47 protein-coding genes (2 of these 47 cut by a window edge) are annotated in these 57,671 nt (G+C 45.5%); 25 read left to right on the top strand and 22 right to left on the bottom strand.

Annotation, left to right across the window (positions count from 1 at the left end; genetic code table 11):
• The 4 genes in view from K5Q73_RS06600 to gpmM are tightly spaced (at most 33 nt apart) and all read right to left on the bottom strand, a layout consistent with a single transcriptional unit that may run on beyond the window.
• Positions 1–256, bottom strand: partial view of a divergent polysaccharide deacetylase family protein gene (locus K5Q73_RS06600; protein WP_220765626.1) — the start only. Its footprint begins 500 nt before the window's first position; the window shows 256 of its 756 coding nt (coding positions 1–256); the start codon lies at positions 254–256; its stop codon lies off the left edge, out of view.
• Positions 257–262: 6 nt separating this feature from the next.
• On the bottom strand, positions 263–1,468 hold the full coding sequence (locus tag K5Q73_RS06595; protein ID WP_220765625.1) for a S41 family peptidase: 1,206 nt from the start codon (positions 1,466–1,468) through the stop codon (positions 263–265).
• A 33-nt stretch (positions 1,469–1,501) separates the two neighbouring features.
• A complete protein-coding gene (locus K5Q73_RS06590; RefSeq protein WP_220765624.1) occupies positions 1,502–2,635 on the bottom strand; it encodes a murein hydrolase activator EnvC in 1,134 nt (377 codons plus the stop codon).
• Between the two features lie 11 nt (positions 2,636–2,646).
• Positions 2,647–4,191 (bottom strand): 2,3-bisphosphoglycerate-independent phosphoglycerate mutase, encoded by a 1,545-nt coding sequence (gene gpmM, locus K5Q73_RS06585; protein ID WP_220765623.1) that lies wholly within the window; start codon positions 4,189–4,191, stop codon positions 2,647–2,649.
• A gap of 239 nt (positions 4,192–4,430) precedes the next feature.
• Between gpmM and K5Q73_RS06580 the strand changes: the two genes are divergently transcribed.
• The 4 genes from K5Q73_RS06580 to K5Q73_RS06565 all read left to right on the top strand — a co-directional run bounded on the left by K5Q73_RS06580 (position 4,431) and on the right by K5Q73_RS06565 (position 7,989).
• Positions 4,431–4,865 (top strand): rhodanese-like domain-containing protein, encoded by a 435-nt coding sequence (locus tag K5Q73_RS06580; RefSeq protein ID WP_220765622.1) that lies wholly within the window; start codon positions 4,431–4,433, stop codon positions 4,863–4,865.
• A gap of 229 nt (positions 4,866–5,094) precedes the next feature.
• The gene (secB, locus tag K5Q73_RS06575; protein WP_012157402.1) at positions 5,095–5,580 is read left to right on the top strand and encodes a protein-export chaperone SecB; all 486 of its coding nucleotides are present in this window, start codon (positions 5,095–5,097) and stop codon (positions 5,578–5,580) included.
• A 4-nt stretch (positions 5,581–5,584) separates the two neighbouring features.
• A complete protein-coding gene (gpsA, locus tag K5Q73_RS06570; protein WP_220765621.1) occupies positions 5,585–6,604 on the top strand; it encodes an NAD(P)H-dependent glycerol-3-phosphate dehydrogenase in 1,020 nt (339 codons plus the stop codon).
• Positions 6,605–6,804: 200 nt separating this feature from the next.
• Entirely contained in the window at positions 6,805–7,989 is a 1,185-nt protein-coding gene (locus K5Q73_RS06565) for an NAD(P)/FAD-dependent oxidoreductase (RefSeq protein WP_220765620.1), read from the top strand.
• Positions 7,990–8,156: 167 nt separating this feature from the next.
• Here K5Q73_RS06565 and K5Q73_RS06560 read toward each other — a convergent pair whose 3' ends face one another.
• Positions 8,157–8,537: a nuclear transport factor 2 family protein gene (locus K5Q73_RS06560; protein WP_220765619.1), complete on the bottom strand. Its 381-nt coding sequence runs from the start codon at positions 8,535–8,537 to the stop codon at positions 8,157–8,159.
• Between the two features lie 31 nt (positions 8,538–8,568).
• Positions 8,569–9,030, bottom strand: a complete 462-nt coding sequence (locus tag K5Q73_RS06555) for a VOC family protein (RefSeq protein WP_259650849.1) — start codon at positions 9,028–9,030, stop codon at positions 8,569–8,571.
• Between the two features lie 134 nt (positions 9,031–9,164).
• Here K5Q73_RS06555 and K5Q73_RS06550 point away from each other — a divergent pair, with 134 nt between their 5' ends.
• The 6 genes from K5Q73_RS06550 (at position 9,165) to K5Q73_RS06525 (ending at position 25,763) form a co-directional block, all read left to right on the top strand.
• Entirely contained in the window at positions 9,165–10,079 is a 915-nt protein-coding gene (locus K5Q73_RS06550) for a LysR family transcriptional regulator (RefSeq protein ID WP_220765618.1), read from the top strand.
• A 340-nt stretch (positions 10,080–10,419) separates the two neighbouring features.
• Positions 10,420–20,430: an adhesin gene (locus K5Q73_RS06545; protein ID WP_220765617.1), complete on the top strand. Its 10,011-nt coding sequence runs from the start codon at positions 10,420–10,422 to the stop codon at positions 20,428–20,430.
• Positions 20,427–22,547 (top strand): type I secretion system permease/ATPase, encoded by a 2,121-nt coding sequence (locus K5Q73_RS06540; protein ID WP_220765616.1) that lies wholly within the window; start codon positions 20,427–20,429, stop codon positions 22,545–22,547. Before K5Q73_RS06545 ends, K5Q73_RS06540 begins: the two co-directional genes overlap by 4 nt.
• Positions 22,544–23,857: an HlyD family type I secretion periplasmic adaptor subunit gene (locus K5Q73_RS06535; RefSeq protein WP_220765615.1), complete on the top strand. Its 1,314-nt coding sequence runs from the start codon at positions 22,544–22,546 to the stop codon at positions 23,855–23,857. The genes K5Q73_RS06540 and K5Q73_RS06535 overlap by 4 nt, the downstream gene beginning before the upstream one ends.
• Before the next feature lie 12 nt (positions 23,858–23,869).
• On the top strand, positions 23,870–25,165 hold the full coding sequence (locus tag K5Q73_RS06530; protein ID WP_220765614.1) for a TolC family outer membrane protein: 1,296 nt from the start codon (positions 23,870–23,872) through the stop codon (positions 25,163–25,165).
• A 1-nt stretch (position 25,166) separates the two neighbouring features.
• Positions 25,167–25,763, top strand: a complete 597-nt coding sequence (locus tag K5Q73_RS06525) for a hypothetical protein (protein WP_220765613.1) — start codon at positions 25,167–25,169, stop codon at positions 25,761–25,763.
• A gap of 52 nt (positions 25,764–25,815) precedes the next feature.
• Here K5Q73_RS06525 and K5Q73_RS06520 read toward each other — a convergent pair whose 3' ends face one another.
• Positions 25,816–26,844, bottom strand: coding sequence for an AraC family transcriptional regulator (locus K5Q73_RS06520; RefSeq protein ID WP_220765612.1), 1,029 nt, complete (start codon positions 26,842–26,844; stop codon positions 25,816–25,818).
• Positions 26,845–27,732, bottom strand: a complete 888-nt coding sequence (locus tag K5Q73_RS06515; protein WP_220765611.1) for a diguanylate cyclase domain-containing protein — start codon at positions 27,730–27,732, stop codon at positions 26,845–26,847.
• Positions 27,733–28,152: 420 nt separating this feature from the next.
• Here K5Q73_RS06515 and K5Q73_RS06510 point away from each other — a divergent pair, with 420 nt between their 5' ends.
• The gene (locus tag K5Q73_RS06510; RefSeq protein WP_220765610.1) at positions 28,153–30,891 is read left to right on the top strand and encodes a TonB-dependent receptor; all 2,739 of its coding nucleotides are present in this window, start codon (positions 28,153–28,155) and stop codon (positions 30,889–30,891) included.
• Positions 30,892–30,902: 11 nt separating this feature from the next.
• Positions 30,903–32,756, top strand: coding sequence for a phytase (locus K5Q73_RS06505; RefSeq protein ID WP_220765609.1), 1,854 nt, complete (start codon positions 30,903–30,905; stop codon positions 32,754–32,756).
• A gap of 61 nt (positions 32,757–32,817) precedes the next feature.
• Here K5Q73_RS06505 and K5Q73_RS06500 read toward each other — a convergent pair whose 3' ends face one another.
• Entirely contained in the window at positions 32,818–34,140 is a 1,323-nt protein-coding gene (locus K5Q73_RS06500) for a hypothetical protein (protein ID WP_220765608.1), read from the bottom strand.
• Between the two features lie 244 nt (positions 34,141–34,384).
• Between K5Q73_RS06500 and K5Q73_RS06495 the strand changes: the two genes are divergently transcribed.
• Genes K5Q73_RS06495 through K5Q73_RS06485 form a run of 3 tightly spaced genes read left to right on the top strand, consistent with a single transcriptional unit; the run spans position 34,385 to position 37,439 of the window.
• On the top strand, positions 34,385–35,335 hold the full coding sequence (locus tag K5Q73_RS06495; RefSeq protein ID WP_220765607.1) for an HlyD family secretion protein: 951 nt from the start codon (positions 34,385–34,387) through the stop codon (positions 35,333–35,335).
• Positions 35,332–36,297 carry an ABC transporter ATP-binding protein gene (locus tag K5Q73_RS06490; RefSeq protein WP_220765606.1) on the top strand — a complete coding sequence of 322 codons (966 nt, stop codon included), beginning with the start codon at positions 35,332–35,334 and terminating at the stop codon, positions 36,295–36,297. The genes K5Q73_RS06495 and K5Q73_RS06490 overlap by 4 nt, the downstream gene beginning before the upstream one ends.
• Positions 36,294–37,439, top strand: coding sequence for an ABC transporter permease (locus K5Q73_RS06485; RefSeq protein ID WP_220765605.1), 1,146 nt, complete (start codon positions 36,294–36,296; stop codon positions 37,437–37,439). The genes K5Q73_RS06490 and K5Q73_RS06485 overlap by 4 nt, the downstream gene beginning before the upstream one ends.
• 289 nt (positions 37,440–37,728) lie before the next feature.
• On the opposite strand, the gene K5Q73_RS06480 is transcribed toward K5Q73_RS06485, so the two are convergent.
• On the bottom strand, positions 37,729–37,890 hold the full coding sequence (locus K5Q73_RS06480) for a hypothetical protein (protein ID WP_220765604.1): 162 nt from the start codon (positions 37,888–37,890) through the stop codon (positions 37,729–37,731).
• Between the two features lie 150 nt (positions 37,891–38,040).
• Between K5Q73_RS06480 and K5Q73_RS06475 the strand changes: the two genes are divergently transcribed.
• Positions 38,041–38,511 (top strand): NlpC/P60 family protein, encoded by a 471-nt coding sequence (locus K5Q73_RS06475; protein ID WP_220762148.1) that lies wholly within the window; start codon positions 38,041–38,043, stop codon positions 38,509–38,511.
• A gap of 99 nt (positions 38,512–38,610) precedes the next feature.
• On the opposite strand, the gene K5Q73_RS06470 is transcribed toward K5Q73_RS06475, so the two are convergent.
• Entirely contained in the window at positions 38,611–39,546 is a 936-nt protein-coding gene (locus K5Q73_RS06470) for a hypothetical protein (RefSeq protein ID WP_220762150.1), read from the bottom strand.
• Between the two features lie 23 nt (positions 39,547–39,569).
• Positions 39,570–40,847: a BamA/TamA family outer membrane protein gene (locus K5Q73_RS06465; RefSeq protein ID WP_220762420.1), complete on the bottom strand. Its 1,278-nt coding sequence runs from the start codon at positions 40,845–40,847 to the stop codon at positions 39,570–39,572.
• A gap of 398 nt (positions 40,848–41,245) precedes the next feature.
• Between K5Q73_RS06465 and mog the strand changes: the two genes are divergently transcribed.
• Together mog and K5Q73_RS06455 are read left to right on the top strand one after the other, a co-directional pair.
• The gene (gene mog / locus K5Q73_RS06460; RefSeq protein WP_012275189.1) at positions 41,246–41,779 is read left to right on the top strand and encodes a molybdopterin adenylyltransferase; all 534 of its coding nucleotides are present in this window, start codon (positions 41,246–41,248) and stop codon (positions 41,777–41,779) included.
• Positions 41,780–42,117: 338 nt separating this feature from the next.
• The gene (locus K5Q73_RS06455) at positions 42,118–43,776 is read left to right on the top strand and encodes a methyl-accepting chemotaxis protein (protein WP_220762151.1); all 1,659 of its coding nucleotides are present in this window, start codon (positions 42,118–42,120) and stop codon (positions 43,774–43,776) included.
• A gap of 74 nt (positions 43,777–43,850) precedes the next feature.
• Here the strand turns inward: K5Q73_RS06455 and K5Q73_RS06450 are convergent, their stop codons facing one another.
• On the bottom strand, positions 43,851–44,093 hold the full coding sequence (locus K5Q73_RS06450; protein WP_220762437.1) for a hypothetical protein: 243 nt from the start codon (positions 44,091–44,093) through the stop codon (positions 43,851–43,853).
• Between the two features lie 124 nt (positions 44,094–44,217).
• On the opposite strand from K5Q73_RS06450, the gene K5Q73_RS06445 reads away from it, so the two are divergent.
• Positions 44,218–45,225, top strand: a complete 1,008-nt coding sequence (locus tag K5Q73_RS06445) for a GlxA family transcriptional regulator (protein WP_220762153.1) — start codon at positions 44,218–44,220, stop codon at positions 45,223–45,225.
• Positions 45,226–45,327: 102 nt separating this feature from the next.
• Here the strand turns inward: K5Q73_RS06445 and K5Q73_RS06440 are convergent, their stop codons facing one another.
• The 5 genes from K5Q73_RS06440 to K5Q73_RS06420 all read right to left on the bottom strand — a co-directional run bounded on the left by K5Q73_RS06440 (position 45,328) and on the right by K5Q73_RS06420 (position 49,413).
• Positions 45,328–45,558 (bottom strand): hypothetical protein, encoded by a 231-nt coding sequence (locus tag K5Q73_RS06440; protein WP_220762155.1) that lies wholly within the window; start codon positions 45,556–45,558, stop codon positions 45,328–45,330.
• A gap of 45 nt (positions 45,559–45,603) precedes the next feature.
• Entirely contained in the window at positions 45,604–45,855 is a 252-nt protein-coding gene (locus K5Q73_RS06435; RefSeq protein ID WP_220762156.1) for a superinfection immunity protein, read from the bottom strand.
• Between the two features lie 89 nt (positions 45,856–45,944).
• Positions 45,945–47,081 (bottom strand): ABC transporter permease, encoded by a 1,137-nt coding sequence (locus tag K5Q73_RS06430; protein WP_220762158.1) that lies wholly within the window; start codon positions 47,079–47,081, stop codon positions 45,945–45,947.
• Between the two features lie 24 nt (positions 47,082–47,105).
• Positions 47,106–47,840, bottom strand: coding sequence for an ATP-binding cassette domain-containing protein (locus tag K5Q73_RS06425; protein WP_220762160.1), 735 nt, complete (start codon positions 47,838–47,840; stop codon positions 47,106–47,108).
• A gap of 10 nt (positions 47,841–47,850) precedes the next feature.
• Positions 47,851–49,413, bottom strand: coding sequence for an alpha/beta hydrolase (locus tag K5Q73_RS06420; RefSeq protein ID WP_220762162.1), 1,563 nt, complete (start codon positions 49,411–49,413; stop codon positions 47,851–47,853).
• 499 nt (positions 49,414–49,912) lie between these two features.
• Between K5Q73_RS06420 and K5Q73_RS06415 the strand changes: the two genes are divergently transcribed.
• Together K5Q73_RS06415 and K5Q73_RS06410 are read left to right on the top strand one after the other, a co-directional pair.
• The gene (locus K5Q73_RS06415; protein WP_220762164.1) at positions 49,913–51,709 is read left to right on the top strand and encodes a long-chain fatty acid--CoA ligase; all 1,797 of its coding nucleotides are present in this window, start codon (positions 49,913–49,915) and stop codon (positions 51,707–51,709) included.
• A gap of 300 nt (positions 51,710–52,009) precedes the next feature.
• The gene (locus K5Q73_RS06410) at positions 52,010–52,414 is read left to right on the top strand and encodes a thioesterase family protein (RefSeq protein WP_012157373.1); all 405 of its coding nucleotides are present in this window, start codon (positions 52,010–52,012) and stop codon (positions 52,412–52,414) included.
• 37 nt (positions 52,415–52,451) lie between these two features.
• Here the strand turns inward: K5Q73_RS06410 and K5Q73_RS06405 are convergent, their stop codons facing one another.
• Together K5Q73_RS06405 and K5Q73_RS06400 are read right to left on the bottom strand one after the other, a co-directional pair.
• Positions 52,452–52,700, bottom strand: a complete 249-nt coding sequence (locus tag K5Q73_RS06405) for a GNAT family N-acetyltransferase (protein WP_220762166.1) — start codon at positions 52,698–52,700, stop codon at positions 52,452–52,454.
• Positions 52,701–52,740: 40 nt separating this feature from the next.
• Entirely contained in the window at positions 52,741–53,169 is a 429-nt protein-coding gene (locus tag K5Q73_RS06400) for a thioesterase family protein (protein WP_220762168.1), read from the bottom strand.
• 140 nt (positions 53,170–53,309) lie between these two features.
• Here K5Q73_RS06400 and K5Q73_RS06395 point away from each other — a divergent pair, with 140 nt between their 5' ends.
• From K5Q73_RS06395 to K5Q73_RS06385, 3 genes are all read left to right on the top strand, one after another.
• Positions 53,310–54,050: a DUF4344 domain-containing metallopeptidase gene (locus K5Q73_RS06395; protein WP_220762170.1), complete on the top strand. Its 741-nt coding sequence runs from the start codon at positions 53,310–53,312 to the stop codon at positions 54,048–54,050.
• Between the two features lie 126 nt (positions 54,051–54,176).
• The gene (locus K5Q73_RS06390; RefSeq protein WP_220762172.1) at positions 54,177–54,668 is read left to right on the top strand and encodes a hypothetical protein; all 492 of its coding nucleotides are present in this window, start codon (positions 54,177–54,179) and stop codon (positions 54,666–54,668) included.
• Between the two features lie 65 nt (positions 54,669–54,733).
• A complete protein-coding gene (locus tag K5Q73_RS06385; RefSeq protein WP_220762174.1) occupies positions 54,734–55,129 on the top strand; it encodes a hypothetical protein in 396 nt (131 codons plus the stop codon).
• 52 nt (positions 55,130–55,181) lie between these two features.
• Here the strand turns inward: K5Q73_RS06385 and mtnC are convergent, their stop codons facing one another.
• On the bottom strand, positions 55,182–55,862 hold the full coding sequence (gene mtnC / locus K5Q73_RS06380) for an acireductone synthase (RefSeq protein ID WP_220762176.1): 681 nt from the start codon (positions 55,860–55,862) through the stop codon (positions 55,182–55,184).
• Positions 55,863–56,258: 396 nt separating this feature from the next.
• Between mtnC and K5Q73_RS06375 the strand changes: the two genes are divergently transcribed.
• A complete protein-coding gene (locus tag K5Q73_RS06375; RefSeq protein ID WP_220762184.1) occupies positions 56,259–57,458 on the top strand; it encodes an alpha/beta hydrolase-fold protein in 1,200 nt (399 codons plus the stop codon).
• 66 nt (positions 57,459–57,524) lie between these two features.
• On the opposite strand, the gene K5Q73_RS06370 is transcribed toward K5Q73_RS06375, so the two are convergent.
• A protein-coding gene (locus tag K5Q73_RS06370) for a murein transglycosylase domain-containing protein (RefSeq protein WP_220762186.1) crosses the window boundary here: on the bottom strand, positions 57,525–57,671 show its 3' portion. Its footprint extends 903 nt past the window's final position; only the last 147 of its 1,050 coding nucleotides appear in the window; the start codon falls outside the window, past its right edge; the stop codon is at positions 57,525–57,527.

Below are 57,671 nucleotides of genomic sequence, written 5' to 3'. Positions count from 1 at the left end.
GTCCGATAGCCTTACCGTTTAGTGCTTGCATAGGTAGGTGCACTAAAATCTCATTTCCTTGGCGATAGGCCTTTGAGGCGAGATCTTTTCCTAATGGCGTATGGGGTAAAATAGAAAGCGTGATATTAGCTGGCAGAGTCAGCACAGCTTTATCAGATTGACGATATCCAATATCGTCAATAATGATGGCTATTTGGCTGGCGAATACACTCGCACTCGGTAACAACAAAGATATCAATAATAGAAAGTAGCGCACTGATTTTTATTTTTCTGCTTTAATCCATGCAATCGCCGAGTTGACTAATTTGTCTTGTGCAACAGACTCACGGAGTGAATTTGTCTCGATTATAGGCATACTTTCATTATCTGATACAGCTTCTAATTCAATTTTTATATCTGGCTCAATACCTTTTGAGTGAATATCGTTGCCATTTGGGGTTGTGTATTTAGCGATGGTGAGTTTAATTGCATTGCCATCCATCAGGGTCGGGATCAGACTTTGTATCGTGCCTTTCCCAAAACTAGTTTGCCCTATTAATTGTGCACGGCCATTATCTTGCAATGCGGCGGCGAGCACTTCTGAGGCAGAAGCTGATCCCTTGTTGATTAACACTGACATAGGGATGTTTGTTGCCATGGTTTGTGGTGAGGCGTAATAGTCTGAGTTTGCGTCGAAGAAGCGTCCTTCAGTTGCAACTATGCGGCCTTTATCTAGGAATAGGTCTGCGATTGTAATGGCTTGATCTAGCAAGCCACCTGGGTTATTTCTTAGATCCAAAATAATTCCGTTAAGCAGCTGCGGTTGCCACAGCGACAGCTGCTTCACTAGTTCTTGAGTGGTATTTTCTTGGAAGCTAGAAAGGCGAATATAGCCAATTTTGTTATCCAGGATCTCAGCTTCTATTGAGTTAATAGCGATGAGTGTAGGGCTTAGAGTGACAGAGTAATGGGTTTCTGAATTGGCTCTCACCATTTCAAGCTCGATAGGTCGGTTATTTAAACTGTGTTGTTTAATCTCGTTGAGGATACTTTCTAGTTTTTCTGCTGTAACCAGCTGCTTATTGAGTTTTATTACACGGTCTCCCGGCCTAATTCCCGCCGCCTCAGCTGGAGATTCTGCAAATGGCGTGACTATGGTGATCTGGTCATTGTCTGTTGCTATTTCAACACCAAAGCCAAAATACTCACCGTTGTTCATCTCCTGCATGCTCGTAAAGGTTTGTTTATCGAGGAAACTTGAGTAGGGATCTAGCTTGTTGAAAATGCCGTCAATGGCGGCTTCAATAAGCTCTTCTTCGGTGAGTTGTTGCACGTAATAAGTTTCAACCGTGTCGATTATATCGAGAAGAACCGGGTAACTTATATGAGACTTATATTGTTGAGTGTGCTCTTGTCCTGACAGGGTGATAGATAAGCCGAGAGCAAGCCCTGCCGCGAGGCAACAAAAATAACGTATGTATAGAGACATGTAAACCCCTTGTATATTAAGGGGTTATTTGGTCTAACGTTTGCAATACCTTGCAGGATCGACAGCTTGCCCCTTGTGCCTTACCTCAAAGTATAGGCCAGGCTCGGTCTGTCCACCGGAACGTCCGACCAATGCAATCGGCTCACCTTTACTTACCGAGTCGCCGGCATTCTTAAGTAAGGCTTGTGCATGGCCATATAGACTCATGTAACCTTTGCCGTGATCGACGACTAAAACCATACCAAAACCACGCAGCCAGTCGGCGTATATAACTTTACCGCCAGCAATAGCGTTGACATTTTGTCCTTCAGCGGCAGAGATGATGACCCCCTTCCACTTTACCTGCCCAGAACGCTTACTGCCGAAGGCCGATCTGATCCGTCCGTTGGCTGGCCACTTAAGTTTCTTGCGGCTGGATAATCCATCGTATGATGGGTTATTTTTCATAGCGGTAAGAGCTTGTTCAACTACTCGCTTAAGGCTAGCCTCTTCGATTTGAAGCTGTTCTAATTTTGCGCCACTGCTGCTTAATGTTCTTTGTAGCTGCGTAAGGGTACTTTGTCTTTGCGACTGCTCTTGGCTTAGCTTTTTAGCTTGCTGTTGTCGTTCGAGTACCAGCTTATTAAGCTGGCTTTGCTGCTCTTGCTGATCCGCTTGGATCTGGTCTAGCTCTTTCAAGGTAGTTTGAAGTTGTTCTATCGAGTCGATACGAGCGTTATTTAAATATTCGTAATATGCCAGTAGGCGCTCGATGCTAGCAGGAGACTGTTGATTTAACAGCATTTTGCTATAGTCATGGTTACCCGCCAAATAGGCGCTAGCGAGTTGATTTGAAAGTGATTTTTGTTGCGCTGTTTTCAGCTTTTCTAATTGAACTTGTTTAGTGTTTAGTTCTGCAATTTTTTTATCTGTTTTGCCTAGGTCTTGCTTAGTTGTGTTTACTTTTCTTGCTGCTTGAGCAATCGCTTTTTCATCAGCTTTTAATAAAGATATTAATCGCTCTCTCTGTTTACTGGTGTTTTTAACCGCTGATTGCTGTTTGTTAATCTGGGCTTGGATAGATTTAAGCTCAGATTGACGGCGCTCAAGATCGGTTGCATTAACCGTTAGAGGAAGTGATAGAAAGCCAGCAATAATGCTGGCTTTGATAAAAAATCGAATGTTCACGTGTTGGTATACTACTCTTTGAGTTTTATTATCGCGCGGCCAGTCATCTCAACAGGCACGTCTTGTCCCATCAAGGTTAACATAGTCGGCGCTAAATCACTTAAACGACCGCCATTTTCTATCTCTGCATCACGTCCCACATAGATTAATGGCACTAATTCGCTGGTGTGCGCAGTATGTGCTTGGCCAGTCGATTCATCTGTCATCTGCTCAGCATTACCGTGATCGGCAGTAATTAAACACTCACCACCCACTTTATCTAGCGCTTCAACAACGCGGCCGATACAGGTATCGACGGCTTCACAGGCTTTTACCGCTGCATCGAAGTTACCTGTGTGACCTACCATGTCGCCATTTGGGTAGTTACAAATGATGACGTCATATTCGGTTGACTCAATGGCCGCAACTAGCTTGTCGGTCAACTCGGCAGAACTCATCTCTGGCTGCAGGTCGTAGGTTGCGACTTTTGGCGATTGAACCAAAATACGCTCTTCGCCATTAAATGGCTCCTCTTTGCCACCGTTGAAGAAGAAAGTAACATGGGCATATTTCTCGGTCTCAGAAATACGCAACTGAGTTAGACCTTGGTTTTGTAGCGTCTCGCCTAGAGTATTAACTAGGTCGCTAGATGGATAAGCGATAGATGCTTTAATGTCGGCGGCGTATTCGGTCAACATAACAAAGTTGATTTTTGGCGTAACAGTACGCTTGAAGCCGTCAAAGTCTGCATTAATAAAGCTGCGAGTGATTTGGCGAGCGCGATCGGCTCGGAAGTTCATGAAGACCAGTGCGTCATTGTCGGCGAGCTTAGCAAGGTTACCCTGTGCATCGGGAATAGCTGTACTGCCAACAAACTCATCATTTTCATCACGGGCATAAGCGGCTTCAATGGCATCAACTGCGTTAGCTGCTTGATGTAAACTCTTGCCTTCGGTAATTAGCTCATAAGCTTGTGATACGCGATCCCAACGATTGTCGCGGTCCATAGCATAGTAGCGACCAATCACAGATGCGACTTGGCCAGTACCTAAGGTTTTGAATAGTTCTTCAAAGTGAGCTAAGCCTGATTTGGCGCTGCGTGGCGGTGTATCACGCCCGTCTAGAAATGCATGTAGGTAGACTTTTTTAGCGCCGCGCTTAACTGCTAGGCGGCACATGGCTTCTATATGATCCTGATGACTGTGAACGCCACCTGGTGATAAGAGCCCCATAATATGTACGGCACCTTCAGCCTTAATTGCAGCATCGACTGCCTCTGTGAGTGCTGGGTTGCTATCGAATTCGCCATCATCGATAGACTTGCTAATGCGTGTTAGCTCTTGGTAGACGATTCGGCCTGAACCGATATTGATGTGTCCGACCTCAGAATTACCCATTTGGCCATCTGGTAGGCCAACATCGATACCAGAACCTGAAATTAAACTGTTTGGATATTTCGCATTTAACTGATCTAAAACTGGTGTATTTGCATGAAAAACAGCATTTTTTTGTGTGTTTTCACGGTAACCCCAGCCATCGAGGATCAGCAATGCCAACGGGCGTTTGCGTGTCGTCATGGTAGTACCTTTAAGTTTAAAAAATAAGATTGATATCAGAATTGGTTAAATATTACTACCAATTATGGTCGGGCATAAAGACATTTACCTAGATTGGCGTTATCGGATTGCGCTATTGCTGTTATTTACTGGCTGAAGAGTCATGCCAAGCGTGACTAACATTCTGTATTCTGCTTCAAGCGGTGGTATACTCTGTGCCCTCATTATATTTGGCCCTAAAAAATAGTAGGCAGTTAACGATGCAAGAATATATGGAATTTTTTAAAGCGAACCCTATGTTGAGTGTGGCTTGGGTTGGTTTGTTTGTCGGACTTATCGTCGTGGTGTTTAAGTCTAGCGTTTCTAAAGTGAAAAACGTTAATCATCAAGAAGCCACGTTAATGATGAATAAGCAAGATGCGAAAGTCGTTGATGTGCGCGGAAAAGAAGAATTTAAGAAGGGTCATATCGTAGGTGCTATCAACGTGCCACTAGCTGATATAAAAAATAATCAGCTTTCTGCCCTTGAAAACTCAAAAGCCAGTCCCATTATAATGGTATGCAACGCTGGCATGACTTCGTCTCAAGCTGCTCAGCTGATGATTAAGCACGGTTTTGAAAACGTGAACAATCTGAAAGGTGGTATGGGTGAATGGCAGTCAAATAATTTGCCTGTTTCAAAAAGCAAAAGATAGAAGTGTTAGTGTAGCCATTGCTTTTTTGTTGAGTAATTGATTAGAGTGTTAGCTCTCAACTTATTGTGGTTACCGGCATTGAACTGAGGGGGTTTCCCTCCAAAAAAGCGTCTGTTGACTAAATAAATCAAAAATTGGGACAGCAAATTGGGTTTACTCCCAAGCTTGCCAAGCCCTGAGACTGGCTCTTTTGAAGTAGCCTCATTAACTTTTTTAAAGGTAGGATAGTATGGCTGAAGTAGCAAACAACGAACAACAAGGTCCACAATTCAACATTCAACGTGTTTACACAAAAGATATCTCTTTTGAAACACCAAACAGCCCAGCTGTTTTCCAGAAAGAGTGGAACCCAGAAGTTAAGCTTGATCTAGATACTCGCAGCAACAAACTATCTGATGACGTATATGAAGTTGTACTGTCTTTGACTGTTACAGCTAAGAACGGCGAAGAAACTGCATTCCTATGTGAAGTTCAGCAAGCGGGTATCTTCGCTATCGCTGGTCTAACTGAACAGCAGCTAGCTCACTCTCTAGGTGCATACTGCCCTAACGTTCTTTTCCCATATGCTCGTGAAGCAATTGGTAGCCTAGTAAGCCGTGGTACTTTCCCACAACTTAACCTAGCTCCAGTTAACTTTGACGCACTATTCGCTCAGTATGTTCAACAGCGTCAAGCTGCTGCAGCTGAAGCACCAGCAGAAGAAGCTAACGCTTAATCGCATGAAAAACACTGCCGACATTACGGTACTGGGGGCGGGCTCTTACGGGACCGCCCTTGCCATTTCTTTAGCGAGCAATGGCCACAGAACCATGCTTTGGGGCCATGAACCCGAGCACATAGAAAACCTAAAAAACGACAAGTCTAACGAAGCGTTTTTACCTGGTATTCCATTACCCGACTTATTGATCCCAGAAGCGGACTTGGCAACAGCATTAGCGGCATCTAACAATGTGCTAGTGGTTGTGCCTAGCCATGTTTTTGGATTAGTACTGACTCAAGCAAAACCGCTGTTACGCAAAGATTCGCGTATTGTGTGGGCCACCAAAGGTCTAGAGCCTGAGACTGGCCGCCTAATACAAGATGTTGCCCGTGAAGCTATTGGCGATGAGTTTCCTCTTGCCGTGTTATCTGGACCAACATTTGCTAAAGAACTAGCAGCTGGTATGCCTACTGCTATTTCGATTGCAGGCACCGATCCTCAGTTTACTAAGGATTTGGTTGAGCTGTTGCACAGCCCTAAGCGTCTGCGTGTTTACGCTAATGACGACTTTATTGGTTTACAGCTTGGCGGCGCAGTTAAAAACGTTATTGCGATAGGCGCTGGCCTGTCAGACGGTATCGGTTTTGGTGCGAATGCTAGAACAGCGCTAATTACTCGCGGTTTAGTTGAGTTAACTCGACTTGGTGAAGCTATGGGCGCACAAGCCTCGACCTTTATGGGCATGGCTGGTCTTGGTGATTTGGTGCTAACTTGTACCGATAACCAGTCGCGTAACCGTCGCTTTGGCTTAGCATTGGGCAAAGGATCTGATGTTGAAACTGCACAAGACGAAATTGGTCAAGTGGTTGAAGGTTATCGCAACACTAAAGAGGTCTATACGCTAGCTAAGCGTTTAGGTGTCGAGATGCCGATTACTGAGCAAGTTTATCAAGTCTTGTATAAAGGCAAGTCACCGGTTGATGCAGCTAAAGAGTTGCTTAGCCGTGAGCAGAAGTCTGAGACATCGTCGGCAGAATAGTTTTGCTGTTATTAGATTGAACAATTTGTTCAGTTGATTGAAAACCGAAGCCTAGCTTCGGTTTTTTGTTTTTAGCCTATTTGGCTGTTGGCATAAATACTTCCATGTACAAATAACAATGCTAAAATAGCGCCCTTTTTTATGCTTAAAATTTATACCTCATATTTGAGGTTTAGTTGTAATTATTTAGGAGTTATCGAGTGAAACATCATGACGTCATCATTATTGGAGCCGGAGCGGCAGGCCTTATGTGCGCAGCCTCTGCAGGTTACCGTGGCCGTGATGTGCTAGTGCTTGATAATGCTAAACAAGCGGGGCGTAAAATTCTGATCAGTGGCGGCGGCCGTTGTAACTTCACCAATCAGAAAGTTGAGCCTGCTAACTTTATCTGCGGTAATAGCCATTTTGTAAAATCGGCTTTAGCGCGTTATCGTTCAAGCGACTTTATTGAGTTGGTTGAGCGTCATGGTATCGAGTATCACGAGCGCGACCATGGTCAGTTATTTTGTAATGACTCAGCCAAAGAGATCGTTACCATGCTGCTTACTGAGTGTGAGTGGGCCGGCGCGCAGATAAAACTACGCACAGAGATAAGCAATATCAGCAAAAATGCAGATGGCTTATTTGAGCTTATTACCGACAAAGAACACTACACTTGTGAGTCGCTAGTGATTGCAACGGGTGGCTTGTCTATGCCAAAGCTTGGCGCATCGCCTTACGGTTACCACATTGCTGAGCAGTTTGGTTTAAAGCTGCTCTCGACTCACGCAGGCCTAGTACCATTCACTTGGCATAGCGATCAAAAACAGCGCTTTGAGCCGTTATCAGGCATTGCGGTTCCAAGCACGATTACAGCGAAAGATGGCACTCAGTTTAGCGAAGCACTGCTATTTACTCACCGTGGTCTATCTGGCCCAGCTATTTTGCAGATCTCAAATTACTGGAACCCCGGTGAAGCGATCAGCATCAACTTGCTACCGGGTGAAGATGTGCGCGTTAAGCTTGAGCAAGCGCTGGAAGCTAGCCCTAAGCTAAGTCTGCGTAATGCCTTGTCGCAATGGTTACCTAAACGTTTAGTCGAAGTGCTTTTTGAAGAGTCATTATTGAATAAAGCGCTTAACCAGCTAGTGCATGCAGAGTTAGAACAATTAGCAGTCAATCTTGAATCGTGGACATTGGTAATGAACGGCACCGAAGGTTATCGCACTGCCGAAGTCACCCTGGGTGGCGTCGATACCAATGAATTGTCATCTAAAACTATGGAAGCTAAATCTGTACCTGGCTTATTCTTCATTGGCGAAGTTATGGATGTAAGTGGTTGGTTAGGTGGGTTTAATTTTCAGTGGGCTTGGTCATCTGGTGTGGCCGCAGGACAAGCTGCTTAGGTTATTTTGTCAAATTAAAGCGAAGACAATCTTCAATTTAAAAATGAAATAAATTGTCTTCACCGAATAAATCATCACCTTGTTCTTATTTGTCAGCCAAGTAGTTTTCTTGATAGCGCTAGTTTGGGAGCATTTAGCTGATTGTAGGCTGACTAGGGGCGAATCTTCTACAAGCCCGATAGATCGGCAAAGACTAGGTAGTCAGTAATCAAGCCATTTTGCACTGTTAAAAATGTTGAGAAGACCGCAGAGTGTCTGCTCCCATCTAAGCGGACATAATCCACAGTGCCGCAGCAGCTAACCTTAATCGTGTTCGGTTTATTTGGGGCTTGATATACAACGTCTTCGATAGTGTGTTGCATTGACTCTATACTAGAAAAAAACTGTTTATTCCCCTGCAGAATAGCGGATTTCTTTGTGATAGCAGGGTTATTTCCAAGACGAAAACGGACTTGATTGGCCAAATTGTTATCTAGATAATCAAGGTCTTTGTTATCCACGGCTTGATACAGTTTTTGTACCAAGATATTGATTCCTTCAGTATTCATATTGCTTTCCTTATGGCTAAAAATACAATCGTTAACTTCTTTTCTGCAATTCACCTGACTCGCCACCGTACATATTTTTCTCGTCAGGCTTATCACTAGCATATTGCAAAAATTCAAACTGAAGGCCTGCTGGATCCATGTAGTACACGGTTTGCCGAAACGGATGTAAGCGACCTTTTATATCAAGGCTAAATCCTTTAGCCGATAGACGGTCTATTACAGCTTGTAGATCATCGACGACGAAGCCTATGTGGGCGACACCGGGTTCAATGCCTTTAGCATCTCTTATTTCCCCGACTGCGCCGCCGTTCAGAGTGAGGTAATAGTCATCATCACCAATGTGTAGCCAATGACGGCTCGATGCGTGCTCGCCACTCCCCCAAGTCATTTTCCCTTCACCACGTATACGCCACTCAGGAAACGCCGTTAGCAAAAACGTCAATGTAGGTGGAATATCTTTTACGACTAAATTTACATGCTCTAAGCGCACCATAAACACCTCTTTATTAACTGTTGATAGCAGTATCAAATTTGATGGTATTACTTTAAATTATCGAATTTGATAAACAATATGCTAACAAGTAGACTCAGAGTTGAGTTTTTCTCAACCATAAGCAAAGTTAATAAATGGACACTTTTAATGCTATTCCGATCTTTGTTGCTGTGGCAGATAGTGGCGGTTTTTCGAGTGCGGCTCGTGTGTTGGGGATTTCAAAGTCTGCAATAAGTAAGCGTATTACTCAATTAGAGCAGCAGCTTGGGTCACGTTTGTTTTATCGCTCTACCCGCAACCTCAGTCTGACTGAAGCCGGAGAACGTTATTATCAATATGCATCGCAAGCCAATCGTGCGGCAAAGCAAGCTGAAGATGCGGTGAGTGAACTGCAGGGCGAGCCTAAAGGCTTGTTAAAAATTCAAGTACCTATGACGATAGGACAAATGCACTTAGCATCTCTGATCCCTGAGTTTATTGAGCATTACCCTGAGGTTCAGATTGATCTTGTGATGGACGATGGAAAAATAAACCTGATTGAGCAGGGCTTTGACCTAGCTATCCGCGCCGATGATTTAGTCGATTCGAACTTAATTGCCCGCCATCTAGTGCCTTTACATAGTGTTGTTTGCGTATCGCCGTTATTTTATCAAAAACACCGACAACAGCTTGAATCACCCGCCCAGTTAGCCGATCTCAACTGCATACTTTATAGCTATTCTAATAATGCAGATGTCTGGCAGTTTAACGCGACAAGCGGTGATGAGTATAAAGTTAAAGTTGCTGGAAACTATCGAGTTAATAATAGCGCGGCACTCAGAGACGCTGTTATTGCGGGGATGGGAGCGGGGCGGTTACCAACATTCGTTGCAGGCCCCGAAATTCAAAAAGGTAAGCTGGTTGCTATACTTCAAGACTATACAATGCCGAGTAAAAATCTCAACGCTATCTACCCTGAACGCCACTATATGCCTGCAAAAGTCAGGGTGTTTTTGGACTATATGATTGCCAAGCTTGGAGATGGAGCCGCATATTGGGATGAGTTTTAGAAATTAACTTTGTTTAGCAAACTTCTACAGCAGTCTTCGTTATGACTCCATCCTGCGCAGTGCAATAACTGTATAGCCTGCGGGCTTCTTCGCAATAAATAGAGGAGTACAGAGCTGTTTTTATGTATTCCGGCTCATATTCGTGTCTAGATTGGCTTCAATTTTTTGTTTTTATCTCGGTACTTCTTATTCGCTATTTACGTTGGCAGTAGTCACCTTTGGACTTAAGTTAATTAGCTGTATTAAACTTGTAAAAAGCGGTTGCAAAAGTCAATATGTACTAGAGCGTCGATAGCTTATCGAAATGCTGTAGTAACTGAAGTTAAAAGGATATTTTCTGATGCCGACTATAAGTGCCAAGGTTATTTATTATGTACAGCTTGATTCAGCTTTTTGGGCTGTAACGACTGATGGCCAGTGGGTTATGGTTTTGCCTCATCAGATGCAGGCTGATATTCCAATCTACGCGCTCAATCCAGAGCAGTTACAAGCGGCTGAGAATGGTGTGTTGTACGCTGTTATAAATGGTGCCAGAGTGAGTATTCCTCAGGGGGTCAGTAAAGTTATCGTGAGCGAAGGTGACAATACTGACTCTGATTCAGAGCTTGAGTTAAACAATCAGTCCAATTCTAATCTCCAAAGTGACTCAAATAGCGAGCAGCAAGGTTCAAACTTCTTTTATCAATTGGTTCAATCAGGCAGTAGTAGTGTTATTGCTGAATCAGGTTTTAATACCCAAGGTGACAGTTTAACCACTGGGACAGGTAGTCCGTTTGGCGCTAATCAACAAGACTCCTTTGCCCCTATCACTCTAACCGTTGAATTTATCGATATTGACGGTTACATCAACCAATTCGAAACCCCGAGAGTCACTCTCTCAGGTCAAGCAATGAAGGCGGCAAATGGGCAGCTGTTAGAGTTAACAATTACAGACAGCCTCGGGCAACAACAAAGCTTTGAGGTCATAGTTCAGCAGCAAGCTTGGCAAATTAATGACTTAGATTTTCAATCTTTTGCCGAAGGGCAGCTCACCGCCACCATTACGGCGTTAACTTATCCTGGTGACGTCACCGACGGATTCGATAGCAGCATTAAAGACACGTTAGCGCAGATCTCGATAGCAGTTGATAGTGGTGAAGACACGGTAATCAATGAACAGGAAGTGCAGGTAGTCGATATTCAAGGCAGTGCCCAAAATATCGAAGAAGGCCAAACCCTCACGGTTACAGTTACGGATATTAATGGCCAACAACTGGCCTTTAGCACGACGCTTGTGGCTGGGCTGTGGCAGTTAGAAGATAAAGATCTCTCAAGCCTTGCAGACGGCCCGTTGGACTTCACCGTGGATGCGCTAGATATTGCGGGCAACCCCGCGAGTGCGGCAGTTCAAGTTTACAAAGATACCCTTGCTAACATCACAATTGAGGCGCTAGATGATAATGGTCTGCTTAATCAGGCAGAGGTGCTAGCGACCACGCTTACGGGGCAGGTTGTTAACGTTGAAGATGGTAGACCTGTAGAGATCTCGGTGACCGATAGCCAAGGTAATAGCTTGTTGTTTACTAGTGTTATTCGTAATGGCACTTGGGTGGTTGATGATGCAGACCTGTCATCTCTTGCTGAGGGAGAACTTGCACTCGAGGCGACGACATCTGATTTTGAAGGCAATATTGCAACGGGTAGCAATATTATTGTCAAAGACACACTTGCCTCGGTGACGATAGATTTCGTCGATAGTGATGACGTAATTAATGCAGAAGAGCAACAGGCCGTCCATGTTCGCGGCAGCGTCAACAATATTGAAGATGGCCAAACGGTTAATATTGTTTTTAGTGATGGTTTGGGTAACGAACGTAGCTTCTCAACCGTTGTCGTGGCAGGTGGGTGGGAGCTGAGCGGTGCGGATTTGTCTGGTTTTGCCGATGGCAGTTTGAGTGCAACTGTCTCGGTAACAGATGTGGCGGGGAATTTAGCTGCCGCAAACGCTACCATAGCCGTAGATATCCAGGCCTCTATTACCATCGAAGTTGAAACGGGTAGTGACAGCGTGATTAATGCCAGTGAGATGTTAGTGCTGGATATGTCCGGTAATGTCACCGAGATTGAAGATAATCAGCTAGTCACTGTCACAGTGACCGATACCAATGGTAAACAATTAACCTTTAGCACGACCGTTATCGGTGGTGGTTGGCAGATCTATGATGCTGATGTCTCGAGCTTAGCTGACGGTAGCTTGCACTTCAGCGCAAGTGCTAGCGATGTCGCGGGTAATATCGCTGAAGCCGACGTCGCAGTCGACAAAGATAGCTTAGCCAGCATTAGCGTTGAAATTGTTGATGATAATGGTTTAATCAACGCCGCAGAATCGACAAATGCGACGCTCACTGGCACGGTCACCAATATTGAAGATGGTCAGCCAGTGGTTCTTACTGTGGTTGATATTAATGGTAAAGCCTTAACCTTTAATGCCACAGTGGCTAATGGTGAATGGCAAATCCCTAATGTCGACTTGTCGATATTTGCCGATGGTCTGCTGTCATTACAAGCTGAAACTTCAGATTTAGCAGGTAACCCTGCAGCCGCAACAAACACTGCCACCCTCGATACTCAAATTAGCATCGATATCGATACCGGTATCGATGGCTTTGATGCGGCGCTATTTATTTTTGGCGTTGAGAAATCACTGAGTGGTGTAACTACTGGCGTTGAAGCAGGGCAAACCGTTGAGCTTACATTGACCGACGGAAGTCAGACATTAAGCTTTACTACCCTTGTTGAAGCAGACGGTAGCTGGTCCTTTACGGGATTAGATGTTGTAGGGCTTGATCGTCGGGCTCAGTGGTCACTCGATGTTAAAGTTGATGATTTGTCTGGTAACAGTGCGACCGACGCAATGCCCACACTATTTGTGCCTGCGATTGCTTCGCTTTATGAAGCGGTACTCAATATCAGTTTAAGTACCAGTGTCACTATCCCTATTGAGATCCCTGATGCAGCTCTAAGCATAACATCGGAGCAGAGTAGGCTATTAACTCTCACCTCAGAGGGGCAGGCATTAAGTATCAATGTTGCTGCCGATGGTCAGTCTTTCACGCTTATTCGTCTCGGCGATAATAAGGTTGTGATGACCGCTAACTTGTCGGGAACAGACTTAAATGTGTCTTTGTTTCAACCGATGGATGAGCTGAATAACAGTAATGTATTGAGCTACATTCGCTTAAGTGGCTTACAGACCGATACGGATGGTACGACGGAACAAATTATTACCTACGCGGTACTCAATATTCGTGATTCTCGCCCATTTGCATTCGATGATCATGATTTTGTTATTGAAGACACCACTGCTGTCGGCTCTTTTTTTGGTAACGATTACACGGTCGAAGGGCCGTTAACACTGACCTCTGTCCACTATAACGGTGTTGATTATCCTGTGTCCGCCGCGGTGCCAGCCGTTATTGTTACAGACCAAGGAACTATAACCATTCAATCCAATGGTAGTTGGAGTTTAATTGCCGCGGAGAACCTCGATAACACTCAGGCACAAGTGGCTGAGATGATCTACACGGTGTTGGATTCCGATGGCAGCGTGGCAACGGCAAATGCCACCTTTACCATAAGTGATGGTGCAGCGGGTGAAATGAATGATGTGATAGGTGCGAGTCAGGAGGGCGATATTAATGCCGCTCCACAGGTGACCCTTAAAACCTTTAGCATCACCGCCGGTTCGGATACCTTAGTTGCTGATACTATTCGTTTTACATCGCTAACTCCGTTTCATCTACAAAATCAAAATTTAACCAGTAGCGGCATCGCGCTGAAGTTTGTCCTGTCGGATAACGGTAAAACGTTGACGGCCTTTACTGATGAAGCGTCGCCAATTACCGTGTTTACTATTGTGCTAACAGGCATTAATACTGGAGATGATCTGAGTGTCGATGCCACTTTTACCCAGTCGGCGCCGTTGGATCATATTGGCACTAATTTGCTCGAAATCATTACCGATGTCACAGCTAAGGATCTCGATGGTACCGATATACAGCAGGGGAGATTGACTTGGAATTTGAGTGATGGCCAATCCCCTGAGCTTGCTAATATCACCCAGCTCACCTTCGATGAAGGTTTACTTGTGAATGACCCAATTACCCAAAGCGGCACATTTGATGTGCTGGTGGGTAGCGATGAAGTGTCGGCAGTGACATTTGCAACTGTTGCTCTGCAGCCTAAGTTGACGGCAGGTGGGATTGATATTCAATATAGCTTAAGTGCAAATGGACTGACGTTAACCGCCCATCTAGGCAATGTGAACGATCCAATATTTGTCGTTGAGTTGAGTGAAAGCTGGAGTGCTAACGCCGATAGCTTGAATCAAAATTATGACTTCACGTTATTCAAGGCTTTTGATCAGACGCTTAATGACGATATTGACTTTGGCTTGCTCATCTCGGATTTTGATGGCGACGTGTCGAGTGCGACATTAACGGTAACTGTGCAAGATGCCAATGCCGCGATGATTAACGATATTAACCTTAATGTCAGTGAAAACCCATCAATTACAGCTTACGAAGATACGGCAACGGGTAATTTTAATGTAACTGCCAGCAAAGATCCGATTGTTGATGTGTCATTTAGTGTGGTTGATGGCGCCGAGGTGAAAAACGCCGCTGGAACCACGTTAACACAAAACGGTTCTAAGCTGTTTTGGCTTGTGAAAGACGATGGGGCGTCTGTGGATGCCGTCACCGCTGAAGGCAAGCTGGTATTTACTATGCGCTTGCCAGCGGATGTAGCTATTGATCCCGAACAGTTGGCAACGATAGCGCTAGATTTTAATTTACTCGGGCCTATTGACCATTTAGGCGCCGCCGATCTATTTGATACCCTCAAGGTCACTGTCGACATCCGAGACAGTGATAACACCATCTCATCAGGAGAGGTCTCAGTCGATATCTATGATGGCCAAAACGCTATCCTGCCCGATCCGCTGCAACTCAATATCAACGAAGGCATTCTTACTGTTTCTAATCCCATCTCAACTTCACAGCTGTTATCGACATCGGCAGGTAGTGACAGCATTGCCGAAATAGCCCTGACTGATAGTTTTAGTTTTGGCACTTACTATAGCGGTAATGAAAAGGTGGTACTCAATACCACAGCTAATGGTAATGGTTGGTATGTGGCCACGCGTGAGACTGGCGGCGAAGAGGTGTTCCAGATCCGTTTTAACGCCAACGGCAAGGTGGAGTTTAAGCAGTTTAGACCTTTTGATCATGCCGATGGAAATGATGAAAACAGTTTAGATCTATTGTTTGAAGTGAACGCAATTGATGTCGATAACGATAAGTCAGCCTCGCAGACCATCACTGTTACTGTAGTCGATGATATTCCAGAAGATACCGCAAAGACCTTAGAGTTTTTTGAAGCCGTGAATGAGGTGCATAGCGTGCAGATGTTTAACTCTGCCGAGCAGGGAGCTGATGGCGCTAAAGTTACTGATATCACCTATAAAGGCGTATCTTATGCGGTAGGAACCGTTATTGAGTTGTTTACTGACGCCAATCCTGTTGTCGTGAAATATGGTGAGCTGGTAGTCGATGAAAATGGCTTAGCGACGGTGACCACCTTTGAGTTTGCCTACAATGAACTTCAATTCAGTGAAGATATATTACTGCAAATCACCGATACAGATGGTGACATTGCCACCGACACCTTAACTGTTATTGCCAAAGACGCAGAAGGCTCAATTAAAGTCTTTAACACCGACTTTATTGAAGATACCAATACCATTTTTGGCGTTGAGGCTAGACCCGGAGATATCGACGAAGGCGAATTTGTTGTTAGCATGGTGTTTGATGCAGCCGCTCTGCAGGGCGGAGTATTGATGCTTGACGGCACTGAGGTACCAAAGGATGCCGATGGTAATTACATTCTGTCTCTTCTCAATGGACTGCTAACGGAGGATCTGCAGACGCGAGTGGCGACACCTAACGGGGACTTGAGCTATCAACCAATTGATGATGGCTCCGATGCGACAGCGAGTACCGCTTTTGTTATTACGGTAAACATAACTGGCAAGCCTCCGGTTACTACAACGGTTCCTATTATGGTTGAGTCGGTAGCCGATGAGCCTTTGTGGGATGCTGATAGCGAGTTTACTTATACGGTCAACGAAGATGCTGCAGGCTTTAATATTAAGCTGGGGGCAACCTCTAAAGATGAAACCGGCTCAGACCCTCAAGGCTCCGAAACCGTCACCTATGTCATCGATAATATTAGCGCGGGTCTAACCCTGACAGTGATAGGCGTAGTCATCACTAATGGAGTGTCGATAAGTCAGGTTCAATTAGATAGCTTAATTGCGACGGTAGGAGAAAATCTCGCCGGGGAATTTACCTTCAGCATTCAAGCTAGATCTATAGAAGGCGACAATAAAGATACTCATCTCAGTTCCCTTGAGACAGTAACTATAGATGTGACACCTATCGCGGATAAACCCACGTTAACTACCCAAGACATGCGCAGCGATGAAGATGCGCCGATATTACTCAAAGCGCTGATATCGGGGGCGTTAACGGATAATTCTGGCTCAGAAACGTTGAGCTACGAGCTGACCTTACCTGATGGCTGGTCTATCGATGCGCCATCAGCCACCATGAATGGTAATGTGTGGACAGTGTTAGCCTCAGAAGTTGAATCGGGCGTTGCTAAGCTGCTCCCAGTTGCCGATGCAAGCTCGGCGAATCTTGGAGAGTTTTCAATCGCGGTCAGAAGTTTTGCTACTGAAACAGCCCAAGATGGTGTCGATCCTGCTGACGGCATCATTCATCCGAACCCTAAATACAGCGATGTGGAGCATGTGACGGTTACCCTAACGGGTGTGGCTAACGACAAGCCTATGATCAATGGTGATAGCAATGTTTGGACCATAGATAACGACACCGGCGTAATATCAAATATTGTTGATTTTAAAGAAGATCAACTTATCCCATTAGATTTCACTATCGTGACCTCAGACGATGATGGCTCTGAGTCATTAGATCTGCGAATTTCAGGTTTACCCGACGGCGTTATATTCGTTGATGGTAGTGGTAGCCCTGTTAACTTGCCCGTTGTCGATTTTATCAATAATCAACCTGTATATGGTGTTTCAGCAACACTGTTAGCCAGCTTAAGCCTAAAGCCTATTGAGGACTTTAGCGGCCAAGTCAGCTTGACCATCTTCGCCCAAAGCACCGAACTAGACGGTGATTCTGCTGATTATGAGTTAACCGTAAATATTGAAATTTCTCCGGTTATTGATGCCAATGCGGCTTCTTTAGCAACGACGAGCTACGGTTTTGAGGATCAAGCTATTCCTTTAGATTTCACCCCCAATCTCAATGTCGATATTGATGGCAGTGAAACAATTACCGGGCTTATTATTCCATTTCAGGGGGCTGGCGGGTTTATTTTGACCTTAGATGGTTCTCAGGTTGTGGTTCCCGTTGCGGGATTAGATGTCAGCACTTTAGTTGATAGTACCAGCCCGACCTTAGAAGCCTTGCTGAACTCAGGGCGACTTGCAGTCGTGCCGCCTGAAGATGCCGATGGCAGTTTTTCTTTTGATGTGAGCTATCAAGTTACCGATACTTCGGCAACGGGTGTACAAGTCAGTGAGTCTGTTTCAACCCAAATTACCGTGGTGGTCGATGCGGTTGTGGATATTAGCACTCATCTTCTGAGTGAACAGCCAACACTAGTGAGTAGTGATGGCTCGGCGATTGACTTGACTGGCCAGGCCCTGTTTTTTGATGGCGATATTGATGGTTCGGAAGTACTGGATTATTTAGTGATAAACGTCCCTAGCGGCGATGGTTGGTATGTGTCACATCCTAATGGCGCAATTGATGATGGTGACGGCCGCTGGATTATTCCTGTTGCTGGCATGACCAGCGATACTGTGCAGGAGTACGCGGTCTCTTTACTTGCTGGTGCAACCATTGTTAGCGAGTTTGCCACAGGTTTAGAGCAAATTACTGTCGAGGCGAGAGTATTAGACCGTGATGATCCTGCGATTATTAAGACCAACTTCTTTGTGCGTTTCGACCAAGATGCGCCAGATAGTCAAGCGACCGCTGTTGGCACATTGCAGCTAACTCCTGTCGATGCCATCGAAGATACCACTATCGACTTTTCTGGTCACCTCAACCAGCTACTTAGCCCCGATAGCAATGACCTAATCAGCTTTAGAATTTTAGCTTCAGATTTACCGCAAGGTGGATACTTTAGCGGTAGTGACGTCAAAGCCGTGTACGATGCAACCGGGGAAAACGTCATTGAGTATGTGTTTACGAGTGCCTCACTAAGTAGCCTTAAGCTACATAATATCAGCGAAGACTATGCCGGTGAGCTGAATATCCCTATCCGTATTATTGCCACCGATAGCATTAGTGGTGACACTAAAATTGATGATACTCAAAGCCTTGAGGTTGAGATAACCCCAGTTGCCGATGGGGTTAGTCTAAATATTTCAAATCGCGTTATGCTTGAAGATGCGCCTATTCCACTGGGAATAAGCTTGGTGTTTGATGACCCAGACTCAACACCAACAACAGGTGGGTCTGAGCAGATTTTATTAGGCGACAACGCTAACCCGATCACCATAACTTTACTCGATGGTGGTAGCCTTTCCGACAGCACAGGTCTTTGGTCATTAAAAGCGGGTTCCACCGATACTTGGGAATTTACTGGCAACAGCATGGCCCTGTTGAATCTGTCTTTGGGATTGTTAGAGTTTGTGCCTACTGAGCACCTTAGTGGTGATTTCAGGATGAAGTTTTCAGCGACCAGTATTGATACCGCCAGCATTAATGGTGCCGATGTTACCGATCAGGCGCCATTTGAAAACACCTTTACCATAGAGGTTACGCCGGTAACCGATGCCGCCGAATTACCGGAAAATACGCAAATAGTTTTGGGGCAAGAAGATAGTCTAATTGACTTGTCGGCTATCAATCTGCCAGATCTGGGCTTAATTGACCAAGATGGCTCAGAGGCGATTTATTTGACGATTCATGGGGTGCCAAGCGGCTCGGTGATGTATTACCAAGATGGTGCAAACTTGGTGCAGTTACCTAACGAAGGTACTGATGGCGGCAGTTTTGGTGGCTCTCCTACCTATTCCTGGTCAGTCACTGCCGCGCAACTTACTGGGCTGGTATTACAGCCACCATTAGATTTTAGCGGTGATATTCCCCTTTCTATTCAGGCGATCACTCAAGAACTGGGTACCAATGATTTTGTCACCACCACATCGAATATTTTAGTTGGTGTTTCGCCTGTTGCCGACGGTATTGATGTGATCGCCGCGCCTGAAAGTCACTACACCAGCATCGAGGATGAGGTCATTACTATTGATCTTAATGCCAAGATTAGTGAGTTTGATGCCACCGAAGCGATTTCAATCAAGGTTGTTATTACCTCGGCTGACGCTTCAGCTCTGGTGGATCTCGAAGGGGTCAAAGTGGGAGGCCAATTTGTGTCATTTAGCTATGATGCTGGCAGTGATAGTTATTACGCAACACTTTCAGCCGTCAGTCCGCTTACTCAAATAGAGCTCTATCCCGGAGAGCTAGCCTTTGGCACTTTAGATGTGCAGCTGGAGCTAACCTCTATCGATAACGCGACAGTTTTGGGCAGTTTACAAACGGACTTAAGCCCTGCTGAAGTGCTCAATTTTGAAGTGGAGATCACTCCAGAGGTGGATGCGCCAATATGGACTCAGGTTGGAGACGTGCTGGCGACAGATGTTAATAATGTGGCACTAGATCTAGGCTTAGCGCTGCAAAACCCAGCGACTAATGAGACGGGATTATTAACGATATACGGAGTGCCAGACACCCTGACCCTGTCGGCAGGTAATAAAAATGGCGATAAATGGCTGGTGGATATTGATGACGTTGCGACCTTAACGGTTATAGGTGCACAAGATGGAGATGTTTTAAATCTGACTCTAGACCCTACCGCGGTATTGGGTACGGATACAGCCAATGGCATAGTGGAAATTATTACCGTTACCGTCGATGTTCCACCAGTCATGTTTTCTAGCTTTATGGCTGGACCGAGTGGTTTGGCTATGGCGCCGCAAGGTGCTTTGGGTGCTGACCCCGAGTCTATGCAGCCTGTCGAGCGGGCTAACAAAGCCGAGTTTGAGGTCAACGAGCTTTCTGTAGCGATTAAACAAAGCGTAGAACAAGTAGGTGAGCAGCAATATCTTAAGGGCAGCCCTAACCAAGATCTGGAGTATGCTGCGCTTCCTGACGATGCATTATCGCGCTTAGAAGATGAAATGGCACTCTTGAGTCAGCAGCCATGATAATACTTCAGCAAGACGTCACCGCGAATGTGATTGAGTCGCTTTGTCAACGACTCGGCATCGCGTATAGCGAGCAAGTGCTTTTTAGACAGGTGCTTAGCCAAAAGGGGCTATCTGGTAATGAGCTGCTGCAGGCTTGCGATAATCTGGGGATCGAAGCGATAGAGCAGAAGCTCTCTCTCGCCCAAATGGCTCTGCCTGCCATTGTTGTCTCAAGGCAAAACCAGCCCGCGCTATTATCTAAAGATGCTAGGGGAGATTTACAGCTCACAGATGCCAAGGGCAAGGAATCGTTCATAACCGCTGCTGACTTTAAGGCTCATTTTTATCAAGATAGCTGGCACGTCAAACGTAAGATGGTCACCGATGCCCGTAGTGAAGAGCATCACTTTGAGGTTAAGCGTCATTGGTTATTAGCCGCGTTCGATGAGGTAAAACCCTTTTACGGCAGCTTTTTGTTAGGCTCATTAGCGATCAATATTCTCGCGCTGGTGACACCACTCTTTACCATGAACGTGTACGACCGCGTGGTGCCAAATCAGGCAATCGATACCTTGTGGGTGCTAGCTACAGGGGCTTGTATCGCCATTGTATTCGATTGGCTACTCAAGCAAGCGCGGACCCGTTTGGCTGATGTGGCGGGCAAGCAGGTCGATATTAAGATGTCGAACATTCTGTTTGCTAAAGTTCTGGGAATGCGACTTGAACATCGTCCAGCCTCCGCAGGTGCCTTTGCTAAGCAGTTGCAAGAGTTCGATAGTATCCGCGACTTTATCACCTCAGCCACCTTAGTCACCGCTGTGGATCTGCCGTTTACCTTGCTGTTTTTAGCATTAATAGCCTGGCTAGGCGGTTATATGGTGTTGGTGCCATTAGCCTGTATGTTGCTATTGTTAATCGTCAGCTTTGTGATGCAAAAGAAGCTGATGGCGACCATAGAACATACCTCGCAACTGTCGACTCAGCGTCAAGCTCACCTGATTGAAACTCTCAACTTGCTGGTTGAAACTAAACAAAATAACGGTGAAGCCAAGGCGCAGCGCATTTGGGATGACACGGTTAATAGCTTGGCCGATTGGCAGAACGAGTCTCGCATCGCCTCCAACACCCTCAACCATAGTGTAATGAACAGCCAGCAGTTGGTCACAATTGGCTTGATTATTTCTGGTGTGTATCAAATTCACGCTGGTAACTTGAGTATGGGTGGGCTGATTGCCATAGTGATGCTCAGTGGCCGAGCAGCTAATGCAATTAACCAGATCTCCATGCTACTGCTTAAGTTTAAGCAGACTCAGTCGGCTATCACTGCGGTCAGCTCTATCTTGGAGCTACCCCAAGAGCAAGTTAAAGCTAACCAGCCTAGCACTGCCGTTGGCTTTAATGGTGCGGTGTCATTGCGTCATGCCAGTTTTACTTACCCTGACCAGCCGCTGCCAGCATTTACCGAGGTCAATTTAGAGATTAAACCTGGAGAGAAAATAGGTTTGCTTGGGCCAGCCGGCGCAGGCAAGTCAAGCCTGCTAGCCATTATGGCAGGCCAGTATCAACTCAGCAGTGGTCAGTTGTTTTACAATCGTTTAGAGGCCCGTCAATGGTCGATTAGCGACATTCGGCAGCAGGTGGGGTGGATGTCTCAGCAGCCGATGCTAGTGTTCGGCACTGTGCTAGATAATTTGCTGTTTGGCCTAAAGCAAGTTGATGAGAACTTACTGGCAAACACTATCGTCAGCTCGGGGATCGACAAGTTAATGGATCGACTGGGAAGTGGTCTAGATAGCCAAGTGGGCGAGTTCGGTCGACAGCTCTCTGGCGGTCAACGTCAAGCGATAGCATTAGGCCGAGTGTTACTGCGCCAACCTAAGTTACTACTGCTGGATGAACCTACTAGCGCGATGGATGAACGCTCCGAGAATCAAATTATCGCCTGCCTGTCGCAAGTCAGTGAGAGCACTTTAGTTATCGCTTCCCATAACCCTAAGTTACTGAGCCTATGTGACCGAATTTTAGTGGTGGATAAGGGACGGATCATTCAAGAGCAAACACCAGAGGAGATGCGCCAACGTGGCAAGAGTCGTATCAAGGCGGTGACGGTACGCCAGAAAGGAGAGCTGAAATGAGCGGTCGTCTCCACATAAAGCACCTTGAAGGCGCAAAACGTGCTAACCAATTGATCTTGCTGGTGGCTGCCTTGATTGTCGTGACCCTAGTCTGGGCCTCTTTTGCTAAGCTCGAAGAAGTCGTGGTAGGTGAAGGTATGGTGGTTCCTACATTAGCGGTACAGCAGATTGAAAGCTTAGATGGCGGTATTTTAAAGCAAGTATTAGTTAAAGAAGGTCAATCAGTTACAGCTGGAGAGCCGTTATTACTGCTCGATGAGCTGCGTTTTGCCTCAGCCTTCGATGAGGCCAATATTCAGGCTGCAGCGCTTAAGCGGCAAAAAGCCCGTTTAGATGCAGAAATCACCAGCGTGGTTATTGCTGATAATGCGGATTACTGGCGCGATAAGGTGTTAATCACCCCTAAGGCGATCAGTGCACTCGATGTGGCAGTGAGTACGCGCTCGAAAGCTATTTTTCGTTCTCGATTATCTCAGTTGTCATCGCAGTTAGAGCAATCGGCGCAGGTGATAGAGCAAAAAGTGCAAGCAATAGAAGAAGCGCAGATCACAACTCAGGCACAGCTCAGTGGGTTGGAGTTGGTCAAACAGGAAATCGTGATGACCCGAGCCGCCGTACGAGAGGGTGCGGTAGCGGAGTTAGAGGTGTTAAAGCTTGAGCGTGATGAGATCCGCCTCAAAGGCGAATTATCCGCATCGAAAGCAAATGGTCGCCAACTTCGTGCCGCGCAGAACCAAGCAGAAGCTGAATACCTAACCGTGGCCTTAGACTTCTTAAGCCGTGCAGAAGCCGAGCGTAATGAGGTCATTAACGAGCTTAATGCCCTCACCGAGAGCATCAAGACCCTGGCGGATCGCTTAGCTAGAACCAAAATTGTTTCGCCAATCAAGGGGAATGTCACCAATATTTTAGTGCGTTCAATCGGTGCAGTAGTCGAGCCCGGAGAGTCAATTATGGGCATAGTGCCTCAAGATGGCGCCTTGATTATTGAAACTCGCATAGCCCCCAAAGACATTGCCTTTGTACACACTGGACTGCAGGCAACCGTGAAATTTACCGCCTATGATTTTGTGATTTATGGCGGACTCAAAGGTGAAGTTATCTATGTGAGCCCGGATGCTCAGCAGCTAGATGATGGCACTACTTATTTTGAAGCCCATATAAAAACAGAAGAAAACATACTGAATGGCTGGCCGATTATCTCGGGGATGCAAGCCAGTACAGACATATTAACCGGTGAAAAAACCGTTTTAAATTATTGGCTAAAGCCTCTATTACGCGCTAAAGCGAATGCACTTCGCGAACAATAAGGTAAGGATACAATGCGACGACTGATACTTATTCCTATATTAGCATTATCAGCTCCAGCGCAGGCTCTCACGCTTGAAGAGTCTGTGGCCGAAGCTATTAATCACCACCCTACTATTTTACAAAAATATGCCAGTTTCGAGGCCGCGGTGAGATATAAACGCGCGGCAGTGGCAGATTATCTGCCACAGGTGAAATTATACGGTGGTGTAGGCTATGAAAACGTCCGTTATAACAGTGGTCAGCGTATCGATACCGAGCTGGACCGTACTGAAATCGGCGTGCGTGTGTCGCAGCTTATCTTCGATGGGTTTCGCACAACCTCAGAGATCGATAGGCTAGATTTCGAGAAAGAAGCCGAGCGTTTAGGTCTGCTTTCAGATGCTGAAAACCTGAGTTTAGAAGTCAGCCGAGTCTATCTTGAATTGTCGATGGCCAATAAAATTGTTGAATTGGCGGAGCGCAATATTACCGAGCATCAAGAAGTGCTTAAAAATATTGAGTCGCGAAGAAACAAAGGCTTGAGTAGTGACTCTGATGTCGCACAAGTACGTGCTCGTTTGGCAACAAGCCAGTCAGGTTATTTATCGGCGCGTAACAACCAGATGGATAAACAGGCGCGTTATTATGATTTGGTAGGGCAATTGCCGAAAGATCTCCATGATCCGCAGCCGGATTTTGAGTTTGTACCGACTAGCCTGCCCGATGCTATTCGTCTTGCCCAAGAAAATCACCCTGAAATCGATGCAGCCATTCTCGATACTCAGGCGGCTAACGCCCAATATGAGCGCGAAAAAAGTGACTTTTGGCCGACTTTATCCCTAGAGCTACAAGCCAATAAAAATGACAATATTGGCGGCATCGAAGGCCCAGATGAAGATGCCAGAGCCATGTTAATGCTTAGCTATGACCTCTTCAGTGGCGGCGCGACGACTGACCGCACCGAGGCCGCCTCATGGCGTTATCAGCAATCACTCGCTATCCGTAAGAATACCCAGAAACAGGTTGAAGAAGGCACCCGTTTGGCATGGAATGCCTATGACTTTATTGGTCAGCAACGGGGCTTTTACCGCGAAAATGTCGATCAAGCGGTTAAAGCTGAACAAGGGTATGTTAAACAATTTGAACTGGGTCGCCGCTCATTGCTTGATGTGCTCGATGCCAAGGTTGAGGTGTTCTTAGCGCGTAAGCACTATATAACCTCGCACTATAACTACAATATTGCCGCTTACCGTCTCATTAACGCAACCGGCTATTTAATGGAGTCATTCCGTGTCGACACCCCAGAAGCTTGGACGGAGGAGAAGTAATATGCGCATCTTTATGACTCAGTTAATAGTCATTAGCTTACTGTTACTGCAAGGCTGCGCCGAAACTGCACAGCCATTTGCAGTGGAGCCACAGACCCGAGACCTGCTCGACACCGATATTGATGGTGTGATTAATGCTCGCGATAAATGTGCTGGCACAGTAAAGGGGTCGGTCATCAATAATGATGGCTGCCCAAGTAGCAATGTGACCGTGAAAGAAGATTTCCGAGTGATCATGTTTGGCTTCGATAAAGATACTCTCGCAGTGGAACAAGCTGATAAGTGGCGAGATATTATTGCTAGGTTAGCGCAGAAACAGTCTCCGTCGTTGTACCTCGTGGGGGATACCAGCGTCGAAGGAAGTGAAGACTATAACCACGCTTTAGCTAAGCGCCGAGTGGATTACATCACCCAGCTTGCTGTAGAGCAGGGCTTTCCTGCTAGTGCGATTAAAGAGGAAGTCTATTTTAAACAAAATCATATTCCAGAATCGGTTTCAGGTCGTGAACATCGCCTCGTAGCCATAGCCACCTGGGAAGAGTCAGGCACAGAGATGATGTGGAATATCTATACCTCTGAGCGAGCCAAAGTTAATTAGCCTGTGTTTGTCGGCGATTTATGAAGGTAAATCGCCGCTTAATTTTGTCGGGTTATGTTTGGCTTAGCCAATATCTAAATTGACTTGGAAGTTGTCCAGTCCAACGCTTAAAAGAACGCCTAAAGTTATTGCTATCGGCAAACTTAAGTTGTTGTGCCACCTCTAGATTACTCTCGCCGCTAATCGCCAATAGATAAATAGCATTATGTAAATTAGCCTGATCTTGAAGCTGTTGAAAGCTAATGTTGAAAGGCTTTAAGCGGCGTTTTAGGGTGGCAGGGCTTAACGCAAGCTTGGCGGCGATGTCAGGCAAAGTGTAGCTTTTAGACTGCTCTCTAGTCAGTAAATGGCTAATCATTCCCGGTAAGCCGCAGCTGTACTGCGCTTGCTTTTGCTGCTGCTCAGCTTTTAACTCTGCTAATTTAAAGCCTTGTTGATCGGCCATGTTGAAAGGTTGGTTATCGACCGATAAGTCATAGCTCACGACACATATCGGTTGAGCAAAGCTGAGTTTTTCTCCCAAATATTTATGGTACTGATCAATATGTTTTGGTTGTGAAAAAGGCAGGCTGAAATGCCCTTGCCAAGGCTGACCAGATAAGCGTTTGTAGGTGGAAACCAAACTAGAGAGGCTGAGCTCTATAAAGAATTGCTGCTGACGAGAGGCACCAATATCTAATTGTAAAATAAGGTGCTGTTGTTTTGTTGTTTGCCAGCGGAAGCCTTGTAACCAAGGTTGTGTCTGCCAATGATATTGCTGCCAAAAACTTAGCAATTGATTTAGGTTACTGCTGCATAACAAACCATTGGTAAGGTTACCACTTTGGCTGGGTAACCATTGCTGCCCGAGTAAAAACGCAAGATCGTCACCGGGCCATAAATCTAGCGCATTATCGATTAACTGACTCAGTTGTATTGGGTTGATTTTGTGGTTTAGCGTGCGAATATCTTGCTCGAAAATACCTGTGCCGGTTAGTAGCTGATGGATGCTTAAATGTCTGTATTCAAAAAGCGTTATCAGACTCGCGACGAGTAATGAGCTGTCGATACATTTATCTTGAGCGTAAGCGACCTGTTGCACTTAGCTAACCTTAACCATAGTTCTAGCTAGCTTCACTTTTTCCATTTCAGTGTTGAGGAGCTCGATGAGCTGGTTTGCATCCATTTTTGGGCTAGATTGATTGCTTTGGTACTGAATAACGGCGCAACTGGCCTGGCAGTTTAACGCTTTGATTGCTTGCTGGAGTTCTGTGGCCATTGAATAGCTAAATGCCTCTGAGGCCTGGGGCAGTAACACAATAAAACTATCGCCAGCGTAACGGCAAACCAGATCTTGCGAGCGTAGCTGAGTCGCAAGCAGCTGAGCGATATTCGTCAGCAATATATCGCCCTCTTTAAAGCCTTGTTGTTGGTTGATATCGGCAAAATTGTCGATATCTAACATGAGCAAACCTAGGTTATTGTTGCGCTTTATATGCAGGCTTAACTGATGCCTGATAGCTCGGGAATCATATATTTTTGTCACTCGATCAACTAATTGGTGCTGGCGAAAAAACTGCTCTCGAGTACGTAGTTGTTCATTAACTGTTTTTTGCTCTTCACGCCAAAGCCATAGCCCAAGAGTTAAGGTGAGTAACCCTATTGGAGTGGGGAGCTTTTCAACCCAGCTAAACCAACCCGGTAAGCTGTTATTGATAAAAAACTCATCTAACAAATCCATATAGCAGCCTAGGCTATAGCCAATGAGGCCAATAATAAGTAGCCGAGTGACATGACCATCAGGGCGAGCTTGCAGCACCATAATGAGCCAACTCAAGCCAAGTATTAATAGTGAACCCTCAGTAGCGATATCAAAAATATCAATACTGGCTTGGGGTTTTAGCTGTGCTTGCATCAAACAAACGCTCAACAATAGGCTAAAGGTGATTGTTAGCGCTAATGCCGCGCGATAGATATTAACCCTACCCATAGTGCTCTCCTTGGTACCGCCTATTGCGGTTAAAAATCTGTATTGTTGCAATAGGATGAACACGCTACGTGGTTTTGATGACGAATTGATGATACCTGTGCAGGCAAATTAGCTCAGCCGATGTACAACTTTGGTTGGAATAAAATTTGAGGATATGCGGAACGATTAAAGGTCAACGACAGTGGTAGCTAGCTTTGTCTAGCAAAAACAAGTGTTTAACTTGGTTTCAATGGGAGGTTCCACGAGTGTTTTATTGAGGGGAAATGAGTAAGCCTTGGCAGGTAATTTAGCTCACCAATAGAAATAAAGACTCTTAAGTCATTGATTTTATGTGTGGTTAACTTTTTGCGTCATGTAAATGTCATCTATCTATTCTAGTTTTGCCTGCAAATCACCTTTAGCAGAATAGGAACTACAACCATGAAGCAGCCTGGCTCGCTTTCACCGCTTTATCTTGCACTGTTCGCCTCTAGCTTATGTATACCTAACACTTCGTGGGCTGGCCGAGTCGAAGGCTCAATTAAAGATATCACCACGCAGATCCCGTTAGAGGGAGCGATGATCAGCATTGAAGAACTGAATCTGAAACAAGAGTCGAACCGAGATGGCCGCTTTTTCTTTCAAGAAGTACCAGAAGGCAGTTATACCCTAATTGCACAATATCTAGGTGGCGAAACATATCGAGAGCAGATCCAGGTGGGAGAAATTAGCCTCACACAAACGGATATAGAGCTAAGTGGAGATGGTGTTGAACATATTCAGGTCATAGGTCAGCGTGGCGCATTAAGTAAGTCATTAAACCGACAGCGCGCTGCTGACAACTTGGTCAGCGTGTTAAGCGCCGATGCGTTGGGGAACTTCCCTGACACGAATATCAGTGAAGCCTTGCAGCGAGTTCCTGGGGTGTCGATTGAGCGTGACCAAGGTGAAGGCCGCTTTGTGCGTGTGCGTGGTATGGCGCCAGACTATAACTCAGTGTCGATGAACGGCACGCGTTTACCATCACCAGATAGTGACCGCCGCGCGGTTGCCTTAGATGTTGTGCCAGCAGATTTACTTCAATCGGTGGAGGTGACTAAGACCTTAACCCCAGATATGGATGCCGACTCGCTTGGTGGCGCGATTGAAGTGAAAAGCTTATCGGCATTTGACCGTGATGAAAGGTACGTTAATGTCAGTGCTGAGGGCAGTTATGATGCTATGACCGAAAGTACCAACCCTAAGCTAGCAGCTAGCTTTAGCGATATTTACCAAGACAAATTCGGTGTGGCTATTGCGGCAAGTTGGTACGACAGGGGTTTTGGCTCAGACAATGTGGAAACGGGCGGCAAGTGGAGTTTTGATGAGCCGGCACGTTTAGAAGAAGTTGAGCAAAGAGATTACGACATTAACCGCGAGCGCGTCGGGATTGGCGCAAACTTCGATTTTCGTCCCAACGATAATAATGACCTCTATTTACGCACCCTCTATAGCAGCTTTGTTGACACAGAAACCCGTAACTCTAATGAGATTAAATGGGACGAAGCCACGTTACCTGATGTACTGGGCCCAGCAGAGGCGACTCGTTCATTAAAGTCTCGAGAAGAGGACCAGTCGATAGTGTCGCTAGTGTTTGGTGGTGAGTCTCGTTTAGAACAGTGGACCCTGAACTACCAAGCTAGCTGGAGTCGTGCTCAAGCGGATAAGCCAATGTATATCGGTAAAGCTGACTTTGAAGCGGGCTTTGATGAGGTGGGCTATCAAGATTCTCAAGTGCCAATGATTAATGCCAGTGAGGCCTTTTATAGTGCTGACGAATACCAACTGGCCAAGATTGAAATAGCCGATTCAAGTACGGTCGATAGCATGGTGGCTGCTAAATTTGATGCGAGCAAAACCTTGTTACTTGCCGAACGCCCATTAGAGGTTAAGTTTGGCGCTAAATACAGTGGCCGTGAAAAAACTAACCGCGAAGATGTATGGATATACAAAGATTTTGATGAGCTAGGCTTTACTGAGCAGCAACTGAGTATGGTGGCGTTTGCAGGTAGTGAGCCTGATTACAATCTAGGTCGCTTTGGGCCATCAATTAATGCTGATGCTGTATGGGACCTAGTTCATGGCTTAGATAGCGATGCTGCCATTGATAATATTGAGTCACAAATTAACGACTTTGATATCGATGAAGATATTGCCGCGGCCTATGTAATGGGTCACATCGATATCGATAACCTCCGCATTTTGGCTGGTGTGCGTTTTGAGCACACCGGCATGTATTCCAAAGGTACCGGCTTTGATGAAAGCCAAGATGATTTCTTTGCCACGACTTACGACAGAGACTACCAACACTGGTTGCCGGGTTTGCACCTTAACTATAAATGGGGTGATAAAACGGTTGTAAGAGCCTCGTGGAACAACACCATTGTTAGACCGACATTTGGCCAACTAGCACCGGGCTATCTAATCGAGCAAAACGATAACGAGCTTGAGGCGGCATTCGGTAACCCTGATCTTGAAGCACTGGAGTCAATGAACTGGGACCTGAGTCTTGAGCACTACATGGGGGGCTTAGGTGTGGTCTCTGTAAGTGGTTTCTACAAAGACATTAGCAACTTTATCTATGAAGCCGACTTAGGTGGTTACGGTAAATACCAAGACTTTGATAAAGCAGAAACTTTCGTCAATGGTGACGATGCCAACATCCTTGGGATGGAGCTGGCTTATGTGCAAGAGTTTGGCTTTATGCCCGAGGGCTGGCGTGGACTGATTTTCACCACCAATTTAACGTTAAGTGATTCAACGGCCGAAATTGACTGGCAAGACGATGGCACTAAAACTCGCGACATTCCGCTGCCAAGTCAATCAGAAGTCTCAGCTAATGCTTCATTTGGATATGAAAACCCCTATGTCAGCTTTCGATTCTCAGCCTCTTATAAGTCTGAATATTTGCTAGAAGTTGCCGAGCTTGATGATGCCGCGTTTGATATCTATCAAGATGCACACACCCAGTATGACTTTGTTGCTAAAGGCTTTATCACTGAAGACTTTACTGTGTATTTCAAAGCAATAAACCTCAGCGATGAGCCTTTCTATGCCTATACCGGGCAAAACCGTTACAACGCGCAGTATGAAGAATACGGTCGCACTTTCCAGCTGGGTATCCAGTACATTAACTTTTAAGGACCCCGCTAATGACTTTTAAACATGTTCTAACTCAATCGGCACTAGGATTAACCCTGTTAAGTTCGGCGCTAATTACTGCCCAAGCCCAAACTGCTGAAGTTATAAAGCCTAGCCCTGCTGGTGGCAGTGAAGTGGCAAAATGGCAAGGCCACTGGTTATACGCCAGCGAGCAACAAGGGCTATTACTTGCCGATAAAACAGCGCTTAAAACTGCGGTACCAGGGCAATTTGAATATTTAGCTGTGCATAATAATATCGCCTTAACTTACGATACTCAGGTCGACCAAGTACAAGGTATTAAGCTTGATATCAATAATATGCAGCGATTGCCGCTGTTACCAAAGCGCAGCTTTCAAGTTGAATGGCTTTGCTTACAGCCGCGTGTTGCAGATGGCAATCTCTATGCTTGGATAGGAGACGAAGCTGGCCGTGCAGAGCAATGGTTAATAACCAGTAATGAGCAGTGGCAACCGCAGTTGGTTCGTACTATGTCAGTAGTAATGGGGGCGCTAAAATGCCGCGTTGACACTAATGAGCAGCTCTATGTTATCGACAACGGCCAAGGCTTATGGCGCTATGCCGCAGCGCCTCATAGCCCTGATGAATCTGCATTAGTTGTCAGCTTGCCCGACAACTCACTCACAGGATTGGCAATGGTTGCAGACCAACCTGTGATGCTTGATGAGTCAGGCCTGATCTATAATAGCCAAGGCCAAGTTGTAAACTCGCCCTTTACTCAAAACTTAGCCTTAGAGAGTCTGTATATCGCAGATGATCAAGCAAAGGCATATTCAGATGAGGACGGCCACTTTTACCTAGGCCTGTTTGATCAAGCGCAGTTACAAGGCTCACATCAAGTGGGGGCGCCAAGTAAAGACATTATTAAAGAAATACCAACAGCAGTTGAAAGTGCCATCTCTGATAGAGCGGGCGATACCATGGATGATCCGGCTATTTGGATCCATCCTACAGCACCAGAAAAAAGCCGGGTGCTTGGTACTAATAAGCGCTGGGGGTTATTGAGCTTTAATATGCAGGGCGAGCAAGTGCAAGCCTTGGGTGTGGGCCGAGTAAATAATGTCGATATTCGCCAAGGCGTTAATTTAGGTGGCAAGCTTAGAGATATTGCAGTGGCAAGCAATCGAGACCGTAATAGCTTGAGTTTGTTTGAGTTAAATGCCGAGGGCGTGCTCACTCAACTAGCGGAGCAGGCTACGCCGTTAACCGATATATACGGCCTATGTTTATATCAACCACAAGCTGATGAGCTGTATGCCTTTGTTAATAATAAGGCTGGAGAAGTCAGTCAAATGGCACTTCGCTGGCAAGGCAATCAATTAACGGCAACCGAAGTTCGCCGCCTCACAGTGCCGAGTCAGCCAGAAGGTTGTGTGGCCGACGACAAGCAGCAGCGGTTATTTCTTGGTGAAGAAAATCGCGGTATTTGGCTATTTGATCTCACTACCGATACCTCTATCAGCCATCCGCAAATTAACGGTGAAATGATTATTCAAGAAGGCGGGACATTGGTGGCAGATATTGAGGGCGTTGCCTTATATCAAACCGACGATGATGATTACTTAGTTGTTTCTAGCCAAGGTAACGACAGCTATTTGCTGTACCAAAGCCAGGCTCCTTATGAGTATGTCGGTCGTTTGCGCATTGGCGTTAATGCTGCGGCAGGGTTCGATGGTAGCGCTGAAACCGATGGCTTAGACGTGACGTCAAGGGCCGTTGGCAGTGGTAAATGGGCTCAGGGGATGATGGTTGTACAAGATGGGCGTAATCGATTGCCAGATCAAAACCAAAATTTTAAATGGGTACCTTGGAGCGAAATTAGCCAGACTTTAAACTTGCAGTAATGTAAAAAAAGCAAGGCAGAATAACTCTGCCTTGCTTTTGAGAGCTCAGGTAGCGCTCCTGCTAAGGCCTTGTAAAACTCATTATTTCATCCACTTCATTGTCAGCATCTTCATCAACACTCAAAGTGAGTACATCGTCTGTGACGCTTAAGAACAACCCAAGGCTGGGATCCTGTGTAAAATCAGTTAAGCCTGTATCGCCGTTAGCATCAAAAGTGATCTCGATAGTCAGCTTATTGGTGTCAGAGTTAACACTGTAACTCCCCCACTCCATTCCAGAATCTTCATCTTGATCGCTATAGTCGACTTCGGCGTGGACGTAAGTACCGTCGGCATAAAATACCAACATAAGCAGATCATTTTCATCTGGCTCACCATCAATATCTCTGATTAACCAAGGACCTAGCTCTGCAGAGGTCGGGATAGCTTCAAAGATGAGAGTTTCATCGACAGTGCCATCGGCATCTTCATCAACTTCAAGGTTTAGCTGACCATCAATAATGGCGGCAAATAGCTGTGGGTCGCCAGTTTCTTTGCCAAAATCATTAAGACCGATATCACCATTTTCATCAAAATCTTGGCCAGCATAAACTCGATTTGTCTCATAATCGCGCTCGTAGGTTCCCCATTCCATTCCGGCATCGACTAATGAGCCAGCGTCCTCTACTTCGAATAACACATAGGTACCATTATTAAAGAAGGTAATACTTAATAAGTCCGTTTCACTATTAGTAATTGACCAGCTACCGACAATACCAAGCTGGATTTGGTTTTCTGTGAGTTGTTCTGCGAGATGAGCCAGCGCGGCTTCTTCGGTGATTAGCTCTGAAGTTGCTGTATTTTGACCGCCATTTTCAATGGTGGCCTTAACGGCATCGTTTGCTGCAAATTCAGCTGGGGGCAAATTGAAATCGACGGGCTCGGCAGTATCTATCGCAGTTTGAGTAATCGTAATGCCGTTATTAGGGTCGCCGTCCTGATCTAAGGTTTGCAGTAGCCTTGCCATATTGATGACTGCGCTGTTGGTGACATCCTCAGTATTGGCGATATTTAGTGGTGTCACGATTCCCTGAGCTTCAGTCGCAGGAAATTCAAGGTCGCCGATAAAGAAGGTAACCGTTTCTCCCTCTGCATAGCTATATTTCCCCTCGGCATCCGTCACGCCAGAGAGGGTTTCTGTTTTATAGCCAATCCCTTCTACAGGACTATCAAGAAAGACGCCCGATTTCGGTGTTGGAGTCGATGTTGTTGGGGGAGTTATTGCTGGTGTCTCAGGTTCTATCTCGATTGGATCGTCATCATCACTGCAGGCGGTTAAAGAGCTAATGATTATAAGAGACGATAAAATACTAACTTTAAAAGTTGGGCAGGCCTTAATAAACATGTGAATTCCTTTTACTGTCCAAGTAATTAGACGACTCTCATTCTTTACTAGCCATGGAAATCGTCGCTCCATTTATACAACTACTATAAAAATATGAAAATTAATGCAGTAAAAAAGTCGATTCAAAAAATTTCAAAAAATTTCAAAATAAAGTGAATATCTACAAAGAAAAGGATCAATGGCTTAGTGTTAACCAATCGGTATTGTGATTAAATAAACTACGGTTTTGCTCAAGTTTTTAAGGATGGTAACTGTGCGCATTCTGATACTGATATTTTGCTTTTTTACTTTAATGGCATGCGATAGCGGCTCAAAATCTATGGCTTTAGGCAGCCTTGAGCGTCAGCGCATTGCATTGACTGCAACCACCAATGAAGTTGTGGTTTCTTTGCCTGTGGCGCAAGGGAGTGTGGTGACTAAGGGCACTGTGCTGGTGCAACTCGATGATACGCAGCAAAGAGCTCATGTGGCTAAGGCATTAGCCGATGTCGCTCAGGCAACGGCTAACTATGAGAAATTAGTAAAAGGTGCCCGTGAAGAAGAGATTGCCGCAGCTAGAGCTAAAGTTTCAGGCGCAAAAGCCACTTTACAAGAAAGTGAAGCCAATTATAGGCGTATTGCTAGCATGGCTAAAGACAACCTCGCCAGTAAAGCCAATCTCGACCGAGCCTTGGCTAATCGTGATTCCGGTATTGCCAGTCTGGAAAGTGCGCAAGAGCAATTACGAGAGCTGGTGGCTGGATCGCGTGAAGAGGATATACGTTTTGCGCTGGCTAATCTCGATGCTACGGAAGCTGTGTTGCTGGGAGAGCAGAACAAGCTCGATGACTTAACCATTCGGGCCACACGAGATGGCATTCTCGATAACTTACCCTGGAACCTCGGCGAGCGCGTTACCCAAGGTAGCCCGTTAGCTGTGGTGTTAGCAGGCAAGGCCCCCTTTGCCAGGGTCTATGTGCCAGAGCCATATCGTGTAAAGGTAAGTATTGGCGATGAGCTACTGGTTCATGTCGATGGTATCGATAGTCCCATTAAGGGCAAAGTGCGCTGGATTTCCAATGAGCCAGCCTTCACACCTTATTATGCGCTTAATCAAGAAGAGCGCTCACGGCTGATGTATCTAGCCGAGGTACAACTGCCCGACAGCTCAGCATCATTGCCCAGTGGTGTGCCTGCACAGGTAGAGATGCCATGAGTCAGCAGGTCATCAAAAACACCCCGTCGGTCATCCAGAGTAATAATCCGGTCATCAAAACTAAAGGGTTATGCCGTCATTTTGGTAGCTTAAAGGCAATCGAGGATCTCGACTTTGAGGTTGAAAAAGGCCAAATTTACGGCTTTCTTGGCCCTAATGGCTGCGGTAAAACGACTGCTATTCGCATGCTTACCGGTCTACTATTACCAACCTCCGGTGAGATTGAGATCCTAGGGCTTAAACTGCCCCGCGATGCTGAAAAGCTGCGCCTTAAAATTGGCTACATGACCCAAAAATTCTCTTTGTATGATGATTTAACCGTAAAAGAGAACCTTAAATTTATTGCCAAAATTTACGGCCTATCTGCTGCAGAGCAAGCCGCACGGATCAAAGAGTTGTTGGATACCTATGGCTTAGAGCAAAAGGCCAACCAGCTTGCCGGTAGTATGAGTGGCGGCCAGAAACAGCGTCTAGGCTTGGCGGCGGCCACCATGCATAAACCTGAGTTACTGTTTTTAGATGAGCCGACTTCGGCAGTCGATCCTGAAAACCGTCGTGACTTTTGGGAGAAGTTATTCGATCTGTGCGAGCAGGGCACCACTATTTTAGTTTCGACCCACTATATGGATGAAGCAGAGCGTTGCCATAAGCTGGCAATACTGGAAGCTGGGGTGAAGCGTGCCGATGGTTCGCCCGATGAGCTGATGCAAAACATGGGCGCGCAGGTCGTAGAGATCGAATCTACAAGTCTAAGGCGTCTCAAGCAAGAATTGCTGGCGCTTCCCGAGGTCATTAGCGCCGCTCAGCTTGGCTCCCGCTTACGAGTTTTAGTCAAAAGCAGTTGTCATGATCCCATAGGCTTTCTGAGCCAAAATCCGTTACTGACAAGTGATGCGCTCACCTTAGTGCGACCTAGCCTAGAAGATGTGTTTGTTACTTGCACGGGGAAGGGACGCCAATGAAGATGCTTTATCGATTACAGGCGATAGTCGTGAAGGAGCTGACTCAGCTTAAACGTGACCGAATGACCTTTGGCATGGTGATTATGATCCCGCTTATCCAGTTGATGCTATTTGGCTTTGCTATTAATACCAATATTCGAGATATCCCCGTTGGCGTGGTTGACCAAAGCCAAACGGCTTTAAGCCGGGTGTTGATCCAAACCGTAACGGCGACTCAAGTTGTAGAATTTACCGAGCATTTTTTTGATGTTGAAACAGCTCAGGCCGCAATTGCCCGCGGTGAGGTGCGTGCGGTATTGGTAATCCCGCACGATGTTAGTCAGCGTCTCGTTCGTCATAAAACTGTGGGATTAGGCACGCCGCCGTCCAGTGATGAGGAAACTAGCCGCCCTGTGGCGCAGTGGATTGTGGATGGCTCCGATACCATGGTGGCCGCGGCAATCAAGGGCTTACGCGCCATGCCGCTAACTGAGCTACTAGGCTTACCTGCAAACCGCATGACACCTACTTTCGAAGTCGCGTTATTTTACAACCCGGAGCAGCGCACCGCGGTGAATATTGTGCCCGGGCTGGTGGGCGTGATCCTCACGATGACCATGATTATGTTTACATCGGCAGCCATAGTGCGTGAGCGTGAGCGCGGTAACTTAGAGATGCTGATCACTACTCCAATTCGCCCCATAGAATTGATGCTGGGTAAAATTATCCCCTATATGTTTATCGGTATCGTGCAGGTGATTATTATTCTTGGATTGGGCTATAGCGTTTTTAACGTGCCGATTAATGGCAGTTTGTTGCAGTTAGCCGGGGCGACCTTATTGTTTATTATGGCGAGTCTTACTTTGGGCTTAGTGATCTCGACCATAGCTAAAAGTCAGCTGCAATCGATGCAGATGACCATTTTTGTGCTGCTACCATCGATTTTGTTATCGGGCTTTATGTTTCCCTACGAGGGCATGCCGATAGAGGCGCAGTATATTGCTGAGGCGTTACCCGCGACTCATTTTATGCGCTTGATCCGCGGTGTAGTGCTGCGTGATGTTGATATTATTGATATGACCTATGACGTTACTTGGCTGGCGATATTTACGGTGATCGGGCTTGTGGTAGCATCAATGCGATTTAAAAAGAACCTTGGTTAACACAAACTTTATTTACAAAGGAGTGAGTTAATATTTAACTTTTGTGCTTAATAGCGGATGTTTTATGCATTTTTGTGAATGGCGGGTTATTTTTAGGTTGTGTTTGATGTTATTTGAAAATCGGAAATTTAAGATCTTAACCGTATATCATATTGTATTTTAAAGGCGTTAATATTCGTTTTTAAATTGAGGCGTAATGCAATCGTACTTATAAAAAATTAAGCCGCGTCATTGATAGTGGATCTGCTTTGCTAATGAGCCGCGGCCGAATATTTGAATCGTTAGCCATCTAGTTGTAGCCCAGAATGTAACTGGGAGTCTCTTCTTCGCGCTCCTCTGCTTGGGCATGCTCCTCCTTGATATCGGATTCGTCATCGGTCACTTTACATAGAGCGAAGTCACTACGGTTAAAGTTGCTTTGGTTATAGGTATTAAAAAAGTACTTTTCCATATAATTATCCATTAATTAGCTAGCCTGTTTAATTATGTATAGTTTAAAAAAACAACTTTGATCGCCTAAAAATAAAATTTATTTACTATTAATTTTATTTTTAGAACTCTGGGTTAAAATTTAAATGAACGTTTTAAATTTTGGATAAAAATGAGATTTCTAACAGTTTTATTTTTTGCGGTATTACTCAGTGCCTGTTCTAGTGCACCTTCTCAGCCTGTTTCCGCGGGTAAGGCTACCTCGCTGTCGAATACCGCTGAGGCAAAAAGCCAATTAATACAAGTGCATCAGGAATGGAAGGGGGTTCCCTATCGTTTAGGTGGTATGAGTAAAGGTGGTATCGATTGTTCGGGTTTTGTATTGATGACCTTTAAAAGCCGCTTTGGCGTGCAACTGCCAAGAACCACGGCGCAGCAAAAAGAGCTGGGTAAGAGCGTCAGCAAGAGCCAACTACGGGCCGGTGATCTGGTATTTTTTAAAACCGGCTGGAGTACCCGGCATGTGGGGATTTATATCTCAGACTCACAATTCTTACATGCATCGACTAGCCAAGGGGTGATGATTTCTAGCCTAAATAATAGCTATTGGAAACAAAAATACTGGTTATCGAGAAGGCTGTAAATGAGAGACTCAAAGTGCCTGCTTTGGCGAGCACTTTGAGCTAGGCTGATTGATGATCAGCATTGGGCTTACTAGAACACCAGAAAGAGTCGCTGGTGATTAGAAGCGTCGACCAACAGATAGCAGCACTTGATCCCAATTTAAGAAACCGTACTCGATAAACACGTTCCACTCATCTTTAGGGCCAAAATCGTACACCATACTGACCGACATATTGTGGCTTTCTGAGCTCACTAAATGCACGTCATAGTCGATATTTAGCGCACCGAGAGCGGTTTTAAACTCATAATTACCACCGATTTTTTGGTTGATCATTTGGTAGTTATAACCGACTAAGAAAGCCAGTTTATCACCGCCAACATCATATCTTTGCCCCATACGGATAGAGCCGATATAGGTTTGAATCGTACTGTCGGTAGTGGTGGTCCACGAGTTGGTAAATGCGGCTACACCGGTAAAGATAAACGGATGCATGCCAGGGATCACCTCGGCTTGTCCCGCAAGCACCGCACCTAACCCCACGTTGTACGCTGTGTACTCGATAGGAATCGGCAGCACCATGTTGAGGCCATTGCTAGTGACGCTGCCGTTAATCATAACTTCGGCATTACTCAGATCGGCGAGAATATCTTTATGCCCCTTGGTGTAACCAGCAAGGCCATAGATATTAAGAAACGGTAACACCCAAGCATCGGCTCTAAGTTGAATACTTTCATCTTCACCAGTAATGATCACGTCATCGGCGGGGATCACCACATTGGCATTAAGCTTGTTAAACAAACCGCTACCCGTTAGGCCAAGATTGAAGTTGTCCTTAGCATCGTAAGCAACAGATTGTTTGTTGTAATAAAGATTAAGGCCAACTGGGATTGGTAGCTCATAACCTAACTCGCGTGCTTTATCGCCCCAAATAGGTAAATGGCTCCAATGAGCAGGCTGTTTACGCTCAATATCAGTGGTGTCGCTACTATTGTCAGCCCATGCATTTAGGCTGATAGCTGCAAGTAGCATCACAATCACAAGGTGTTTGTTCATTTATGTTTTTCTCAGAATATTAATTAAAAGGCTTCGGTAAAAGTCAGGTAAAACCCGCTGTCGCCATCGCTAAACCCAAGGTCAACGCGCACGTTCATTCTTGGTTGTAATTCATAGCGGTAACCGACGCCGTAGCTATATAAAAACTTTTGGTAAAGGTGAGTGTCGGTGCCGGCAATAGAGCCAACACCCGCCCACAAGGTCATACCGTGAGCCGACAATTCGCCGTTATGGCGTAAAAAGGTATGGCGATACTCAATCGTGTGCTCAATCGCTTCACTGTCGCGGTAACGACCTTGATAGAGACCACGTAGTGATGCTTGGCCGCCTAGAGTAGGCAAGTCATAGTAAGGTACATCGCCGTCACTCCATTGGTAGGCGTTGTAAAAGGCTAATACCTTGCCTAATCCCAGCGGTAAGTAATATCTATGGTCGATAAGTGCTTTTTGGTAGCGATTATCGCTGCCAAAACTTGGGTTGTAGTTGATGTACTCCAGGTTAAGGAATTGGCCTTTCCACGCGTTAACTGCGACATCGCGACTGTCGTAGCTGATCGAAAAGCCTAAACCAATAGATAAGGGCTGATCTTTGTATTGCTGGAAGTTTTCATCATCAATAGCACTTTGTGGCAAGCTAGCTTGATCAGGTTCAAAGTAGTTTAGTCGCAGTGCAGGGCCAAAATAGAAACCATAGTCGCTCTTAAAATCTAAGTTTGCATGGTAGCTAAGCGAGGTTTTGTTCAATAATGTGTCGTCAGATGCAGCCTGCTTTTTACCTGCGTCATAACCCACCCCCCAAAAGTTTTCACTTTGGTCGGCTAATACAAATAGGCCGTTGTAACGAATATCATCGTTATCAAAAAACAGGTTCTGTTTCGAGCGGATGCTATAACCCACATCGCCGTCGCCTTTATTGACGATGCCAAACAAAGACACACTTGAACGTTGCAGCTGAGCTTGCTCGCGCTCTGTTTTAAAGGAATACAGGCCACCAAGCGCCATCATCATACCGTTTTCAGGAGTGAACGCTGGGCCACCTAATATATCGAACATGGCTAGGCCGTTTTTGTCGATATGGTTGCGCTTGGCATACTCAAGATCCGTGATGGCTTTACCTAGTTCATCACAAGCTTTTTCGGTACTACAATCGTCTTCTTTGATGTCGAGAGAGTCGATAGCATTATCGTAGGCTTGGCTGCGCTCTTCGGCTTGTTGTTGGCTACTGAAGAATGGCTGCTCGCTGCTCTTTGTTGGCAAAGTTTGCTGAATTTGCTCGGCGTAGATAAGGTGAGAAAAAAGCATAGTTGCTAACGCTAAACTAACGCGCAATAAGCCCGGAGTGCTGTTCAAAGATTGTCCCTCGACATGGTATGAATTCTGCTGAATTCGAGTAGGCGCAAGAGTACGGTAGAATTTGTCGAAAACAAGTGTTGCCACAGGCTGTCATATCAAAAAAATTGCGACCTATATCTCGTTTGCGGCAAATGTATTCGATAGTGTCTGTATTTTGAGCGCAGGGGGCGTGAGGGCTAGTGCATAACCAATAAATCATCGGCGCGCAGTTTTTGTGTTTAACGCCAGATTTATCGGGTCTAATTCGTTAACTTTGTGCTACTTTAACGCCACGCTATAGAGACGCTAACGTTCACGATAAACTTGTAAACAAGCAGTTTATCCATGATCAGATTGAGGAACAGACAATGAGCAAAGCTAGAATCGGTATTGTGACAGTAAGTGATAGAGCCAGTGCAGGTGTATATGAAGATCTCTCAGGCAAGGCAATTATCGATGTACTGAATGAATACCTGACTTCTGAGTGGGAGCCTATCTATGAGGTGATCCCCGACGAGCAGGATGTGATTTCTGCAACCTTGATTAAGATGGCCGATGAGCAAAATTGTAGCCTTATCGTGACCACAGGTGGTACAGGTCCTGCTAAGCGTGATGTGACCCCAGAAGCGACTGAAGCGGTATGTGACCGCATGATGCCAGGTTTCGGTGAGCTGATGCGTGCTGAATCATTGAAGTTTGTGCCAACGGCAATTCTATCGCGCCAAACCGCAGGCCTACGTGGTGACTCACTTATCGTTAACTTACCAGGCAAGCCTAAGTCTATTCGTGAATGTTTAGATGCTGTGTTCCCTGCTATCCCATACTGCATCGACCTAATGGACGGGCCGTTCCTAGAATGTGACGAATCGGTGATCAAGCCTTTCCGTCCTAAAGCTAAGTAAGCTCAAGTTAGATTCGATAGATAAAGAGCGTGTCTCGATGCGCTCTTTCTATTTGCTCAGAGCTCTTCGCTACAATCCCTACTGTATTGACCTAATGAATGGTTCGTTCCTAGCGTAAATTTCGATGGGATTTGATTACCTCAGTAGTCCCCCACAAACCTGAAAATGGTAGCTGTCCAAGTTGTTCGCACGAGTGCGCAACTAACTGTAAACCTCTATTTCACATCTTTTCACAAACTTTTAGCCTGATCGGTTGTTTTTACACCATGGGCTGGCGTGAAATTGTAATACCCTGTTTGAGTTGCGCCTATGCGCGAAATCATAAGGAGTTGTGGAAGATGGGCGTATTCGCTTCGTGGAGTATTAAACGTAAGTTAATGGCTGTCATGCTCGTTTTTGGGTTAACAGGTGCGGTCATCCTTACCGATGTTGTGCTCAGTACTACAAAGGTCGAACAGCGGTTTAACGAATATGATCAAGCTGGGGTTAATAGCCATCAGTTTCTGCTGTCTATTAATCGTGATATGAATTACGTGTCGCGTTTGTCTCGCAGCATCATGCTAGGTGATGATTTCAATAAGAACTTCAATCTACTTGAAACCCGGATCCAAGATATTTACCGCCATTTTGAACATTTAGAAACCGCTTTAAATAAAATGAGCAGCAATGCTGACAGACAAGCATTGGGTCAATTGGCTAGAAACTCTAAACAAGCAACACAGGCGTTCCTTGAAGATGGTCGGACTCGCATGTTGCAACTAAGGACTGTTGAGCGTACGCCTGAGGTTTTGCAGTTCGCATGGCAGGAGTACCGCAAAGGGGCAAGCCCATTTGCGAATGAGGCCAGAAACACGTTTAAACTGTTAGCTGAATCAGTCGAGAAAGCGCGTGATCAGATACAAGTTGCAGCGCTAACGTCGATGGAAAATATGCGATTGCAATTGATTAGCTTTACGTTGGGGTCTTTTGGGCTGGCTAGTATTGTATTGTTTTTTGTTTCTCGCACCATTCTAAATTCGGTTAATACTATGCAGCAGTCAATTACTTCGATTGAGGCTGACTCGGATCTCACTCGCCGAATTCAAATCACTTCTCAAGATGAGTTGGGGCAGCTATCTCACTCATTTAATTTAATGCTAGATAAGTTTCAGGGTAGCTTACAGGGCGTAGCTGAAACCTCGACTTCGCTAGCTGATTCTTCCAGTGGTATGGCTTCGATAGCGGCCGATGCGGCAAATTCAGTACAAACTCAACGTGATGAACTTGAGATGGTGGCTACTGCGATGAATGAGATGACGGCGACCGTGGTTGAAGTGGCTAAAAATGCCAATGATGCTGCTGATGCTGCAGTGCAAACAGATGGTCAGACTCAAGCTGGCTTAGCCGTAGTTAATAGCACGGTTGAGGCTATTGAGAACTTGGCTGTGGGGATTGAACGCGCGTCAAAAGTCGTGCAAGACTTAGAACAAAACAGTCATCAAATAGGTTCTATTTTGGATGTGATTAAAGGCATTGCCGAGCAAACTAATCTTTTAGCGCTCAATGCTGCGATTGAGGCGGCACGAGCAGGTGAGCAAGGTCGAGGCTTTGCAGTAGTTGCCGATGAAGTGAGAACCTTGGCCAGCCGCACTCAAGAGTCGACAGAAGAAATTCAAACCATGATTGAGAAGCTACAAGGAGGAGCAAAGCTTGCAGCGAACGCGATGTCTGATAGTCGTCAATATGTTGATGATAGCGTAAGCCATGCTCGCGGCGCGGGTGAGGCACTGCAAAGCATTGTCACTGCGATTGCAACTATTACCGATATGAATACTCAAATTGCCACGGCAGCTGAGGAACAAAGTACAGTCTCTGAAGAGATTAACGCTAATATCGTTAATATCAGTCATGCTGCAGAGCAAACAGCCAATGGTACGAATATTAGTTCTAAGGAAAGTGAAAACTTAGCTGTTATGGCTAAGCGTCTATCGGTATTGGTGCAAGAATTTAAAATCTAGTCATTATCGTTAAATGAGGCTCTCGTGATTGCGAGCCTCAATGCTTGCAAGGAGGACAACTCTGCCAACAGTGTTCAGCCTCCTTTACGTGCAATAAGATAAGCACTGTATCCAGTCATCAAAAACAGGCTTGGAATCGCGATAAGATGGCCAAACAGGTTAGGTTCAGTGCTGAAGTTTAACCAAAATAACATCCCCCAGCTTGGCGTCAAGTAGCTGATACTTAATAATTTATAGCTTATTTGCTTATCGAGAGGTGGAGTGCTGCTTAACTCAGTTATTTTCACGTTAGTATTCCCCTTGATATCTCTATTCATAACTACGCTCCTGCGACAACGGCTGCCAACTGAATTCAGTATAAAAACTAGACAAATGGGTTTTAAGTGTCATTATTGACAAAATAAAGGTGAAAAGTGACAGTGGCGCTAAAGGGAGGTGTTTATGAAGCGAATAGTAGTACTTGCGGCCGACAACGCTGTGGCTGGGGGCATTTTGAGTTTTATGGATGTATTCAGCTTCAGCAATACCTACTGGAAAGTCACTCATCCCGATGCCGATGAGGTGCTATTTGAGTGTGCGATAATTTCGCCGGATGGTGAGCCGATAAAGAGCGACCATAATATGCTGCTACCGGTTATTGCCCATGATGAAGCTGAACATTACCTTAGTCATGCCGACGCCATAGTCGTCGCCTCGGCGGCCATCACTAATCGTAAGCAACTTAACGCCTACCTCGATGATTTTCAGCCTCATATAGCGACCCTAAAAAAGTTTGCACAGACCAATAAACCGATAGCGGCCTATTGTTCGGGTACCCTAATGTTGGCGGCTTCTGGATTGCTTGACGATAAGAAGGCTACCTGCGTATGGTGGCTAGCCGAGTTATTTAGGCGCAGCTTTCCTAGGGTCGACTTATGTAGCGAGCATGTGGTCATGAATGACGGTCAGTACTATACGGCTGGAGCCACCAGTGCTAACTTGAGTTTGGCATTGCAGCTGGTACAGAAACTGGCGGGGGAACAAATTGCGATGCAGATGGCTAAGGTATTGCTCATCGATCCGAATCGAACCTCGCAGCAAGCTTTCATGACCTTAGATGCCGAGCCGCAACATAAAGATGAGTTAGTGACGCGTATTCAAGACTGGATGCAATTACATCTTAAGCATCATTTGCAGTTAGATGATATTGCGGACAAATTTGCCTTAGGCAAGCGCACTTTAATCCGCCGCTTTAAGAAGGCAATCAATGAAACTCCTGCCAGTTATATACAGCGGCTTAGGGTCGATGAGGCTAAGCGGTTATTAGAAACCACTGAACTGGCTATCGAGCAGATAGTGGAACAGGTTGGCTATGAGGATGTGAGCTCTTTTAGAAAGCTATTTATACAAACCACTAGCTTGTCGCCTCGAGCCTATCGGCAAAAATTTAATACCCATGACTGCTGTTGATGGCAGCTTTTGTAGAACAGCGATCGAGTCGCTTAAGTCATCAACCTATGGGTAAAAACAGTTTCGCTAGTTTAGTTTGTAGTCGTTGTTTACATTGCTTTTTTACAGCGAGTTAATCGTTGATTTTAGATCGTAGCTGCCATCAGTCACTATTTTCTCTAGCACTTCCACCCGTTGCTCTAAATGACGGTTTTGCTTACGTAACAACTCAAGTTCATTGTTGGTGATTTCTGAACTGGTAATTTTGCGTGACTTTAAATAGTGCTTAAACGCTTCGCCAGCTGTAGCGATAGCTACGATAGCGACAATTAACACAATCATAGGGATATCCATGGTGGTACTCCTTATTTAGTTATTTATGTCCTTTATCTGTGTCTTTCAGTTTTGAGTTTTCACTCGATTAGCATACTTATCTACGGCCTTGCCTGTGGTTGCCCAAACCATCACGCCACCCCAAGCTATAAATGAAAGCCCAGCCGGAATACAGGCGAGTAAAATCAGTTTAAAGTGCTTGCGGTTAAATATCAGTGCCAGCATGGCAGGCAGAAACCAGAGGAAGAGTACTCCAATGGCTAATAACACCATAAAAGCGAAGTTTTCTTGGGCTAAAATATTATCAATAAATTCCATATCTATTTCCTTATTCCTTAAAGGCTGATTTAAATTAGTGAGGACTTAACGCTATAGCGTTAAGCCCTTTGGCTTTTGGTTAATAATGGTTACAAACCAAACACAATCTTCTCGCTCTTCAGCGATTTTTGCATGCCAATGGCTAGAGCAAGAGCAATTGCCAGTGTTGCCGCTGAGGATACGGCTAACTGTGTCAGTGGTAGTTCGCGGCCTTTAATAAACTCAATCAGTGCCTGAAGTTGGCCCGATACCGGTAGCCATTGAATCGTCTCAGGTGCGATGTTGTAGCTGGCGGCCATGGCTAACATCATAGGCACCATTAACACGATAGTGATGTACGACTGGGCTTCCTTAAAGCTCTTAGCCATAAAGGAGACAAACAGCTGCAAACACGCCGCCATAATGGCAACTGGCGCCCCCACAATCAGCATCATTACAATAAAGCTAGTATTAACGCTAACGGCAAAACCAAGCTCTTGCCAAGGTACAAAGGCATAAGCAAATTTGGAGACGATTAGCGTTAGCACCAGTCCTACCATGGCAAAAATGGTTACCGCGGTGACTTTAGCAATAACAATCTCCCAAGTAGAAACTGGATGACTCAGTAGCAGCGCTAACGAATTACGCTCGCGCTCACCGGCGCTGGTATCTATGGCTAGGTTCATACCTGAGATAAACACCGCATAGATCATGGTCATGGTTGCTAGGCCTAATATCATCCCAGCTCTAGAGTCTGGGGTAGCTTCATCTTCAACATTGAGCTTCAACGGTTGCATTACACGTGGGTCGATACCACGAGCAATTAGGCGTAGGCTACCCATCTCTGAGCTGTATTCCCGTAGGCTCTTTTCGAGGCGACGAATTGAGACCTGTAGCTTCTCATCAGAGGCATCGGCAATCAGGGTCACTTCGGCGCTGAGCCCCTTAGCCATATTGGCAGCATAGTCTTGGCTAATAATGAGTTGGATTGCCTTGGTGTCTTCGCTATCGCCTTGGGAAATACCGCGGCTAGACAGATACTTCACCAGATCTGGTGCGCCATTAGAGTTTTCAATTTTAATATTGAGATCTTCGGGGCTGGTTAGCTTGCCGATCAGTAGAAAGAACATGCCACACATCAGCAGTGGAGCGCCCATAGCGTAGTAGAGACCTGCCATCACAGAGCGTTTATCACGAGCGGCGTCGATCAGCTCCTTGCGGATCATCGAAATTATTTTATTACTCATTTTGAAATCCTTTTATCGCCAGTATTAGGCTGCGATGCCTTCGTCAGTACCAATTAGTTGAATAAAGGCGTCTTCCAGAGAAGCTTTACCAGTTTGCTGACAGAGTGCATCAGGGCTACCAACGGCGACCACTCGGCCCTCGGCCATCACAATAACCTGATCGCACAAGGCGGCTACTTCTTGCATTACGTGGCTTGAAAACAACACGCAATGGCCTTGGTTTTTAAGATCTCGCAAGATGTCACGTAACACCCGGGTGCTCATTACATCTAGGCCGCGAGTGGGTTCATCGAGAATGATATTGGTCGGCTGGTGGACAATCGCTTGTGCCAATGCCGTTTTCATTCTCTGCCCCTGAGAGAAGCCTTTGCACTGTCTATCGGCAATATCGGCTAGGTGTAATCGTTCAATGACATTACTGGTTGCCAGCTTGGCCTCTTTGCGTGATAAACCGTTTAGCTCGGCAAAGTAGCTAATATATTCCCGCGGTGTTAGGCGCTCGTACAGGCCAAATGGGTCGGGAAACAAGCCTAATTGCTGCTTAGCAGCAACCGGGGATTTGGCGATATCTATGCCATCAATTTCGGCAATGCCGTTATCGGGTTTTAGTAGACCAAATACGGTACGTAAACAGGTGGTTTTACCGGCGCCATTGGGACCGAGCAGGCCAGTGATTTGGCCATCCAGGGCTGAAAAGCTTAAATCGTTTAGCGCCTGCACATCTCCGATGCGTTTCGATAAATTTGATACTTGTATCATGGTGGTTTCCTTACTTAATCAGCGCTGTTTGTTCATTTCTTCGATCGAGAATATCGCTAGGGATTGCTTCTACTGTGCTGGCGTTGAGATAGAAGTTACGGCGAATATCTTCGTTTAAGCATTCTGCATCTAACTCGGCGACTGAGCCTTGGTCTACTAGTTCAGCGATAAGGTCATTGCCACAAGACTGGTATGCCACGCCGTGCGTCGCATAAGGGGCAATAAAGTGCTTGGCATTGGTGAGCTTTTCCATGGCAAGTTCGCCCCAGCTCGGAGGCGTGGCGGGATCAAGCTCACCCGAGAGTAATAGGGTGGGAATATCACTAGCAATAGGCTTGGCAAAGTCGGCATTGACCGCAGGCATGCTCCATACCGCGCAAGATTCGGCAAAGGTTTTTAGCATCTCTTTGCCGAAGTAACTCTCGCTGGTTTTTGTACGTAGCTCAGGTGTGAGCCGTTGCCAATCTTCACCGCACACCACAGAGGCGTGCATACCCATGGCAATACCGGCGTTATCGATCCCTAAGGCGTATAAGCCAGTGATCGGCTGGAAGTTGCCTTTTGCAGCTTGATGAATCGCATGGGGGATAAGCGAGCGCGTACTTGGCGAATACAGTGCCATGCGTAGCGCGCCCTTAAACTTGTTACGGGTCATGGTTAGTTGAGTCAACTCGCCCGTAAGTGGGTCAGGTACCATACTTATTCTCGGCGCTTGAGTCAGCTCGGCATCGACCTTTTCAAGATCGGCTCTAAGTTCAGGAAACTGGGTGTGGCAGAGGTCGTTGTTAGTACAGTCTTCAATTAAAAGATCGAAGGCGCGGGCGATAGCATTGCCGATAGCGAGAACACTCTGCTGCATAGGGACTACGCCATCTAATGTTACTGTTGCTAGGTGTTCTGGATAGTGGCGCATATAGAGCTGTGCCATACGGGTACCATAGGATACACCGTATAAATGCAGTTTCTGATAGCCAAGGTGCTGTCTAACCGCTTCAAAATCTTTAAGTGCACTTAAGCTACCGTATTGGGTGACATCGGCATCTAAGGTCTCAAGGCACTTTTGGGTTTCTACCCGGGTATCAAAATCACTTTCGTTGTCCGCAAGGGCGCTATCGAAACTATCACCTATACATTGCAGCGGGTTTGACTGGCCTGTACCGCGCTGGTCGATAAGAATCACATCTTCGGTCTGGCGTACCTTAGTGAGCATACGATCGAAGCCTTGAGCATTCTCAATAGCAGATTGTCCCGGGCCGCCAGCAATGGCTAAGAGGGCTTCGACTTTATCGCTGGGCTTAATGGCTGGCATCACCACATAATGAATTTGGATCTGCTTGCCCTCTGGCTTGGCGTAATTTTCTGGAACCAAGATCGAGCCACACTGCATTTGCTCTGAAAGGCCGTCGACATAACAAGCCTGTTGCTCGTTTGAAGTCACAGCTGTTTGCGTGTCGGCTTGCGCTGCAGGAATAACTAAGCCTGCTCCAAGTAGCACGGCAATGGCTGCGGGTTTATGACGCCATAACGCAGGTGAAACCCGAGCGCGTAGTTGAGAGTACATTCCATGAAGCATGATACTGATTCCTTTTTGCAATTTTGCGTATCTATAAGAGCATTGTTACTGTATCAATCTCTTTATGCAGTGGCTAACTACTTTTCCTCAAGCCGATATGCTACCTGAGCCAGTGCAGAAATCGGCAGTTGGGCAAAAGGCATTAAATAAAGCATCTTATGGCTGGCTAAACTGCGTTTATGGCGAGGGGATCTGCTACGTTTTTAATGTTCAACTTGGCTAATTAAGGTGTAAATCCTGCAAGATGGTTAAAGTTTAATCTAACTTGTTGCGTTAAAAATTGCACTGCGAAGGTACACTTGTTAATAAAATATTTCTGTTTTAATTGATATGCTTAGCTTAAAAGACTTGTTGTTAAATATAGGCCGTTGACTTCGCAGGACGGCCTTTTTTTGTGTGTGAGTTAACAAAAATAGAGCAAAAACTCTTAGTGTTTATAGTTTCTTCGAGTAAACTTGCGCCAAAGCGGAACACTTGTAAGCTAAAAGGTAGCCATTTTATGTCGCTCGAGCAATATCACGTAGTACGATTAATACAGCAACAAAGCCAAGCACTTGGCGACGCTATTGCGCTCGAAGGATTCGAAACTGCAGCGCCTTGGCACCAGGTGAGTTGGGCTAAATTCGATTCTATCACCTCAAAAATTGCACGAGTGTTGATTCAGTTCGGTATCGAGTCACAAGACCGCGCAATTATTTTGTCACAGAACTGTCCGCAGTGGACTTGTGCCGATTTAGGCCTTTTAAAGGCTAAAGCCGTTGTTGTGCCTATCTATCCGACTAGCACATTAGAACAAGCTGCTTACATAGTTAACGATGCTGCAGCGAAACTGATTTTTGCTGGCGATGCAGTTCAGTATGCGATGGCGTGCAAACTGGTTAGCGAGTGTGACAGTCTGACTCGCGTAATAGTTTTCGACAAAACCGTTGAGCTACAAGATCAGCAAAACCATTTCTACCTAGACGACCTTTTAGAAGGCGAGCTAGATAGCGCAGCAGATGCTGAGTTAGAAAAACGCTTAAATGATAAGAATCTTGATGATCTACTGACTCTTATCTATACCTCGGGTACTACGGGTGATCCAAAGGGCGTAATGCTCGATTACCGTAATATCGCTTCTATGGTGCGTCAGCATGACACTTTATTGCCTTTTACCCCTGGCGATGTGTCATTAGCATTCTTGCCTCTGAGCCATGTATTTGAGCGGGGCTGGAGCTTCTACGTTTTATGTCGCGGTGGTCATAACGTCTATCTGTCTAATCCAATGGCAGTGAAAGAGGCGATTGTGCAAGTGCGTCCGCACACATTATGTGTGGTGCCTCGCTTCCTAGAGAAAGTGTATAGCGCGGTACAAGATAAGGTGATTAAAGCGCCTGAGCTGAGACAGAAGATGTTCACCTGGGCGATGGCTGTGGGCCACAAGCAGTCTGAAGTGGGTCAGGGTCGTCATAAAGCTTCATTAGGCTTAAGCCTACAGTGGAAACTGGCAGATAAACTGGTTTTCAGTAAGTTAAAGCAAGTATTAGGTGGCCGTCTTAAGTTTATGCCTTGCGGCGGTGCGGCTTTAGATCCAAACGTCAGCGCTTTCTTCCAAAGCATCGATGTGCCAGTTTTATGTGGTTACGGTATGACTGAAACTGCAGCAACGGCAACTTGTAACACCTTAGCTAATCGCGTTCCGGGTTCTAATGGTCAAGTATTGCCTGAAGTTGAAATCAAGCTAGGTAAAGACAACGAAATTTTGGTTCGTGGCGATACCGTAATGCGTGGTTATTTCAATCGTCCTGAAGAAACGGCCGAAGCGTTTGAAGATGGTTGGTTGAAGACTGGCGATGCGGGTCGTATCGACGAAAACGGTAACCTGTTTATTACCGACCGTATTAAAGAGCTGATGAAAACCTCAAACGGTAAGTATATCGCTCCACAGCGTGTCGAAGGTAAAGTAGGTTGCTGCCCGTTCATCGAACAAGTGGCTATTGTTGCCGATGCACGTAACTATGTGACTGCTTTGATTGTACCTGCTTTTGAGTCATTAGAAGCTTGGGCAAAAGAGAAGGGCGTACATTACGAGACACAGCTAGATCTTTTGCGTCACACTCATGTAGTGGAGCACTTTGAACAGCGTCTTAAGACTTTGCAAAGCGAGCTTGCAGGTTTTGAAAAGATTAAGAAGTTTACCTTGTTGCCAGATGCTTTCTCGATGGAAGCAGGCCTTATTACCCCAACAATGAAGTTGCGTCGTAAGGTGATTTACAATAAGTATGCGCGTGAAATCGATAAGATGTACAGCCGTTAATACAAGCTTAACAGATTGAATAGAAAGGCACGCATTAGCGTGCCTTTTTGTTTCAGCCTTATACCACTAAGCGCTTACTTCGCTTGCTACACACAGAACACCAAGAAAAACTCGTGCAGGCACTACTTAGTGATCTTCGTGTTCTCAGTGGTAAATTCTTATCTTTTAACTCTGCAAATTTTTAATTCCAGCAGCAATTGCCTCAACGCGCTTCTATGCCGGCAATTTATCGGTAGAATGGTGCCGGTAAAACATCAATCACAATCATAGCAATAACGATAACAACAAGGACTATAACCTGTGTCTGAAACTGCATTTAGCTTAACCCTACAACCAAGATTTTGTGAAACTGACGCCTTAGGCCATATCAATAACACTGTGATCCCTGTTTGGTTCGAGGCCGCCCGTGAACCAATTTTCAAGATTTTTAACCCGACACAAGACTTGTCTAAGTGGAACTTGATTGTGGCGGGTTTCACCATCGCCTTTAATGCGCCAACTTACTTTGCCAGCGATATCACAGTAAAAACTTGGGTGAGTCGTATCGGCAATAGTAGTTTCGAACTGACTCAAAGTTGCTGGCAGAACGGCAAGAAGACCGCCGAAGCGCAAACCACCATGGTGCATTACGATTACACCAACGAAAAGAGTCAGCCATTGAGCGAGAGTATTCGTCAGCAACTGGCACTGCTTATTGGTGAATAGCTACTGGCGAATAACCAATATGCTATCGCATGAGCTGTTAGGTGTTGCTTAAAAACTTCTGCACATACCAGCAGCTCGCTTCAATTTCAAAGCCCTCTGTTTTGGCCCACTTTAGCCCATGACGCACCAACTTTTCGGCTAAGCCTTTGCCCCGTAGTTGTGGGGGGGCATAGGTGTTGTTAAAGTTACAGCTAGTATCATAAAGCTCATAGGCTAATACAGCCTGAGCCTCACCCTGGTTAATCACGAAACGGCCTTCATCACTTAAATGAATCACTTCGCTCATTGGTTTACTCCTCGCTGTTATTCCCTTTAGTTATTGTGATTTATGCGTGTTGGTAAGTCTTTAACGCATCAACCAGTGCTGGTGTTAGCTTAGCTTTTTGGCCGGTTTTAAAGTTAAACATCACCACTTGCGACGTGCCAAGGGTGGTAACGGCTTGCTGAGCTTGACTGTAAACACTGTAGTGCATCATGAACCGGTCATCTTTAATGTCACTGATACTGACGCCAACCGTTAAGGTGTCGGGAAAGGTCACTGGGCGCTTATAGCGCGCTTGGTTTTCGCTGATCACCGGGCCAATAGATGTAGTTTGTAGCTCGTCGAGTAAGTTAATCTGATTAAAAAAGTCGATACGGGCAGTTTCGAAATAGCGGAAATAAACCACATTGTTGACGTGCTGCAGGGCATCCATCTCGCCCCAGGCCACGGTTATTTGTGTGTTAATTGGGAATTGCTCGAGAAACTTGTCCATAATGATCCCTAGTTGATGATTTTGGTTGCTTAAGTATGTATTTAAACGAGTGTTTAACTTTTGCTCAGCATAACAGCATGTTTATCAGGCAACAAGGCAAGGAATAACACCCATTAGTATGAAGCGGGGACATAAACACAATGACTAAATGGTTAGCAATGGCGCTATTGCTCAGCTTTAGCTGCCAGAGCCCGGCAGCGGTGGTCAGCCAGTTTATTACGGCTGAAACTCGCCAAGAGCTGCGGGCATATCGATTAATTAAAGCCATTGAGCCACAGTTGCAGCAAGTGTATCTGGCTCTGCCTATGCAGCATAAATTAACCCTTGTTTATGGCGCACAAGACGGTCCCTTGTTTGACCCTGAGCTGATGCAAATTCAAATCCCATATCACTTTGTTACTGAGGTACTTAACCGTTTTACCAAGGATGAGTATCAACAAACTGGGGTGACTCCAAAGCAAGCGACCCAAGATGCGTTATTACATACCCTAGGTCATGAGTATGGTCATGCTTATATCTATGCTAACCAAGTTATCGTGCTAGGTCGGGAAGAAGATGCGGTTGATACCTTGGCTACGCTGTTATTGATCCACGCATTTAAAGATGGCGCCGAAATCGCCTTAAGTGCAGCGGACCTGTTTGCCCTTGAAGATGAAGATATTGATGAGTTGGTTGAAGGTGACTTTAGTGATGAACATAGTCTAGATGCCCAGCGTTACCACGCAACTGTGTGCTTAATTTATGGCAGCGATCCTGACAAATATGCAGCGCTGTTATCCACTTCTGCACAGAAAGAAGATAGAGCAGCCATGTGCGAACAAGAATATGCTCGCCAAAGTGATAACTGGGAGAGGTTAAAAAGCCGCTATTTAGCAAAATAATGCACTTGAAAGTTGGCAGATACTAAGCGTTTTTACTTATTGCAATCGTAAATGTTGGTAAATTGTTAGTAAACGTTTATGGTGGTCGCTTCTTGTGCGATTAATAATGAGTGAGGCCAGTTTTTTATGACGGCAACAAAAATAATAACAATGCCCGCAGCTTTGCAAGTCATATTATCTTCGGTTAAGGGCTTCTACCAAAAGCGAATTTCAGGCTTAGGGCAAAAGCTGACAGTACTGACTTTTGCGCAATACCTATATGTGTTAGCGGGATTGATTGCAATTTTTGCGGACTCATTTAGTTGGGTTGTAGTGTTAACTGTGTTGGCGTTAACGATAGAGCTGTTACCTATTTTTGAGCGAATTTGGCATAGCTTAGTTGGTAAAGCTGTGCTGTTGCTGTTTTATGCCTTAGTGGCTAACTTTGCGTTGAGTTGGGCTGCTGGGGTCGTCAATGATGTGATTGGAGTGTCTGCCACGAATGTTGCCTATACTCATAATTTGGCGATTTTACTGTATATCCCAGTGTGGTTTGTGTTTATCACCGCCCTGGTTATTCTCGCCGCGCAGTTGCTGGTGCCTTTCTATTTAATACTTGCTTTAATGCTCGCGCCTTAGGCATTAAACTGCCTAAGTTGACCCAAAATGTTCATTTTCAAAAACTCACTTGGCTATTGCGTTTAATGTTGGCAACCGGCTTGTTCGCTCACCTTGTTTTATATGTATTGCCAGAGCTTGGAGCCGAACAGTCACAACAAACTATCACTAGCGATATCACTGCTGGCTTGGTACCGACGGCGACCACTATAAGCGCCGAGGATGCAGAGCTAAAGGGGATGACAGATGAGTATTTGCAAACGCGCTATGAGTACCAAGCATTTGTGCGGCAGATGATTGCGCTTTTTGCATTTGAGTTTGAAGCTGACAGTAAGTCTCGCTGCCAGAAGGATCCCGATTCAAGAGTGGTTGAATTAAACGACTATGAACTGATCGAAATATATCGCGATAAGACGCTGAACGATGGTTTTCGTTTTGAGGTTAAAAAGTGTATTTCGCCCGCTTTTCCAAGCGACAGTTGACAGCAAAAGTAACAAAAGGGTCTTTAAGGCCCTTTTGTTAATTAGCATTAGCTTAATCGATCTTTAGCTCGTCAAAGCTAGTAATGGTTTTAAAATCGCCGGTGCGCTGATTGTCATCGCGAACCATCTGTACCACATGTAATCCTGCTTCGTTGGCCGCTTTTAGCTCTTCTAGCACATCAGAAACAAATAGGATCTGCTTCGGGCTTAGGCTGATGGTATTGACGATATTGCTGTAAGCCTGTTTGAAACGCTTGTTACCAGTGCGAGTGTCGAAGTGGCCATTAAACTTATCGTTTAGATCGCCTGCATCGCTGTGGCTAAACAACAGTTTTTGCGCCTCAACAGAACCTGAAGAGAAGCTATAAACGCGTAGGCCTTGTTGCTTGTAGCCATCGAGAGCTTCGATAAAGTCAGGGAAGATATGCCCGGTAAACTCGCCATTGGCATAGCCCTGTTTCCAGATCAAACCTTGAATGGTTTTTAATGGCGTGGCTTTACGATCTTCTTCAATCCACTGCAGTAAAATTTCAGTGACACGAGCAAGACTCGCATCAGGCTCGAGGGCTATATCTTGCACATCACAAATACAGTTATCTACAAGTACATTGTGTTGGTTTGCTTCAAGAAAAGCGGCTAATTCCTTAGCTGAGTAAGGAAAAAGTACATCCTCAATAAAGTTAAGGTCGGTAGTCGTACCGGCTGTATCTACAACAATGGCTCTGATACCCATAATATTTGCTCACTCCGCAATGTACATTGTACCAATCACACTGATTCAACTTGATTGGTTATTCTAATAGTCGAGATCTGTTATTGCTCAGATCCTAAGCTGAATTACACGCTTTGGCTAGTGTAATCACGCCTAGGTTTGTACTAAATTTTCAGTTTTATTCGTTTTGTTGCGCATTGCCCTCGATATTAATGGCTGAGTCAGAGTTACCGATAGTTATTAATTAACGCCATGTCAGCCTTGTCGTTATTTGCTGAAGGTTATTGACTGATTTTAACGTTGTTGTATTTTTGCTCAGCTGTTAAGTTCATCACTTGCTTAACTAAAATAGATGCCAGTATCAGGGATTAATGAATTGGCTAAAGGGTTAACAGGATAACGTTCAGGGAGAGACTGATGATAAGAATATTGGTGCTGGTTTGCTTGGCTTTAAGTTTGAGTTTAGGCTCAATCAGCAGTTATGCAAGCGCAAAAAAGGCGGATGCTAATACGGCGACTAAAGCTAATGTTATGGGATTAACGCTAGAGTCATTAACCATCACCTCTGACTTGATAGAGCCTGCAGAGTTTAAGGTGACGTTACCTGCCAGCTATGGCAACAAGCCAAATAAGCAATATGTGGTGTTATTTGATTTTCACCCAAGAAGCCAAGCTTTACTTGCGGGCATGCATGACTGGATGAGCCATAACGGTGATTGGCCTTGGCTAGAAACCATTATTGTCACAGCGCCAGATGGGCACCAAGGATTAGGTGAGCTAAAAACAGCGGCAATAGAAGAGCAGGGCAATCAAAAGCTACTCGACTATTTTGAGCAAGATCTACTACCTGCTATCGACAAACAATACCGCACTAATGGCTTTCGGATTTTAAACGGCTTTACAGGTAATGCTGGGCTTGGGCTGTATGCTTTGATTAATCGTCCGAGTCTGTTTAACGCCTATTTTGTGGCAAGCCCAGTGTTAAGCAAAGACTTTGCCTATGTGATTAAAGATGCACCTAAAAAGCTTGCAGCTATGCAAGGCAAGCCGCGATACTTGTTTATGAGCACTAGCGACAGCGGCTTTGAGAAGAGACAGCTCGCGTCGTTTGCCCAGATGGAAGCCATACTAAAAGCCAACGTCAATGAGACTTTGGACTACCGCATTAAGCGTTTTAATGGCAGTTATTATATGACTCAACCTGTGCTGGCTGCAGCCTATGGCATTGAAGCCCTGTTCGATGATTACCATCAAGTGCTGGCGGCAGATTCAGAGATTTCTAAGCAAGGTCCACAAGCTATTGTCGAGCATTATCAATATTTATCTGAGCAAAAGTATGGCTTTAAAGTGCCCGCGACTAGCTCATTGCTTAAGTTGGGTGATTCTTACCTTGAAACAGAGCCTAGTAAGGCTGTCGTGGTGTACAAGATTGCGATTAGTGACGACCCACAAGCGTATATTGCTTACGACTCGCTTGCTGACGCTTATGCCAAGCAGGGAGAAATAGAGCTGGCGATAAAGTATCAGGCCTTAGCGCTGGATATTACCGATCATCCTTTCTATCAAAATAAATACACTAATAAGTTGGCCAAGTATAAACAGCAGAGCAAGCTTTAATGGATTAGTTTTTTGTAAACCCAAACGATAGCCCATTGGCTATCGTTTTACGTTATTTAGGCCCAGTTACAGATATTTCTTCTGCCTGCTGTTGACCTTCTTCAAGTAGTTACGAGTTTCTTCTCGGTTGTGACGATGAGTTAAAAACCAATAGAACTCGCTGACGGTCATCTTATTAATGCGCGCTAAAGCCTTAGTGCGATTACCACGTGA

This window comes from Shewanella sp. MBTL60-112-B2, from assembly GCF_019655055.1.
GTDB lineage: Bacteria > Pseudomonadota > Gammaproteobacteria > Enterobacterales > Shewanellaceae > Shewanella.
This window is presented reverse-complemented; position numbering and strand designations above follow the sequence as displayed.

Bases quoted from the DNA above. Each gene is read 5' to 3' on its own strand.
- K5Q73_RS06515 (WP_220765611.1), bottom strand. From the start codon at position 27,732: ATGGGTAGGGTTAATATCTATCGCGCGGCATTAGCGCTAACAATCACC.
- K5Q73_RS06500 (WP_220765608.1), bottom strand. From the start codon at position 34,140: ATGTTTATTAAGGCCTGCCCAACTTTTAAAGTTAGTATTTTATCGTCT.
- K5Q73_RS06560 (WP_220765619.1), bottom strand. From the start codon at position 8,537: ATGAATACTGAAGGAATCAATATCTTGGTACAAAAACTGTATCAAGCC.
- K5Q73_RS06480 (WP_220765604.1), bottom strand. From the start codon at position 37,890: ATGGAAAAGTACTTTTTTAATACCTATAACCAAAGCAACTTTAACCGT.
- K5Q73_RS06510 (WP_220765610.1), top strand. From the start codon at position 28,153: ATGAAGCAGCCTGGCTCGCTTTCACCGCTTTATCTTGCACTGTTCGCC.
- K5Q73_RS06400 (WP_220762168.1), bottom strand. From the start codon at position 53,169: ATGGACAAGTTTCTCGAGCAATTCCCAATTAACACACAAATAACCGTG.
- K5Q73_RS06395 (WP_220762170.1), top strand. From the start codon at position 53,310: ATGACTAAATGGTTAGCAATGGCGCTATTGCTCAGCTTTAGCTGCCAG.
- K5Q73_RS06430 (WP_220762158.1), bottom strand. From the start codon at position 47,081: ATGAGTAATAAAATAATTTCGATGATCCGCAAGGAGCTGATCGACGCC.
- mtnC (WP_220762176.1), bottom strand. From the start codon at position 55,862: ATGGGTATCAGAGCCATTGTTGTAGATACAGCCGGTACGACTACCGAC.
- K5Q73_RS06450 (WP_220762437.1), bottom strand. From the start codon at position 44,093: ATGAATAGAGATATCAAGGGGAATACTAACGTGAAAATAACTGAGTTA.
- K5Q73_RS06495 (WP_220765607.1), top strand. From the start codon at position 34,385: ATGGTAACTGTGCGCATTCTGATACTGATATTTTGCTTTTTTACTTTA.
- K5Q73_RS06440 (WP_220762155.1), bottom strand. From the start codon at position 45,558: ATGGATATCCCTATGATTGTGTTAATTGTCGCTATCGTAGCTATCGCT.
- K5Q73_RS06595 (WP_220765625.1), bottom strand. From the start codon at position 1,468: ATGTCTCTATACATACGTTATTTTTGTTGCCTCGCGGCAGGGCTTGCT.
- K5Q73_RS06555 (WP_259650849.1), bottom strand. From the start codon at position 9,030: ATGGTGCGCTTAGAGCATGTAAATTTAGTCGTAAAAGATATTCCACCT.
- K5Q73_RS06505 (WP_220765609.1), top strand. From the start codon at position 30,903: ATGACTTTTAAACATGTTCTAACTCAATCGGCACTAGGATTAACCCTG.
- K5Q73_RS06435 (WP_220762156.1), bottom strand. From the start codon at position 45,855: ATGGAATTTATTGATAATATTTTAGCCCAAGAAAACTTCGCTTTTATG.
- gpmM (WP_220765623.1), bottom strand. From the start codon at position 4,191: ATGACGACACGCAAACGCCCGTTGGCATTGCTGATCCTCGATGGCTGG.
- K5Q73_RS06390 (WP_220762172.1), top strand. From the start codon at position 54,177: ATGACGGCAACAAAAATAATAACAATGCCCGCAGCTTTGCAAGTCATA.
- gpsA (WP_220765621.1), top strand. From the start codon at position 5,585: ATGAAAAACACTGCCGACATTACGGTACTGGGGGCGGGCTCTTACGGG.
- K5Q73_RS06470 (WP_220762150.1), bottom strand. From the start codon at position 39,546: ATGAACAAACACCTTGTGATTGTGATGCTACTTGCAGCTATCAGCCTA.
- K5Q73_RS06540 (WP_220765616.1), top strand. From the start codon at position 20,427: ATGATAATACTTCAGCAAGACGTCACCGCGAATGTGATTGAGTCGCTT.
- K5Q73_RS06475 (WP_220762148.1), top strand. From the start codon at position 38,041: ATGAGATTTCTAACAGTTTTATTTTTTGCGGTATTACTCAGTGCCTGT.
- K5Q73_RS06465 (WP_220762420.1), bottom strand. From the start codon at position 40,847: ATGCTTTTTTCTCACCTTATCTACGCCGAGCAAATTCAGCAAACTTTG.
- K5Q73_RS06415 (WP_220762164.1), top strand. From the start codon at position 49,913: ATGTCGCTCGAGCAATATCACGTAGTACGATTAATACAGCAACAAAGC.
- K5Q73_RS06445 (WP_220762153.1), top strand. From the start codon at position 44,218: ATGAAGCGAATAGTAGTACTTGCGGCCGACAACGCTGTGGCTGGGGGC.
- K5Q73_RS06550 (WP_220765618.1), top strand. From the start codon at position 9,165: ATGGACACTTTTAATGCTATTCCGATCTTTGTTGCTGTGGCAGATAGT.
- K5Q73_RS06455 (WP_220762151.1), top strand. From the start codon at position 42,118: ATGGGCGTATTCGCTTCGTGGAGTATTAAACGTAAGTTAATGGCTGTC.
- K5Q73_RS06385 (WP_220762174.1), top strand. From the start codon at position 54,734: ATGTTGGCAACCGGCTTGTTCGCTCACCTTGTTTTATATGTATTGCCA.
- mog (WP_012275189.1), top strand. From the start codon at position 41,246: ATGAGCAAAGCTAGAATCGGTATTGTGACAGTAAGTGATAGAGCCAGT.
- K5Q73_RS06530 (WP_220765614.1), top strand. From the start codon at position 23,870: ATGCGACGACTGATACTTATTCCTATATTAGCATTATCAGCTCCAGCG.
- K5Q73_RS06580 (WP_220765622.1), top strand. From the start codon at position 4,431: ATGCAAGAATATATGGAATTTTTTAAAGCGAACCCTATGTTGAGTGTG.
- K5Q73_RS06375 (WP_220762184.1), top strand. From the start codon at position 56,259: ATGATAAGAATATTGGTGCTGGTTTGCTTGGCTTTAAGTTTGAGTTTA.
- K5Q73_RS06420 (WP_220762162.1), bottom strand. From the start codon at position 49,413: ATGCTTCATGGAATGTACTCTCAACTACGCGCTCGGGTTTCACCTGCG.
- K5Q73_RS06535 (WP_220765615.1), top strand. From the start codon at position 22,544: ATGAGCGGTCGTCTCCACATAAAGCACCTTGAAGGCGCAAAACGTGCT.
- K5Q73_RS06485 (WP_220765605.1), top strand. From the start codon at position 36,294: ATGAAGATGCTTTATCGATTACAGGCGATAGTCGTGAAGGAGCTGACT.
- K5Q73_RS06525 (WP_220765613.1), top strand. From the start codon at position 25,167: ATGCGCATCTTTATGACTCAGTTAATAGTCATTAGCTTACTGTTACTG.
- secB (WP_012157402.1), top strand. From the start codon at position 5,095: ATGGCTGAAGTAGCAAACAACGAACAACAAGGTCCACAATTCAACATT.
- K5Q73_RS06425 (WP_220762160.1), bottom strand. From the start codon at position 47,840: ATGATACAAGTATCAAATTTATCGAAACGCATCGGAGATGTGCAGGCG.
- K5Q73_RS06405 (WP_220762166.1), bottom strand. From the start codon at position 52,700: ATGAGCGAAGTGATTCATTTAAGTGATGAAGGCCGTTTCGTGATTAAC.
- K5Q73_RS06490 (WP_220765606.1), top strand. From the start codon at position 35,332: ATGAGTCAGCAGGTCATCAAAAACACCCCGTCGGTCATCCAGAGTAAT.
- K5Q73_RS06545 (WP_220765617.1), top strand. From the start codon at position 10,420: ATGCCGACTATAAGTGCCAAGGTTATTTATTATGTACAGCTTGATTCA.